The sequence below is a fragment of the Shewanella sp. 492 genome, from assembly GCF_059338445.1.
Genome location: NZ_CM181702.1, coordinates 2,652,891 through 2,710,561, shown reverse-complemented (window position 1 = coordinate 2,710,561; position 57,671 = coordinate 2,652,891). Strand labels below are relative to the sequence as shown.

The following is a 57,671-nucleotide window of genomic DNA, read 5'->3' as shown; positions in this document are numbered from 1 at the left end:
TAGCATGGTTGGCATACAAAAAAATGGCTAATGATTGAGTATCGTTAGCCATTTTTATTGCTATTACAGCCGATTATATTGTCTAGCGACTGGCCTTTTCTAATGCCTGTGCCACATCGGCAATAATGTCGTCAATATGCTCAATGCCCACCGAGATACGTACTAAGTCCTCAGATACCCCCGCCTTCGCCAGTTCGGTAGCGTCAAGCTGCCTGTGCGTGGTGGTGGCGGGATGACAGGCTAAGGACTTTGCATCGCCGATATTGACCAAACGTAAGATCATCTGCAACGCGTCGATAAAGCGCCCGCCTGCGGCCTTGGCTTCCTGTGGTGACGAGGCTTTAATGCCAAAACTAATAATGCCCGAGGCTTTGCCGCCAGTGATTTTATGGCAGTTATCACGATAGGGGCTCTGCTCCAATGCGCCGTAATTGACCCAAGCTATCTGCGGATGCTGGCTGAGATATTGCGCTAAAGTGAGTGCGTTACTGCAATGGCGTTCCATTCGCAGCGCCAAGGTTTCTAGCCCTTGCAGTAGCAAGAAGGCGCTTTGCGGAGCGAGCGCCGCGCCGGTATTTCTCAGTGGCACTACTCGGCAACGACCAATAAAGGCGGCAGGACCAAAAGCCTCGGTATAGACAACGCCATGATAAGAGGGATCGGGTTCGTTGAGCACGGCAAAGCGTTTGGGCTGCGCAGCCCAGTCAAATTTACCCGAGTCAATAATGGCGCCGCCAACCGTGGTGCCGTGGCCGCCAATGTATTTGGTGAGCGAATGCACCACAATATCGGCACCAAATTCAAATGGGCGACACAGCACAGGTGTTGCTACGGTATTATCGACGATAAGCGGCACTCCATGGCGGTGGGCGATGTCGGCTAGGCGTTCGATGTCGACAATATTACCGGCCGGATTACCAATCGACTCGCAAAATAAAGCCTTGGTATTGTCATCGATGAGTGCGGCTAAGCCGTCAAAATCATTAAACGCCGCCATGCGAACTTCAACCCCTTGGCGCGGCAGTGTGTGGGCAAACAGATTATAGGTGCCGCCATAGAGCTGGCTGGTGCTAACAATGTTGTCGCCGACCTGAGTTAAGGCTTGGATCGCATAGGTGATGGCGGCCATTCCCGAGGCCACAGCAAGGGCGCCAATGCCCCCTTCGATTGCCGCCAAGCGTTGCTCTAACACATTAGTGGTGGGGTTCATGATGCGGGTGTAGATGTTGCCAGCCACTTTTAAGTCAAACAGGTCGGCACCATGCTGAGTGTCATCAAAGGTGTAGGAGGTGGTTTGGTAGATGGGAACCGCCGCCGCTTTGGTGGTCGCTTCTGACTCATATCCATGGTGTAGTGCTAATGATTCGAGTTTCATCTTATGGGTTCCTATTCCTTTGAGTGAATGAAGAACATAGCACTTGGCCATCTGGATGTCTAAATGTTTTTTTGGACATATTGTCTGGGGTCATCAGCAAGCTGACTTTCAACATGGCGATGTCGCGTAATGACTCGTTTGTGGGACATATTGGCGAGTTTACTTACCTGCCTTACGAGATTTTTAAGCACTAAAAGCGCTTTTTATTGTTATAAAACTACATTGTTAGGTCAGAGTGTCGAAGAGGCCACATTATTTACCGATCTAGATCACGTTATGCGCTAAAGCTGCGTTGCTTAGTTACCAAACGGTGCCGGAGTGTGACTTTACTATCGGTATTTTAGTTAACAATCATTTACTATTGAGTATCCCAAAATTTTAATGGTTGATGTTTGCGATGGCAGGTTTCTCAGACAAGATTAAGACAATCAAGAAGGGCTTAGATGTGCCCATCGCCGGTGAGCCAAGGCAAGAGATTGAAACAGCAGCGTTTCCTACTAAGGTGGCCCTGCTGGGTGAAGAATATGTGGGGTTAAAACCCACGTTACTGGTTGAGGTTGGCGATAGCGTCAAGCAAGGTCAGCCCCTGTTTGAAGATAAGACAACCCCTGGTGTGCTATTCACCGCGCCCGCCAGCGGCGTGGTGGTCGAAATTAATCGTGGTGAACGTCGTCGCCTGCAATCTGTGGTGATTGCGGTTGAAGGTGATGACAAGCTTAGGTTTGAATCTTTCAACGACTTGAGCCAAGTAAGCCGCGAAACGGTGCAGCAAAACCTCGTTAATAGTGGTTTGTGGACGGCGCTCAGAACGCGTCCTTTTTCTCGTATCCCTCAGCTTGATAGCCAACCAACGGCCATTTTTGTCAATGCCATGGATACCAATCCGTTGGCAGCCGATCCGCGCATTATTATTGCCGAGCAGCCACAAGCGTTTGCCGCAGGTTTAACTGTGCTCGGCTATCTAACTGATGGCCCAATACATCTGTGCCATGATGCAGGTGAAGCAATGCCTGGCGCTGACTTACCTAAAGTAACCAGTCATCGCTTTGCCGGAGTACATCCTGCAGGCTTAGTGGGTACTCACATTCATTTTATTCAACCCGCGAGTATCGAAAGGCCGGTATGGCACCTGGGTTACCAAGATGTGATTGCTTACGGCAAACTGTTTTTGACCGGCGAGTTATACACCAGCCGAGTGGTGGCCCTTGGTGGCCCAATGGTGGCAAATCCGCGTTTACTGCGCACTCAGTTGGGCGCTCAGCTAAGCCAGTTAGTGCAAGGTGAAATGAAGCCCGGTAATAACCGTATCGTTTCAGGCTCTATTCTTGCAGGTCATACTGCCGATGGTCCTCACGATTATCTCGGTCGCTTCCACCAACAAATTGCTATTTTGGCCGAAGCAGAAGGCCAACAGCTGCTGCCATGGGTACGCGGTGGCTCAAACAAGTTCTCTATTACTCGCGCCGTGACGTCACGCTTTAAAGGTGCTAAGCGGCTGTTTAATTTAACCACTCAGGCGGGTGGTTCACACCGTGCGATAATGGCATTTGGTCAACTTGATCGCGTTATGCCACTGGATATTTTGCCCACACTATTAATGCGCGACCTTGTGGTGCGTGACACAGACGAAGCGCAACTCTTAGGGGCGTTAGAACTCGATGAAGAAGATTTGGCATTGTGTACATTTGTCTGCCCGGGCAAATATGATTTTGGCCAAGAACTGCGCATCTGCCTAGATATTATTGAGAGGGAAGGGTAATGAGTAAGCCAAATAACACGCCTGACAAACAAACTGACTACTATGCCCATGGCGAGTCAATGCGCAGCTATTTTCGCTCCTTGCTCTATGCCAGTGGTCGCAGTACCAAAGGCAAAGTGCATGTGCGTGATGCCATTGATGTTAAGCGGACTATGACGATAGTTGGGCTCTGTTTGCTGCCGGCCATCTTAATCGGTGTCTATAACTTGGGTCTGCAGGCTCAGCTGGCACTGGCGTCAGGGTTGACTACGCCCGATGTATGGCAGCTATTGGCCTTTAATGGCGTTACCGGTGGGCTCACTGAGCAGTCTGGGCTGTTAAGCCGTTTTGCTTATGGCTTAAGCTTCTATGTGCCTATCTATTTGACCGCCTTGTCGGTTAGCCTCTTTTGGGAGGTGGTATTCGCTAAGGTGCGTCGTCAAGAACTGCACGAAGGTTTCTTCGTTACCGCATTGCTATTTACCTTAATTATTCCGGTGTCGACCCCGCTATGGATAGTGGCTTTGGGCATTACCTTTGGGGTGATCATAGCGAAAGAGATGTTTGGCGGCATGGGGTATAACTTCCTTAACCCTGCGCTGGCGGGTTATGCCTTTATCTACTTTGCCTACCCCACTGAGGTGGCGCAGTTGTCGCAGTTTGTGGCGGTTGATGGATTTGCCGGAGCGACGACCTTAACGCAAGTGGCTGCGGGCAAGCTGAGCTTTGCCGATCAGAGCTGGTATCAAGCCTTTAGTGATCCATTATGGTGGGATGCCCTGTTTGGCTTTACGGTGGGCACCATTGCCGAAACCAGCACCTTGGCAATTTTATTTGGCGGTTTAATGCTGATCTTAACCCGCTTGGCCGATTGGCGCATTGTGGTGGGTGTCATGCTCGGTATGGTGTTGACGGCGGTGATGTTTAATCTGATTGGCTCGGATAAAAACGAGATGTTTGCTATGCCGTGGACCTGGCACCTAGTGACTGGCGGTTTTGCGCTGGGGATGATGTTTATGGCGACCGATCCAGTGACCACAGCTTACACCCGTCAGGGCAAGTTTTTTTATGGTTTGATGATTGGCTTTATGACAGTGCTGATTCGAGTGCTTAACCTCAAAATGCCAGAAGGCATTATGCTGGCTATCCTGTTTGCCAATCTGTGGGCCCCCTTATTCGACTATGTCGTTGCCCGTAGCAATATGAAGCGGAGGCTAAAACGTAATGCCGCATAAATCACAGCAGATGTTACAAGTGCAGACGGCCAATTTATGGTCATCGATCATCGCATCGTTTTTATTTCGACTGTCCAGCCGCGACTCGCGCGTCGATATGGGAGATAAATCCTAATGGCATTTAAGAAAGACACCGTCGTGGGGACCATGATCTTCACTATCATTCTCTGCCTCTCTTGTTCATTTATGATCACCGGTACCGCCGAGATCCTTAAAGAGCGTAAATTGGCCAAAAAACGTGACGAGTTAAAGCGTTATGTGCTGATGGCGGCCGATGTAGATATCGCTGGTGAGCAAGATTTTCGACAAATTTTTGCTAAGTCTGTCACCCCATTATTGGTTGAACTCGATACAGGTGAGATTGATACCAGCAGCGATGTGCTCGACTTTGATGAGCGGATGGCGGCGATTAACCCCGAGACCTCGAGTAAGCCTAAAAAAGACACCGCTAAGATCAAAAGCCGCGCCGACAAAGCGCGGGTATTTAAAGTGTTGAATGATAATGGTGAGCTGCGCGCCGTGGTACTGCCTATTTACGGTAAAGGGCTGTGGTCGATGATTTATGGCTATGTGGCGGTTAAACCCGATTTCAATACCATCGAAAATGTGGTGTTTTACGAACATGGTGAAACCCCAGGTATTGGTGATTTCCTCAATGATACTGCCTGGACCGATACCTTTAAGGGTAAGCAACTGTTTAATGAACAAGGCAAGGTCTCGTTCAAAGTGGTGAAAGGTGGTGCTAAGCCGGGTGACCTACATGGCGTCGATGCCATTAGTGGCGCCACTATGACCGGGCGCGGCGTGCAGCGTGCTATTGAGTTCTGGTTTGGCAATGAAGGTTTTGAGACCTTCCTAAACAAGCTAAAAGCATCGGAGGTTTAACATGAGTAAGAGCATGACAGCGACTCGGGATCTATTAACCAGTCCTATTTTTGCTAACAACCCCGTTGCGATGCAGGTGCTTGGGGTCTGTTCGGCGCTGGCGGTGAGTAATTCAATGCAAACTGCATTGGTGATGACACTGGCGGTGACCTTCGTTTTGGTGTTTTCTAACCTGATTATCTCCACCATTCGCAACTTTATACCTAACAGTGTGCGGATCATTGCGCAGATGACGGTTATCGCCTCCTTGGTGATTATCGTCGACATGATTTTGCAAGATATCGCCTATGAGCTGTCGCGTCAGTTGTCGGTATTTGTGGGGCTTATCATCACCAACTGCATCATTATGGGCCGTGCTGAAGCCTTTGCGATGAAGATGCCGCCGCATTTAGCCGTGGTCGATGCCCTAGGTAACGCCATAGGTTATGGCGTTATCTTGTTAGGTGTTGCCTTTGTACGAGAGCTACTGGGCAGTGGCACCCTGTTTGGTCATGAAATATTTACCACTATTGAAAACGGTGGCTGGTATCTGGCCAACGAGATGTTCAAGTTACCACCAAGCGCCTTCTTCTTGATTGGCTTGATGATTTGGGCAATCAATGTTGTTCAGCGTAAGCGAGGGTAAGGAACGGATATGGAACACTATATTAATCTTTTTGTTCAAGCGGCCTTTATCGACAATATGGCGCTGTCATTTTTCATGGGCATGTGTACCTTCCTTGCGGTGTCGAAAAAGGTATCGACCTCATTTGGTCTAGGTATCGCGGTGATCGTGGTGATGATGTTAGCCGTGCCGTTAAATCAGCTGATTTATGTCAATGTGTTAGCCCCAGGAGCGCTGGCGTGGGCCGGTTACCCTGAGCTGGATCTGAGCTACTTACAGCTGATCACCTTCATTGGCGTGATCGCTGCTTTAGTGCAGATTTTAGAGATGTTTTTAGACAAGTACATTCCGAGCCTTTATCAAAGTTTAGGGATTTTCTTGCCATTGCTAACGGTCAACTGCGCCATTTTTGCTGGGGTCATTTTTATGGCCAACCGCGACTATACCTTTACTGAATCGGTGGTGTTTGCTGCTGGCTCAGGTTTTGGTTGGGCGGTGGCGATTGTGATGCTGGCGGGTCTGCGTGAGCGGATGAAGTTTCATGCCATACCCGCGGGGCTTCAGGGCGTGGGTATCACCTTTATTACCACTGGGCTGATGGCGTTAGGCTTTATGTCGTTCTCGGGGATTTCGTTTTAAGTGGTGGCTTGTCCCATTTAAATCAGATGCATTATACAAAAGGGTTTTGAGATGGAAATGGCAATAGGCATAGGCATGTTCACCATAGTGGTGTGTGTGCTGGTTATGGTGATACTGCTCGCCAAAAGCAAATTGGTCATCAATGGCGATGTAAAAATCAATATTAACGATGACGAGGAAAAAAGCATTGTGACCGCCGCTGGCGATAAACTGCTGGGGGCGCTTGCGAGTAAAAATATCTTTATCCCATCGGCCTGTGGCGGTGGTGGCACTTGTGGTCAATGCCGAGTTACCGTTAAATCGGGTGGCGGGGATATCTTACCGACCGAGCGCGATCATATTAATAAGAAAGAGGCCAAAGCCGGGTGTCGTCTTGCTTGCCAAGTGGCGGTTAAAACCGACATGGAGCTAGAGATCGAAGAGGAGATCTTCGGGGTGAAGAAGTGGCAATGTGAGGTGATCTCCAATAACAATCAGGCCACCTTTATTAAAGAGTTACTGCTTAAACTACCTGAAGGCGAGGACGTTAAGTTTAAGGCGGGTGGTTATATTCAGATTGAAGCACCCGCGCATCAAGTTAAATACAGTGATTTTGATATTCCAGCGCAGTACCGTGATGACTGGGAGAAATATGGTTTATTTGACCTAGTCTCGACCGTAGATGAAGAGGTATTGCGCGCCTATTCGATGGCCAACTATCCTGATGAGAAAGGCCTTATCATGCTTAACGTGCGTATCGCGACGCCGCCAGCCCCCGGTTTACCACCAGGCAAAATGTCATCGTACATTTTTAACCTCAAAGCGGGTGATAAGGTGACTATTTCGGGCCCCTTTGGTGAGTTCTTCGTCAAAGATACCGACGCTGAGATGGTGTTTATTGGCGGTGGTGCAGGGATGGCGCCGATGCGGTCACACATTTTTAACCAGCTTAAAGGTGAAAAGACCAAACGTAAGATGACCTTCTGGTACGGCGCGCGTTCGCGGCGTGAAATCTTCTACAAAGAAGATTTTGATACCCTAGCAGCGGAAAATGACAATTTTGAATGGCATGTGGCACTGTCCGATCCGCTCCCTGAAGATAATTGGGACGGCTACACCGGCTTTATTCACAACGTACTTTACGAGAATTACCTTAAACACCATAAGGCGCCTGAAGATTGTGAGTTCTACATGTGTGGCCCGCCAATCATGAACTCGTCAGTGATCAACATGCTTGAAAACTTAGGGGTTGAGCAAGAAAACATCTTACTCGATGACTTTGGTGATTAGAGGTGATTAGACTCGTTTGACCCATTGATATAAAAAACGCCCAATAGGGCGTTTTTTAGTTTTAGCCTTAAATCCACTTGTGCGACGATGCTGTGCATCGGTTAGGTTTGATGTCGGCGTTGATTAAATTGCTGATTTTTTTCATGTAAGTTTAATTTGATGACTGGTTTCAGATATGGAGTAATCCGTCGTTCCTGTTGGTATCGCTCAGCGCATTATTGACCTAAGATCTCATTTCGCAGCGAATATGCAGCCATTAACAGTTCCTGCTGCTCTTGCTGGCCGACATTGTGTTTGGCCAGTACTACCAAGATATCATCGATCACCGCCATATATTCTCGCTCATTGATATTCATGCCTCTGTGAGTATCAACCATGCTTTTACCCGTGTATTCCTGCGGTCCGCCCGTAGCCATACACAGAAATTCGGTGACTTTCTTGATAACGTTATCACGATCAGAGTCTTGGTAACGACTCGCTATAATTGGATTTACAGCGTGAGTATCAAAGATGTCGGCTGCCACTTTGGCTATATTTGACTCGCCACCTAGGCGGGTATAAAGACTGGTTTCACTCATCATATTGCCTCTTATTTGACTCAAAGAAACGGTAGAGATTAAGGATCTTCAATCGTAAATCGTAGTCTTTAAGTGTAGTGCCTGAGGCGAATGTCATGGCGCTAATGAGCTGTCATTGTGATTAGTTTGGGCTGGTAGTTGTAAGGAGATACTTCATTACTCTCGATTATCGTTTTTAGCCTATGATTTGGGCTAAAAAGATCATTTTAGCCCAAATCAAAAACGCAGCCACTGGCTGCATTTTAGTGTGTAATTGGATTGCTATTACACAAATACTGGCGCATCGTAATCGTAACCTTCGTCGCTGTATGCGGTCACGATGGCATCGTCAACTAAACCGTCTGCGGCGGCCACTTGGGTATCAAAAAAGTGCTGTATCTGTTTGCGGCGTCCGTGGGCGGCCCAACTAGCGGCATCCATCCAAATTTCATTAAACATAATTGGATAATCGGTGCGAGTGGCACTAGGGTGGTCGATTTGACGGGTCAAGATGTACTGAATACAGCCTTGTTCACGCAGCGCATCGGGCTCTAACGCTTTCAGCACGTCAAACAGTTGTGCCTCTTTACCTATCTTTGGGCGAAATTGAGCAATAACAAAAATACGTGATGACATAAGAGTGGCCTTTTCCTTGGTAAAAGCTAGAGTGTAAATCAAGAGTGTAAACCAAGATTGGTCAGTGCTCTAGGATTGATATATTGGCCATAAACATAAGCAGTGATAGAGTTTACGCTTTAACACTGCGACTCCCTCGAGGACTAAGGAATAATGTCAGAGTGTCAATTAGCGGATTTTACGCTCTATTTAAAACAGCTAGGGCTAGACGACAGTTTAATGACGACTGCTACTGGGCAGGCGACATTGCTACAACTGGGTGCTGACGAGGTACTGTTACATCAAGGAAGTCGGCAAAAATTTGCCTATTTTATTAGCGCGGGGCTACTCAAAGCCTGCCATTACAATGACAATGGCGCGCCCTTGGTCAAAGAGTTTTATTTTGAGCAGGAGTTGTGTTTCTTATATAGCAGTTGGTTAACAGGTGAGGTTGCGCAGTATCAGATTGAGGTGATGCAAGAAGCCCATGTTGTCAGGCTGCCATTAGTGCTGCTTGATGATCGCAGTTGGCATAAGGTCAAAATCAACTTATTGAGTCAACAACTGATCTATAAAGAGCAGAAAGAAGCCTTTTTATTACTGCATACACCTGAGCAGCGCTATCTCCACCTGCTTAAACATAGGCCTATGTGGGTTGATAGACTCAATAATCAGCAACTGGCTTATTATATCGGTATTAGCCCTGTGAGTTTGTCTCGACTAAAAGCTCGGCTTGCTAATGACCTCTATGTCGCCGCTCGCTAACTCGCATGTCTGGCGCCGTTATGGTGTTTGTCCTGTAACAGGAAGTGGCTGGCGATTGGCCATCAGGGGCGGCGATGCTCCGTAAAATCACATTCCATTCAATCAATTCCATCTCAATCAGCTATTTACCGTTAAAAATGGCAATAACCTAGCGCAATTAACTTAAGTTAATGCTGAGGATGGGTGTGAGCATCATACTGTTGCCACTTCTCTTATCATTGTCTCAACTGAAATCAGAACAATGTTTTCAACAGGTGGTTTATGTCAGTATTTATGGTGTCGCAATGGCTTATTGGTATTGCAATTATCTTTGATCTTGCCTCATTTCAATTTAAACCAAAGCACCATATTGTTGCGTGTCTAGCGGTGTCGGGTGTACTCATTAGCAGCCACTTTGCTCTACTGCAACAGTGGACTGCAGCAGGCTTAATGCTAGTGGCAGCGATACGCTATGTTGTCACTATCTTTAGCCACTCAAAGTTATTGATGTCGCTATTTTTGGCCATTAGCAGCCTTATTACCTTAGTCACCTTTGCTGGCCCACTTAGCCTGATTAGTTTTGCTGGCAGTGCCACGCAAACTGTCGCGGCATTTAGCCAAAGCGATCAACGTTTACGGCAACTAATGATAATCGGTACTAGCCTCTGGTTGCTTAACAATATTCTAGTCGGTTCACCCACGGCAGTATTGATGGAGGTACTGTTTATTGGTAGCAACTTGGTTGGCTATTATCGCTTTTATGGCACGCGGATAGCACTAGATTAATGCTTGGATATCTGATCAACAATACTCATAATGCAAAGCTTAATGACCCAAGGCAGAGTGGCAGGATTAATGCGATTAGACAAATTTGTGTGCAAGAGTACAAGGCTTGATCGCCAACAAGCAGTATTGGCTATCGTTGCAGGTGATGTCACGGTCAATGGCAATACGATTGTTGATGCCAACATACAGGTGCATGAGAGTAATTGTATTGAGCTGGAGGGCATGCGACTCGTATTGAGACCTTTTCGCTATCTGCTGCTCAATAAGCCGATGGACACACTTTGTTCTAATGTTGATGGCGATTATCCCTCCATTTTTAATTTAATCGATGTCCCCAATCCTCATGAGCTGCATATTGCTGGCAGGCTCGATGCCGACACCACAGGATTGGTGCTGATCACCGATGATGGCCGCTGGTCGTTTAATGTTTTTAATCCTAAGTATCAGTGCCAAAAAGTGTATCGGGTCACCTTAAGGGATAGTATTGAAGGTGAACGTAGTGGCGAACTTGATAGACAGTTAATGATTCGGTTTAAGCAGGGGTTAGCGTTACCCGGTGAGACTAAGCCCACCTTGCCCGCCAAACTCCAGTATGTCAGTGCGCGTGAGGTGCTGCTGACGATTAGCGAAGGGCGTTATCATCAGGTCAAACGTATGTTTGCCGCTGTGGGCAATCGCGTCAACGGCCTTCACCGAGAGCGTGTGGGTGAGATCCAATGTGATGTTGCTTGCGGTGAGTGGCGATATTTAAGTGATACCGAGGTTGAGGGATTTGGTTTTTCGCCATTAAGCGAGTTAGATAAACAGTAGGCTCAAGTGGCTGACTTGAGCCTATCTAGCCTCATAAAATCACGGCTTGTTCATTGGCTAATGCTCTCGCTGCTTAGTTCTGTCTTGGGAACTGTGCTGCGAGCGTTCGCGACTAGCTCGATGATTGACTTGAGCGCGATGCTGAGTGTTTGGTTGAACGCTTCTCTCACGTTGAGTACTGTAATCTCGTTGAGGACTTCTATTCCGTTGCAGGCTCTTCTCTCTTTGATGTGTCCTATCTTTGCCTAAAGCGGGCTGAGTTTTTGATGACTCGACTTTATGGGCCGAGTTTGTCGTCTGCTTAATGCGTTTCTCTTGATGGATTGCTGTGTCGTTTATCTTTCGTTGGCCACGATTATCCCGTTTATAGCTACTATTAAACTCAGATTTTTGGCTTGCTTTAATATTCCGATCTGCTCTCGTATTACTGATTGCCAGTTTATGACCAAAATCCTGTTCACGGCGCTGCTTTACTTGAGCTGTGCTGTAGTGTTTTGGTTTTGCACTGTTACCATGGCGCTCGACACTTCTTCGTTGCTTTGTGTGCAGTGTGCTGGGTCTATGGCTGTTATAGCGCTGTTTCACACTGGTCGAACGATAAGCTACACCTCGGCGATGGGCAGGTTTATGGTTCCAGCGCTGCGCGCCACTGCTGGTCACAATGCGACTGTGTGAGCGATAACGATTAGCGTGATGATGGTGAGTAACCACAATATGGCGCTTATGCCAGTGGAACGCGCTAAAGTAATAATTAAAGCTAATGTGAATACCACTATGCCAATAAAAGCGGCTCGAGTAGTGGCTAGGATAGTGCACTGGGTATCGTGATGGGTAGACCCAATACACTGGCGGGTAGTTATACCAGCGCCAATGGCCGTACACCACGCGAGTGTCATACACTGGCACGTAAACAATCTCTTGCTGCACAGGCTCAATGATGATCTGCTGATTAATTTTAGTCACCTTCATATTGTCCATATCATCGAAGGTGTTGGCGTTATCGGCTTGCTGACGCAACGTTTGAATACTGGCGAGTACGCGCGCTTCATCTTGCAAGAAGGCATCGCCCAGTGTTTGTGTCCAATCTAAGTCGTCACTGAGCTTTTCAAGTACGCTAGGGAAGGCGAGTAGCGCTAAGATGCTAGGATCCCAACCCTTATCTTCGGCGCGTTTGACCGCTGCTTTAGCGTCGAGTGCTTGATGTTTATTGCGCCATCGGTTGGCTTGTACCACCTCTAAAGGGTAGGTCGAGGCGATTAATATGTGCGTTAGTAAACTATCGGGGTAGAGCGCGATTGGGGCTAATATTTGCGCTAGCTGGGCCTCACTAAATTGTATCTCTTCGATACGTTCTGCTGGTTCATCTAGTGCTAATACGCTAGGTGCCAGTAGTAGTTGTGATAGGGCGATAAGCAAGACTAAAGCGCCATGTTTTATGCTGTTCATATCGTCTCCAACTCTTCACTGTCTTTTGATTGACTTCGATAGTAGACGAGTGAAGATGAACATAAGCTGAAAGTCTTTTGCGGTGGATATGACAGTGTAGTGATGAGTAGTAAAGGGGATACGTTTTTTTAAGTCATCATGTTAGCCGTATTAATAGCCAATAATTTGCTTATGGGCATTTTTTATCTTTAATAAAGCCATTGCTACTGACAGCAGTATTTAAGTCCACATACGCCAATTATTGGCCTATTAAAGGTTATCACTTCATTTATGCAGGTTTTGTGTCGTTTTATTGCTGTATCCATGAAAAATGCTCTGTACATCTTGCGTATCACCTGTTGTTTAGTTGTTACTTGAGTGGTGCTGTTGCTTGAAAAGTAGAGTGTGATGTTATTGCGATATAGATAACAACTCGCACGAACAGTGTGATCTGAATGTCATGGCAAAATTAATTAATTTATTTATCCGTTAGCTGACGTTACAGATGGATTTGTTTGTTGCTAAAAAGTGTTTTTTTGATGGCTTATTGAGCTCGCCCTGGTTGTTAAAAGCACTGCCTGCTCTTAAATTGAGCAGTTCGTTTGTTTTTATTCTTTGTTGTGCTTAGCTATCATCTTTTATTGCTTTTGGTTATATAGTGAAGCTGGTTGTTATCATATATCATGCCGCGCTATAACAATCAGGTCTAATATATCTTATTGCGTTATATACATTCTCAAATAAATGGAATAGTTGAGCTAGCCAATGAAAAATAATCGATGCACCACCAATAATGAACGTAAATTTAGCGCTAATAATAAATTAATCAGCGTTACTGATTTACAAGGAAATATTCAGGATTGCAATGACGATTTTGTTGAAATTAGTGGTTATGCTAGGGACGAGCTCATTGGGCAGCCACACAGTATAGTGCGTCATCCAGACATGCCCGCAGAGGCATTTAGGGTGATGTGGGCGCATTTAAAGCAAGGTAAGCCTTGGATGGGCTTAGTGAAAAATCGCTGTAAAAACGGCGATTTTTATTGGGTAGATGCTTATGTGACGCCAATAACCGATAAAGGCCAGGTGGTAGGGTATGAATCGGTAAGGTCTTGTCCCAAAAGAGACGATATTACCAGAGCCGAAAAGTTATATGCTCAAGTTAATCAAGGTAAAACCCCGTCGAAACTCACCTCTCTCTCGCCAGAAAATATCTTCTTAATCCTCACTGTTATTGCTACTTTTATTCTATTTTTATCTGCTGGTTGGTCATCCATTCAAATCCCTTTACTGGCTATCGCATTTATTTATGCCGCTTGGGTAACATACAGCAAAAATGCCACGATTAATCACTTGAACGCTATGCTAAAAAATAGTTTTTCGCATCCGTTAGCAGCACAAACCTACTCAGATTCAAGTGGTGATGTGGGATTATTGCAGGTTGCTATTTTGAGCCAAATTGCTCATTTAGGCACTGTCATTGCTCGCATTGAAACGGCAGCCTTAAGAGTGGCTAGAGAATCCGACAGGGGATATCAACAAACGGTTAAAACCGCGCAAGAGATAGAGAAACAACAGGCTGAAACGTTCCAAGTGGCTACCGCGATGAATCAAATGGCCACCACCATCACCGAGGTCTCTCGCCACGTTTCCGATACGGCAAGCCATGCAGGGATCGCCAATGACTTGGCCGTGAATGGGAATAAGGTTGCTGAAATAACCCATCAATCTATTCAAAAGCTTAATGAAACGGTATCAGATATCAGCATCTCTGTGAGTCAGTTGTCCGATCAAACCGCGTTAATTGCCAAAGCGGCACAACATATCGAACAGATAGCCGATCAGACCAATTTGTTGGCCCTTAATGCCGCTATTGAGGCGGCGCGGGCCGGCGAGCAAGGGCGAGGCTTTGCGGTTGTGGCTGATGAAGTTAGAAACTTAGCCAAGCGCACGCAAGAGTCGACGCGTGATATTTACGGTATTGTGTATGAGTTAACGGCCAGCGCAGAAGTCGCAGTGAATACCGCTAAGCTTGGTACTGATGCGGCAGAAGAAGGGTTAGAGCGAGTACAAGAAAGCACTAGCATGCTTAACGGTATTTTCGATGCCGTGGGTGAGATAACCAATATGTCGACGCAAATGGCGGCAGCGGTAGAAGAGCAGGCCCATGTTGCTGAAGATATTAATCGTCAAGTGGTGAGCATCTCAGAATTAGCTTCGGCATGTGCGGATAGTTCTAGTGAAACCACTGAATCGATGACTTTGGTTAAATCGATATCTGATGAATTACATGAATTAGTGGTGCGGTTTAAGCCTCATTAATGGCCCTGTTAAAGCTGAAGTGAAGTCGAGCTCCACGCCGCTATGACTGGAGTTGAGTCATAGCGGCGTGGTGATGCTATCCATATTATCCAGGTTGATTGAAACTCACCTCGAAGCAGGCGCCACCAAGGTGTGATGAGGTGGTAATGGTTAAATGTCCCTGATAGCTATCGATTAAGTCGCGCACAATCGCTAGGCCAATGCCATGGCCTTGCTCGTAGGTATCGACCCGCTTGCCTCGCTCAAATATGGCATGATGTTGCTGCTCACTAATCCCCTTGCCGTCATCTTCAATAATAAAGCGCAGTGTCGCCTCTTGTTGTACAACCGATAGCCTCACCCGCGAGGCGGCAGCTTTGCAGGCGTTATCGAGCAAATTCCCCAGTAACTCAGTTAAGTCACTCTGATCGCCATAAAAGACGCATTGTTCAGTGGGGGGCTGAGCATAATCGAGCTCAATGCCAGGGTGGATTTTGGTTAAGGTGCGCATCAGTTTATCTGATACTAGGCTGACCTTGATGCCCAAGTGCCACGCGGTGCCTGCAGCACTTTGAGCACGTTTTAGCTGGTGGCCTATGGTGCGGTTGATCTGATCCACTTGCTCGATAGAGGTTGGGCTGAGATCTTTTTGGCTCTGGATGACTGCCAAGGGCGTTTTGAGGCTGTGGGCTAAATCCGATAGCGCATTACGATAGCGACTGCGCTGACGTTGTTCGGTACTCAGCAGCGTATTGAGTTGTTTGGCTACGGCTTGTAACTCTGTTGGATATTGCCCAGTTAATTGGTGTGACTCTCCTCGCTGCACCGATTTTAACTCTAATTTAAAGCGGGCAAGGGGTTTTAATGTCCAACGTAACCAGGCGATTTGAATGGTGAGCAGCACTAACATCAGTAGCAGTAACCAACTCCAAAGGTGCTGGCTGAACGCCTGTTGTTGCTCCGAAACGGTGGCGAAATCTTTAATGATATGCACGGTAATTGGCGCATCGGATGGATTGTGAGCTGTGGCAGCAAAACGTACGCTGAAACTGTAGATAAGGTGGGCTTTGCCATCGATGTCGATGTCACTAAAGTCACCACGGCCGACGTCTGGATTAGGTAACTGCTGTGGCTCACTGAGACCTAAAAACGAGTTAGATGCCCATATAACTTTGCTGTTAGGGGGCTTATTTACTTGCTCCGAAATTAATGCATATAGTCCCGAGTTGATGACATTAAATTGATTTTCCAATAAGCGCTCAGGCATCAGCAGTTCGCCATCTTCCATGTCAGTCACCGCAAGCACTGAATATAAATAGGCACTGAGTTGGTCCTGAGTATTAATCATTACCTGTTGTTTAAAGGCATTGTTAAGCGCAAGACCTATGATGGGCAATAGCACCACGATAAGCAGCAGGGCACTTAGCATTAAGCGGGTGCTAAGTGAGTTGAATAGCTTAGTAGGTTGGTTAACTATCTTCATGGTTTTTAGTCGTTAGCCAGTTGTCGCATACGATACCCTTGGCCTCTCAAGGTTTCGATTAAGCCATGTTCATTATCAGGATCGAGTTTTTTACGTAAACGGCGAATAAACACCTCGATGACATTGGAATCTAAATCGAAATCTTGATCGTAAATATGCTCGATAAGTACGCTTTTGGATTTCACTTCACCAATATGCAGCATGAAATACTCAAATAGCTTGTATTCTGAACCGCTTAACTTGATCTGCTGCTCACCGACTTTGATTTCATGGCTGCTGGTATTGAGGCTAAATATGCCGTTTTGAATGAGTGGGCTCGATTTTCCCGCCGAGCGACGAATAAGTGCTTTGAGGCGGGCGATTAACTCTTCAGGGTGAAAAGGTTTAGTGAGATAGTCATCGGCGCCAGCATCTAACCCTTCGACTTTATCTTGCCAACTGTCTCGTGCGGTGAGGATTAAAATGGGGAACTCAATAGCTTGAGCACGCAGCTGGTTAATGAGTGCGATACCATCTAACTTAGGCAGGCCCACATCAATAATGGCTGCGTCATAGCTATATTCTACCCCTTGAAATAATCCCTCTTCACCATCACTGGCCACATCTAAGGTGTAATTGGCATCAAGCAGATGCTGCTTTAAGTTATCTTGTAGCGCTAAATCATCTTCAACCAGTAATAATCGCATCTGTTTTTCCTTAACTATCAGGTTACCGTCTACTCATTTGTCCGCTTACGGCGTCAATTGATACATAAAAAACGACACCATCGGCGCTGAGCAGTTTAGCGCGATATCCTGGGTTGCCATTGATCTTGGCTGATTGAACACTGAGCACTTTACCTCCGTATTGGCTTTTAACCATTTGGGTGGCCTGTTGGCGGTTTTTGACTCTGAGATTGGGTTGGTTTTTTTGTGCAGCGATTAACATGCTACTACTTGCCATCGTCGATAACCCATAGCTTGCTGCATTCCCATGAGAGGGAAGTAAAAAGCAAAGTGATGCTATCAATATCAGCGCAATTCTCATCAAAAGTACCTGTATTCCTATTGTCTGCTCAGTGTAAAAGATCCTATAAAAATAAGAAACATATCAACCTACTTAGGCCCTATTTTAGTCCTGTTATTTCGCTTGTTGTGCCACACCTTGTTGCACTCATAAACTGATGGCTAACTCCTATTATCCCCAAGTGAAAATGAATATTAGCTGAATGGTTTTTTTACATCATCACACTGAATTAACGATATTTTATCGTTCAGCTCATGTTCATTTTGGGCGGGCTTTAATAGATGCAACGACAAGATAACAGTTCTAAATGGAGATTGATTATGCCAACAATCACTCAGCTTACTCAAAACGTTGCAACGGCGTTAACATCGACAATCTCGCTGCTTAATTCAAGAGTCTTACCGAGTGTGTTACTGCTTGGTTTGAGTTCGAGCATAGCGGTTGCGGCCGGCAATACTGCTGGTGAAAATAGCGCTGCTGACAATACAGATACGTTGAGCTCAGTATCGAAAAGTATTGCGCAAGGCTCCAGTGGCGAACCGCAGCCGTTTAGCCGCGCTTTGCAGCCAATGAACGCGGCTCAGTTGTTAGCCGCTGAGCAACTTAAGCAAATTGAGAGCACGAGTAAGCAACGCAAGACTCGTGAACAAGTGATCGCGGAGCGTCAGTCTAGCGGGAATAAAACCGAGAAGTTACGCTCAGCATCTCAGCGTTTGAATGCGGGCATTTACCATGAGTTCTCTATCTATGAGGCGAGTAGTCGTTTGTTTGAAGATATTGACTACGATGGATTTTTCCGCACTTTTAGCGTGACCTTTGATGCCGATGTTCATAGTTTCTATATGGGCGAGCGTGCCGATGTTTTTGCTGATCTTTATTTAAGTCGAAACGGCGGCCCCTGGGAGCTTTATCATACCACTGATGTTTTCACTATTGTTGACGATGTGAGTGATGACGATTTTGAGGTATTAACGACCTTGCATGCAGGTTATCCAACCGACCATTACGATGTGTTGATCGATCTTTATGAGGTTGGTTTCAGTGATATTGTTGCCACTATTAGCAGCGATGATCTCGACGAACTTTATGCTTTACCCTTAGAAAGTGCCGATCGTGATAATGATGAATACATAGTGTCAGAGGTGATTATAGAAGGCGGCGCAATATCTGTGTTCGGGCTGTTAGGCTTAGTTGGGTTGGCAGTTATCAGGCGTAGACACCGACTTAAAGGGTCTATTTCTGTGTAATGGCACTAATATATCAATGTTAGTCTTACTTATCAGATGATTTATACCCATCTATGAGGTGGCAATTGATAGCGACTTAGGCAAGACTTACTTTTGCTGCCACTGAGCTTATAGTGGGAAATTTAAATAATAAAGCGATAGTAGGTCATCCCTACTATCGCTTAGTTGGCTAATTATCTTTATATTAGCTGATTAGAAACGGTAGCTAACTTCCGCACGATATGTTGCACCAATAGCTGCGCCTGGGTAGGCAAAGCTATTGTAATACGGCCATGAATCATGAGAAGTATCAGTTTGTGGGCGCTCATTAAAGATGTTCTCACCGCTAACTAACACACTTAAGTCATCCGTGAAGTTGTAACCCACAGTCATGTTCACTGTGAAGTAAGGGTCTAAACGGTCGACTTTAAGTACTTCTCCAGTGTCAGGATCGTAGTTTTCAGCAGGTTGTTCCCACACAGGGATTTGACCAATTCTGTCAACACGAGTAGCAACAATCCAATCTTGATATTGCCAGCTAACCACTACGTTTGTCTTAGAACGTGGCTCTGAATTATCTTTGTCATCACGAATATCTTCTACTGGAGAATCATCGTTGACTTGATATTCTGTTTTAAGAATATGAGTCCAGCCAAATTGGAAGCCAAAATCACCGTATGAGGTATCAATGGTGTAATTTACTTTAGCATCTAAACCGCTCTGACCGTAGAGTGATTTATTTTCTGGCGTTACACTGATTGATTCCAGTTGACCTTCACCCGGTGTACCTGCCGCGCCGCGATTAATTTTAGCGCTATTGCTTGTACATTCGCTGCTGCTTGGATCTTTACCGTTTAAGCCATATTGACAGTCATATTCTAGGTTTAGAATATCTTGGGCACTCTCATCGGCAATAATATCTTCTAAAGAGATATCATAGTAATCAAGAGTAAAGCTGAAGTTATCAAAAGGTTCAACAATAACTCCTACACCCCAGTTAGTACCTTTCTCTTCTTCAAGAGTCTGGCTACCTGAACGACTTCCCTGGTAGTTAGTGGCTTCACACGAGCTTGGATTTGGGATGAAGTTTGGATCATCACCAAAATCATTCACGCGGCAATCAACATAGTCATATGCACTAGAGTAGAAGCCTGATGGGCCTGCAAATACATAATGCATATCTGGTGCTCTAAAGCTTTGTCCCCAGTTAGCCCTAAACTTCAACTCATCCATCACTTGATAAGTTAAGTTAACGCTTGGAGATACTCGTCCGCCAACATCGGTAGTACTGTCATCATATTCATCGTAACGCGCTGCAACACCAAGATCTAGGTTGTCAATCACTGGGATCAGAAGTTCGAGACCTGCTGCATAACGACTACGATCGCCACCGCCTTCAGTGCCCGTTAGACCTTGCCAACCATTACCATCTTGATTCAGAGTACGTTCATCTTGATTAAGCTCGTAACCTTGCTTGTTGTACTCGATAACCGCAGCAAAACCAACTGGACCTGCAGGTAGCTCAAAGAGATCACCGTTGATGTCGGCTGACATGGTACGAGAGTACGAATCGGCGACAATCACTTGGGTGCCAAGTACTTGATCTCTAATCTCAGGAGTAATGACATCATATAATCCCACAGAGCCTTGACCATTATAAAGACCATACGGGTTATCGACTTGGCCTAAAAAGAGCTCAGTAACTTTCTCTTCTTTCATCCAATCTCTATTACTTTCATAGTCATAACGACTTTCAGAGTAATAAACTTGCCAGTTATATTCATTGCCGATATCCCCTTTTAAACCAAGGGTGACATTGTAGCTTTGCTCATCGAATGTAGTGGTGCGCTGGCCCATTTCGTTAAAGTTAAATAGACGTTGAGCAAGCACATAGTCTTTTGAACCACCGGCAAAGTTACCAGAGCCATCAGGTGTGTCCATCAATAAGTATTCGCTGTAGAAATGGCGTGAACCATAAACAGCTGAGTCGACTGTTGAATACATAGTGTCTGCAAATAATTGCAGGTGGTCATTGATATCGTAAGTACCGAATAGGTAACCGGTTAAAGTTTCGCGCTCGTTACGGATGGTATTATCACCTGTAGTATCGACACCACAGTAATTACCAAATCCTTCACGTTCAGCATAGGTATATCCAGAGCCCGAGTCTTCACATTTTTGGGCACCCGGATCTCTATACTGTGCCGTAAAGGCATCCATAAATAAAATACCACGCGATAATGGGCCTGCGCCTGCTGGATTATCATCAACAGAGTCCATAAAGTCTCTATCACGAGAGTAGATAGGCTCTTGCTCATAATACTCTAATGTTCCGCCTATTGAATAATTAGAGCCTGTGGTTCCTGAGGTAATACTTAAGCGCTTTTGATCACCACCACCGTCTTGGGTTAAGCCATACATGGCATTAACAGTTGTGGAATCAATGTCTTTCTTTAGAATGATGTTAACAACACCAGCAACAGCATCTGAACCGTAAATAGCGGAAGCGCCTTGAGTCAAAATTTCAATTCGGTCAACCGCTGAAAATGGCACGCCGCTTAAGTTAACGAAGTTACTTTGTCCGTTATAAGGTGTTGGGTTTTCGGCAATACGTCTGCCGTTGAGTAGTACAAGAGTATAACCGGGTCCAAAACCACGTAGGTTAATGACATCAGCGTTTGGTGTGAAACCGCCTTGAGCACCAAATTCATTACCTTGTACTGTACCTGTATTTTGCGAGATACTTTGAATCGCATCAAAGGCAGTAGTAAAACCTTCGTTTTTCATATCTTCAGCGGTTAATACTACAACAGGCTGCGCAGTTTCTAAGTCGGTTCGATTAATACGACTACCAGTAACTTCTAGTCGTTCTATTTTTTGTTCAACTACAGCTTCATCAGCCTCTGCCGCGAACACACTGGTCCCAGCAGTCAATGATGTAGCCAGCAATCCTAATTGAATTGCCCGGTATAACTTTGTTGTACTGTGCATGTCTACTTCTCCGAACCACTTCGCGATCCCCGTATTGCTGTTGCTTTACGTTTGGATATGCGAGTTTGGTTGTTTGTTTTTATGTTAATTTTGTTGGTTCTTTGCAACATAACCTACGGTATATCAAAGAGAATCGGATGTAAACAAGGTGGTTAAAAAGTTGCGTAATAGTTGTTAATGTTGTAAGTATTGCTTTGCTTTATATGTCTCTGAGGATATTTATTCTGATAAATAATGCTCAGGTAGGTTTATATTTCACTAAAGCTCGACATTTATTGTTAATGGCATGGAGTGTCATAGTGACAACGCGAGATTTATTGAGTGATATTTGATAATGGAAGGTTGTATATGGTGAAGGGGTCTAAAGTCTTGCTTACGGCAGGAATGTTATTTTTAAGTAGTAGTGCGGTAGTTTCTGCAGCCACTGATGTTGAGCAATTTTCTAAACACAGTATGTTTAATAATGTCAAAATTTCTCCAGATGGTCGTTATTTAGCTGCGACTTACCCCTTTAAGGAGCATAGGCGACTGGCAATCATTAATAATGCTGATCAAAAGATAGTTTGTAATTTTTTCTTTAAGGATGATGAGTCAGTTCAGGGTTTTTGGTGGGCAAATGACGAACGTGTATTGATGACAATTTCTACACAGTCAGGTCAATACGCGGCCCCTTTTCTGACCGGTGAGTTATTTGCGGGTAATTATGATTGCTCTAAAAAAGAGCAATTATTCGGAGTGCGTAATAACGATATTGCAGCGGCAAATATAGAAAGCCTGTTGATGGATGATCCCGAAAACATATTAATTTCATCAAATTTAGAAAAAAAGCAATTTAGTAATTTATATAAATTAGATATTTATAATGGAAAACGTCAGTTAGTCGAGAAAGCGAATTTTGAAAACGCTTCAATTGTGTTAGACAACGACGATAAGTGGCGAGTAAGTCAGTCAATGGTGACGGAGCGTAAGGGCATCTTAAAAGCTGAAGGCTCTGGAGACATGATCACTTATCTTCGCGATAGTAAAGATAATTGGCAAAAACTGTCTTTAATTGATTTGGTGCGTACCAGTGCTCAAGGTTCGGCAAATGTAGTTGGATTTAGTGCTGATAATAACTACATGTATACATTAGATAATACAGAAGCCAGTACACAAGGTATCTATAAAATAGAATTAGCGACAGGTAAGCGTGAACTCATGTATCGCAATGAGATAGTTGATTCACGCCCCTTGATGGATGTTTATACATCAAAAGAAGGTAAGCGTATAAAAGAAGTTGTAGGCGCAGTTTTCCATGATGGAAAACCCGACCTGGTCTTTTTTGATGAAGAGTCTGCATTTGCTAAAGAGTTTAGGGGGTTACAACAAGCGTTTAAAGGTAACGTCTTGAGTATCACTTCAAAAACAGCTGATAACAATAAATGGGTATTGATGACGTACTCGGATGTTAATCCTGGTAAGTTTTTTATTTATGATAGAGTGACGAAAAAGGCATCGTTTCTAGCAGCCTCTCGACCATGGATTGATGAGACTAAAATGTCTCATAAAACGCCTGTCAGCTTTGTTGCACGTGATGGATTGACTATCCATGGCTACTTAACCATCCCCAAAGGTAGTGAAGGGAAAAATTTACCACTGATTGTTCACCCCCACGGTGGTCCTCATGGGCCTAGGGATTACTGGGGATTTGAAGATGAAGTACAAGTATATGCCAGTGAAGGTTATGGCGTTCTTCAGATCAACTTTCGTGGCTCTGGCGGCTATGGTCGTGAATTTGAAGATGGTGGCTACGGTCAGTGGGGCGGAGAGATGCAGGATGACTTAACCGATGGTACCCTATGGGCGATAAAACAAGGGTATGCAGATAAAGATAAGATTTGTATTTCTGGTGCGAGTTATGGTGGTTATGCAGCACTAATGGGGGTAGTTAAAGAACCGGATCTTTATAAATGTGCTATTGGCTATGTTGGGGTATATGACTTACCTTTGATGTTCAGCAAAGGCAATGTTGCTGAAAGACTTGGTTGGGGTAAGCAATATATGGAAGAAGCTTTTGGCGGTACTGAAGCTGAAATGAAGAAAAACTCTCCTGCATACCATGCCGATAAAATCAAAGCCGGTGTATTTTTAGTTCATGGCGGGCGAGATGAGCAAGCTCATTATGAGAATGCCTATGTCATGCGCGATGCTTTGACTAAGGCGGGTAAAGAGCCTAAGTGGTTGTGGAAACAAACAGAAGGTCATGGTTTCTATGACGAGGATAACCGCAAAGAGCTTTATACGGAAATGGCTTCTTTCTTAAAAACCTATTTGAATTAAATCTCTGAGCTAGATGATAAGCTTAAAGCCACCTTTATAAGGTGGCTTTTTATTGGATTTCGTTTATTGGTTTTTAACTTAGTAATTACGGTGCATCGAAGCCGTATTCTGCCAGAATGGCTTGGCCTTGTGGCGCGATTATAAAATTGGCTAATTCATTGGCGTGAGGGTGGGCACCATTGAGCACCGTGAGGCCATAGTTAGCGCCGACGCTGAGATTGTCGGGTAGGGCGATTATCTGCAGTGTATTCACCTGCTTTTTGGCCAATACTGCGTTGGTGCAATAGGTCAAAAAAATATCAGCTTGGTGGTTTTCCATCACCCAGCCATAGGGATTGCGGCCATCAGGTGCTTTAGCACTGGTTGGGCCGCCGGTTAATTGCAAGGCTTTGCTGCTTAGTATTTTTTGGGCATTTGGTGACAGTTTTTCCGCTCGCTCGAATACCTTAAAAGCATAATCCCCAGCGGGATCGGCTTTGGGAGTCGAGGTGCCTAAGCGAGTCGTGTCATTTAACATCTGCTGGAGTAAGGTGGTAGGCGTTACGGTGACTTCTGGCTGGGCGAGGGCACACAGCTTATTACGGGCAAACATCACCACTTCACCACTCAGGCCCGCGTTATGCAATGCGGTGGGGTGTTTCATGTTCGCAGATGCATACAGGTCGACTTTTTCTCCCTGCTCAATACGTTGACGTAGCAGTCCTGAGGGCGCAAATTGCGCATCAATATCACTAACAGTACCGCTTGTTTGTTGATATGCCCCGATGATATCTGTCATGGCGGCTTTTAAACTCCCGGCTGCGCGAAATTGCAGTGGGTTGTCATGTGCTACGGCGCTGGTGGTTAATCCGAGAGTCAGTAAGGTTCCTAATATCCATTGATGCTTCATTATTGTATTCCTATACGTAAACGATAGTTGCTCAGGGTATCAAGCCTGAGTTGATAGCGGCTCGCAATAGGGTGTTGAGTTTAGGTGAAAGACTTGCAGTAGAGATCGCTAACTTACGTTGATTATACGACAAATTGTCGCAGCCCATCATGAGAGACTTGTTTGGTTGGCTATCACTCTCAGTGAGAGAGCATTAGTAGTGCCAACAGCTTGGCCACTGCATTGAGCTTAATACCTTACAAAGGGGGGATTAAGCTCACAACTAGCCTCAATTGATCACGGCGATTACTTCATCACGGCCATTATTTCATCAGAGCCTTAGTGCCGATAATTTTAAATGCCGGAACGCCTCTGACCAACGTTGGCCTTGCAAAGGCTTGCTTACACTGAGGGCAGATACCCGGTGCGAAGGTATAGTCTTCGCTTATCCGCTCTTTAAAACATTTAACCAGTGCGCCTTTGCCTCCCTTACGGTATTTATACAGTTTGCATTTGCACTGAGCACAGACAATATCGACAGTCCGACTAGGGCCTTTCTTATTGGGTTTTGCCATAATAATATTTTGCTCTCAACGGCTTAGAGCCTAATGCTTACGTCATAAAAAATGGGGCCATACTGTTAACATATGCGCAACTTGGTTATAGTGGTGGCCATTCAAGCGAAGTTGGTGTTACTTCATGATTAACATAATAAAAAAAAGTGTCATCTTGCTGTTATCGGTTGCCTTTTTGCTGCTCGTTGGCGCCTATATTAGTTTGCACTTGAGTCTACCTAAACTGACTGGCGAATTGAAGACAGCCAAGATCAGCAGTGTAACCTCCATTGAGCGAGATAAACTAGGCACAGCGGTGATTCACGGCAAAAATCGCCAAGATGTGGCTTTTGCATTGGGGTTTGCCCACGGTCAAGACCGCTTCTTTCAAATGGATCTGCTGCGGCGTAATTCGGCGGGTGAGCTGAGTGAAATTTTTGGCCCCATAGCGGTTAACCTCGACAAACAGCGCCGTTTCCATCAACTGAGAAAGCGTGCCAATAAGGCATTGACTCAGTTGCCCGTGGCGCAGCAACAGTTGCTCGATCGTTATACCGATGGCGTCAATCAAGCGTTAGCTCAGCAGCGATTACGCTCATTCGAATACCTACTGACCCGCAGTCGCCCTGAGCCTTGGCATCCAAGTGATAGCTTGCTGGTAATTTACAGTATGTATCTGGATTTACAGAGTAATACCATAGCAAGAGATATCACGCTGACCCTAATAGATCGGATGTTTGGCAAACCGATGCGGGCATTTATCACCCAAACCTCGAACTATCAGGCGGCATTAGATCACAGTTTATTCCCCTCCGATCCGCCGCTTATTCCTATGCTCGAAAGCAGCCTAATGGCAAATCGCCGCGATAGCGTTATTGGCGAGATGGCTGAAGTTGGCAGTAATAACTGGGCGGTCACAGGCACCTTAACCGAGTCAGGACATGCCATGCTCTCTGACGATATGCACCTGTCATTTGCCGTGCCTATTATCTGGTATCGGGCGCAGCTTAATTATACTGATGCAAACGGCCAAGCGGTACAAGTGACCGGGATTTCCCTACCCGGGGCTCCCGCGATTGTGGTCGGTTCTAATGGTAAAGTGGCTTGGGGCTTTACTAATGCTTACATCGATACCGCCGATTGGGTCGCCATTACCGCCGATGAACCGTTAACCCAAGAACAAGAGCCCATTGCCTTGGCTGGTGATGTTGTGGATCATCAGGTGATAACCTCTCGCTTTGGACCGGTTAAAACCTATGCAGGTCAACCTTATGCGCTCTCTTGGGTGGCGCACCAAGATTACGCCGTCAATATGGAGTTAATGGCACTTGAGACCGTAAGCGATGCCGAGCAGGGGATAGCCATTGCCCATGGTTTTGGCGTGCCGGTGCAAAATATGTTGATTGTCGATGCTAAAGGCAATGCGGCATGGCAAATAGCGGGAGCGGTGCCGGCAAGACCCAATCCAAGTGATGTGGCGCAAGAGCCTGAGCAGGTAAAACTGTCATTGTGGCAACAAGGTGAAAGCCATTTACCGCAGGCATTCAATCCCAGCGGTGCTAGATTATGGAGTGCGAATGCGCGGGTGATGAGCACAAACGATGCAAGGCGTTTTGGCGATGGAGGCTATGCATTGGGCGCGCGCAGCGCACAAGTGCGTGATAGGTTGCAAGAGCAAGAGCAATTTAACGAAGCCGATTTTTACCGTATTCAACTGGATAATCAGGCGCGCTTTTATCGACCTTGGCATGATCTCCTACTTAAGACGTTGATGTCTCAACCGCAGCGTTTTGCCGAAGATATTCATCATCTGCAACAATGGGGCGAATGTGCTTGCAGCGAGTCGATAGGCTTTACCTTAGTGAAACAGTTTAGAAGCCAGCTTGTCGATCGCAGTTTTGCGGCGATAGAGACACCATTGAGTCAGCATCAATTAAGTCTGTCAGTGTTAAAGCGCTATCTTGAACCCGCCATGTGGCAGCTGTTACGCGAGCAGCCAGCAAGCTGGTTACCCAGTGAGTACGCTTCATGGCAGGAGTTTGTGATTGGTACCTATGTGATGGCCACTCAGTCTCTGATGGCCCAGCACAGTGAGAGTCATCGTTATGAAGACCTGGCATGGGGTAAGGTGAACACCTTGCATATTCAGCACCCGTTTAGTAAGCAGATGCCGCTGTTGAGCCGTTGGTTAGATATGCCTAAGGTGGCAGGCTTTGGCGATACCTTTATGCCTGCAGTGCAGCGTCCTAATTTTGGTGCATCACAGCGCTTTATTGTGCAGCCTGGGCTTGAGTCACAAGCTATTTTAACCATACCCGGCGGGCAGTCGGGGCATCCGCTATCGCCTTATTACCGCGCTGGATTCGATGAATATGCAGAGCAGGCCGTCACGCCGTTATTACCTGGAGCGATTCAGGCGCGTTTAGTGCTGCAACCCGCAAACTAACCAAGATACAGAGTGTTAGATAATAAAAAACCAGCCTAAGCTGGTTTTTGACTATCTATCGAACTCGCGGCTTGAACTCTAGTAGCTAGAGTTTGAACTTAGCTCTTAGGCCATGCGCTCAACGGGTTTCCAGCGCAGTAGCTCACTAGGCAGTTTTACCCCTTGGGCGGTGATGCTGTTAATGCGATTGAGGTAAGCCGCGCCGTACATCAAGTGTTTCGCCAAATCCACCGCATTGCGATTTTGGTAGTCATCTAAATAACTGCCTTTGGCCCACTGGTTAAAGGCGCCAAGTGCAGGGCCAGCCCAAATTTGGTAATCCATCTCACGGCCCACTTCACCTGAGTTTGACCAGCGGCTCGACAGTCCTAAATACCAGCGGAAAATCAGTGCCATCTTACGTTTTGGGTTACCTTCTGCGCGTTCTATCTGCTTAGGATCGCGCTCATTAAAGTGGGCGACGGTGCCCGCCCAAATATCATCGAGACTTGAGCGAAACACCTGCTTCTCAAGTTTTTCACGCTCATCGGCGGGGATGGACTCAATGGCGTCATAACGGCTGTAGATCTCATACAGCTTATTAGCGCGCATCGGAAATAGCGTGCCACGTTTAACCACCTGAAGCTTAACGCCCATCTCAAACATGTCGGCGGCAGGTGCCATGGTGACATCGGCCATCTCTGTGGTGGCCAGAAGCTTGCGGGTATGCTCACTGGCCCCGGCTTCGACACAGGCTTGGTTGATTGAACCGGTAACGATATAAGCGGCGCCCATGTTAAAGGTCGCCAATGCCGCATCTGGGGTGCCCACACCACCGCCACAACCCACGCGAAGTGGTGTTGGGTATTGGTACTTGGCTTGGATCTCCTCTTTTAGCGCGAGAATGGTGGGGAGCAGCGTAACCAAAGGACGGTTATCGGTATGGCCGCCAGAATCGGCTTCGGCAGTAATATCGTCAGCCATGGGGATCTGTTGGGCCATCTCCATCTGATCGACACTGATCAAACCCTCATCCACGAGTTTTTGTAGCATCTTCACGGGCGCAGGCATCATGAACTTTTCTGCCACTTCGGTGCGGCTCACTTTAGCGATCACCTTGTTGCCGATAACGATGTTGCCATGGGCGTCACGACTCAGACCCGCTGCGCGGTAGTAAACAATCTGTGGTGTGAGGCCTAAGAAAGCCGATGCTTCAACAGTGCGTACCTTATGCTTAAGAAACAGCTCGACGCTGCCACGCTCTAGGGCGGGTTCGCTTGGGCTATGAATAAGGTTAAACATGTAAGGGCCATTGGGCAGCGCGGCTTGAATGCGGTTAATGGCGGCTTCTACCCGGCTAGGGATCAGACCCGCAGCGCCAAATGAGCACAGAATGCCCGCTTTACCTAAGGCGATAACCAGCTCTTCAGAGGAGATGCCGTTGGCCATGGCGCCAGCATAGTAAGCATATTTTACGCCGTGAACGCGGCGAAAATTACTGTCGCCAAGGCTTTCGGTGCCCAGTGCAGGGGTGAAAGCGCTCACTGGATGGCCTTGAGTGTTGTTAGTCGTCATTAGGCTGGCTTGTGTCGCGATGCCAACGCCTTTGTCGCTGTCATTGATGACATAACAGGCGCGGCTGAAATCTTTCAGCTGCGCGGCCATGGTTGTCGTATCAAAACTGATGTCGGCATCACTGACTTGCCAAGGCCATGGCGATAATTTGTCGTTGGTTGTGGTGGGATTCATTTAAATAAGACCCTTATCATTTTTTATGCTTTATTCGATTGTCTAACTTGAGGTATTGGCGGGTGGCCAAATACCTCAAGTGATCTATTTTTTACAAGGCTTCTTCGATACAGATAGCAATGTCGGTGACTTCGTAGATACGCAGCCCATCTTTACTTAGGCTTGCGTTACCTGTGATCACCTTCTTGTCACCTTCATCTTTTATCGAGGTAATACTGACATCCATCGACATCTGCTTATTGAGTGGGTTGATCTGACCGCGATATTTCCACTTAATGTTTGACAAAATCTGGCCAAACTTAGGGTTTTTAAATCCAGCGCCCAAATCTTTACTGATGGCGTAAGTTTGCATGGTTTCGATAATGGCTTCAACGCCTAACGAACCTGGCATCACAGGATCTTGGTGGAAATGGAACTGGAAGAACCAGTCGCTAGGATCGATAGTGCGCTCAGCATAGAGATAGCCTAAGCCTTCGGTGCCGCCGTTATCGACAATCTCGACGCTATCGATAAAGTTGAGTTGTCCGCCAGCAAGGCGATAGTGAGGCTGATTGGCCGGCGCATTAAAGTGGCGCCCAGCTTTATCTAACAAATTCACTTTGGTGTCGGCACTAATGCCTTTGGCCACATGCCAAGGCTGAGTCACTTTGCCATTGTCTAAGCCCAGCTGGTCTTTAAGCGCATCGCCTTTGAAGTAGCCAAATACTGCGGTGCCGCGATAGAAGGGCTCACCGTCGGTGCTCAACTCAAAGCTGAAACTTTGAATAATATTAGTGCCAGCCATCACCGTCGACAACAGACGCGAGTCGTTGACAATGGTTTTACCGCGTAGGTCGACATCGCGTAGTAGCTCGCCACTACCATCTAGGTTGCGGAAAAACAGCTCAAGCCCCGGAAAGCCTAATGTGGTGCCCATGTAACCAGAGATGAAGCCATTAGGCTGCAAAGAGATCTCCATCAGCACCGAATAAGGCATGACAGCATGGTGGCTATTCTTATCGAAATACCACGCATCCGTTGGCACTTCATATTCGGCAATACAGCTTGACGGCTTTTTAAATTCCCCACGTTTACCGTTAACTTCTACTACGCGGGTGGTTAACTGCAGATCGCCGCACGGGGTACGTGGCGGGATCATTCCGCGATAAATTGAAAACTCAGAGCCAAAGCAGTTTTCAATATTGCCTGTGGCAAATTCAAATAGGTGGTACGGCGTAAACGGGACTGTGTCAGGCACGCGATTGGGATAATCAGGTGTGAGTGGTGCCTCTACATGTGACAGAGGGATCACGCCTTTGTTAGGTGCAGCGCTCAAATCAGGCACTTGTGCCATTAACGGTGCATTGATTGACGCACCTTGATAGCCCTTTTTAGCACTTGCTGAGTCAGCAGGCACTGTGCTGCTAATCGCCAATGGAGCGTCATAGCGGGTGCACTCATCTTGCTCTTTGATCATCACGCCGAGGTTTTGGAAGTCCACCACCACTTTGCCATTAAGCAGAATGTCGATGTTGGCTTTGGCATAAGGACGTGGGCTGAATCCAATCTCGGTCACTTCCATACGATAGGTGAGCTGGGCCGATTGCGGAAGAACCTGACCACGACAACGTACCTTTTGTGACGCATTTTCAAGTGGTTGGAAACGACCATTTTTCGTTTGGGTGTGCATCCCTAGGTGTAACATGTAGAACTGCAGTAACTGGCCACAGCCCTCTGCCATCAAGGAGCCTGCCATCACCTGATCATCTTTAAAGTGACAAGGGAAGTACCAATGGTTAGGTTCCAGTTGCTTATGACCTTCGATTAACCCTAGTCCCCATGCACCGCCCGTTCTGTCGACCTTACTGACCTGTTCGATCATCAAGAACTTCTCAGAGGCAAAACACAGTGACGGTTGAGCTGAACCTGCGTGTGACGGACCAAAACAGCCTTCAATGTCGGCCGATAATAGCTTATGAATCGCAGTGTAATCGAACTGAGTCTGCGGGCAATCCAGTAGCGGATTAAAGCGTAGCTTAGTTGCGTTATTACGGGCCTTAATTTCATCTTCTGTGCGAATGACACCCTTACCGTCGGCCAGTTCAGCATCGGTAAAGAAGCCAGCACAGCCACCATCCATCTTGAGGATCATGGTATCGCCAACGAAACACTCATAAGAGAAGAAGAACAACAGGGTATCGCCGTTACGGGCATAGTGGTTGATCTTAATATCGTATCTTAATGTGTCACCGCCCCGTGGCAGGTCGCCTAAGAAGGTGAGGGTACAGTCCAGTAGACGGTAAACGCGCTCACCCTTGTTTTCAAAATCAATACCTAAGTAGCTGATTAGCATTAAGTCACACTGACCCGATTCAACGGCAACTGCCCAAGGAATTTGGCCATCGACTAAGTAAGGCGCATCCTCTGGGATGTCATACTCAGTGGTCATTGAACTTGGCTTGTATTCATTAATGTTGGCGTCGAGTTTCGTCACCCGCGACACCAACAGATAGTCGGTGGTCGGTAGGCGAACGCGGCGCGAATAGTTATCGATTGAGGCATATTCTGGGCCAAATACTTTGGCGATGTCGCCTTCAGCATACTCGACGAGATCATGGTAATCCCAGATGCAGGGCTTGTGTGCTGGCACTGGGGCGCGGTAAGGTTCTACTTTGTCATGCTGTGGTTTAAGGGTTGGTTGCGCTTTAGCCTGCACGTGTGACTGAGCCGGCGCCGCACCAGTGGCTTGTGCAAGCTGCTGCTTGAGCAGTTGGTCAGCCACTTTAAGGCCTGTTTCACGGCTTTTTAGGAAGGCGATATGCGCCTGCTGTGTGAGCTGCTGGTTATGTTGAAATGCCGCTAACTCGCCTTGTGGCAAATCTAATTGGCTCGCATCGAATGCGCTGGGTGTGTTGCTTGTCATGATGTTCTGGGTACCTATTGCTTTAGCAATGTGAGCCTGTGTTGGCGTTTGGGCATCTGCCGCCGACGTCGCAACTGGCTGTGGGTAGCTGATTAGTTGCGACGCACGTGAAGTGGTTGGCGCTAAATGACCCTGAGCAACTTTTGCTTTGATGGTGTCTAGGCCAGGTATCGGGGTGTTAATAATATGACCCACGATATCGCGCCCACCTAAACCGACCTCTTTCACTAAGCTGCGCTCAGCGTGGGTGCCTAAGGTGTGTGCCAGTCGCTGAGTCAGTGCTGTGCACTGCGCGGCATCTTGACTGATGTGGGTTAGCGAACACTGATTTTCACTGATGTTAGCGATCACCGCATGCTGACTTGTATCTTGCGCACCTTGTTGATTGCATTGTTGATTGAGGCGCAGCAGGCCATAGATAAGGCTGGTCATGCCTGCGGCGGCAAAGCTGTGTCCAAGCTGTTGTTGACCCTGCTCATAACGTGCATGGGTTAGCGGCAATGCTTGTTGCAATTGGTCGCATGTCAACGCGCTGCCTGGAGCAATACTCTGCTCAACTAGACTGATTTGTGCGCCATGGGTGCCTGTGAGTGTCAGTAACTCATCGGCGACGCGGCTAACCGTGCTGGTGGCGCCAAAGTTTACGCTCTCAATGGTGGCATAACTTTGCTTGGCTTGGGCAAGTGGTTCGAGCACTATCGCCCCCGCGCCCTCTGCCAGTTTCCAGCCTGTATCGCTTGGGGTTACCGCCATCGGACTTACGGCATTTTTAAGCATCACCTGCTCAATGCTGCCAGAGAGGTCGACCGCGGCAATCACCACGGCATCGAGCTGTTCTTGCACCATCATATTTTCGGCCACATCGAGTGCGCGACTCACAGACTGTTCACCCGCTGAAATGGTGAAAGCAGGGCCGTTAAAATCCCAAAGGGATGCGATACGCGATGCCATGATGTTGCCAATAAAGCTGGTGTACTGGTTGAGCTTGGCAGCATCGAGCACGCTGTCCATGGCGATGGTTTCGATGGATTGATACTCACTGTCTGTGAGTGTCACGCCCATGGCATTGAGGCTTTGTTTCAATTGCGTATGCAGATTGACGCGGCCACGGAACTGATGTAGTTCAAGCTCTGTCTCCATTGCGACCAGCACGGCCACTTTCTGGCCCGGCTTTAACTTGGCATCACGAATGGCCTCGTCGGTCACCTTCATCAACATCAGTTGCTGACAGATCAAGCGATCATCTTCATTAGGCGGCAGTTTAAAGCGTAAAAAATCCAGCTCAAAACTGTCAACATAAGCCCCTTGTGGAATGGCATGGATGCCAAATTTAGCTAATAGTTCAGGGTGCTTGTCGAGCCCTTTCCAACGTTTGTTGGGGAGGTCGATAAACGCATGTTGACCCTGTTGTAAGGTCGCATCGAGTTGATTAATGGTGCTAAGCGGCCCAATGTGGCTGGCGATACCGCTAATGGCAAATGCGGGAGTTGAGCCGTTACTGCAGGCCTGTGAAGGTGCGCTTGCAGCTCTTGGCTGTTTAGCGGTGTATGACTCTAATAGTAGGTGAGCATTACAGCCACCAAAGCCAAATACCGAGACCCCTGCAAGCCGTTCATGGTTGCCTGGCTTTACCGGCCATGGGGTGACTTTATTTGGCAAAGTATGAGCACCAAATAGGCCATTTGGCGAGCCAATGGCCTCACTAATATTAATGCTGGGCGGCAATACGCCTTGGCGCATGGCGAAGATCATCTTCATGATCCCCGGCATACCAGCGGCAGTAAGTAGGTGGCCTAAGTTGGATTTGGCTGAGCCAATAAGGGGTGCGGCTGAGCCATTGAGACGTGGTGCAAAAAACTGCTCCATCGAGGCCAGTTCAACCTTGTCTCCCAGTGGCGTGCCAGTGGCATGACATTCGATCACTTCGATATTTTCTGGCGCTATGTCGCTGCTGCGATAGGCGCGTTCGAAGGCCTTTACTTGGCCTTTGCTATTTGGACTCAGTACAAACTGGCCTTTACCGTCGTTAGACAGGCCGATCCCGCTGACCACGGCGTAGATCTTATCGCCGTCGCGCTCGGCATCGTCGAGGCGTTTAAGCGCCAGTACGCCAGCGCCTTCACCGGCAAACAAGCCTTTGCTGTTTTTATCAAAGGGGGCTGAGAATCCATGATCTGGGTAGGCGTGAAAAATCGAGAACCCCATATTGATAAAGAAAGGGTCCGCGCCAGAAACGGCGCCCGCCAACATTAAATCGGCTTTGCCCGTTGCAAGGTAATCACAGGCTAATTTAAGTGAATAAACTGAGCTGGCACAGGCGGCATCTAGGCTGAGCTGCACGCGACCAAGGCCTAGCGCGTCGGCAACAACCTTAGAGGCATTATGGGCAATAGCCCCGTTGGCACAATCGATTGATGGCGTGTGTTGGGTCTGCGCGTTAAAGGCTTGCAGGCGAAAATCTCGGCTATCTAACTTGGTTTGCAAGGCCTTCTCTACCGCATTGTGATAGAGCGGCAGAAACAGCTCATTCGATTTTGCGGTTGGGAATGACAGCGCGCCCATGATGATGCCTGTGCGCTCGAGTAGCGGTGAGTCCACTGCCACGCCTGCATCGAGTAGCGCGTTACGGCTGGTATCGAGTGCCCATTTGAAACTGTCATCGAGTCCCTTGAGCTGCTCAGCCCCGATACGATAGCCGTTTGCATCGAAGATAAAGTCTTCAATATAGCCGCCGTTGTCGCAGTAGAAACGATCCGATTGGCCCTGTACACCTTGATAGTCGCTGCTATTGGCACCGAGTTTTTTATCGCTCAATGTGGTACGTGAGTCGCGTTTATCGAGTAAGTTTTGCCAAAATTGATCCGGCGTTTTAGCGTCGGGATACAGGGTCGCTAACCCGACTATCGCTATTTTGCATGGTTGAGAAGGCGCTTCATTTGAAGGCATTATGCTTCCCCTTTTAATAAGGTATTTGCCGCATCAGTTGTCTTTAGCTGCTCTTGCAGTGCTAATTGACGCTTTAGTCCCAGCTGCAACACGGTCAGGCTGACGGGGACACGATGACTGATTAACTGTCCGATCGCCTTAAGCAGAGTCGCGATATCGCTGCTCCCTTTGGCGTTTAGCGGAATAGTGCAGCATTGAGATGTAAGGTGTGCCGACGGTGATAACAGATTATCGATGAGTTTTTCACTGTCACTGCTTTTTAGTATTTTGTCTATGAGAGTGCAGTTTTGGCGATCGGCACCGATTTCGACAAATAGCCGTGCGCCTTGGCGCGTTGCACTCTGGATCAGGGCTGTAAAATCTAAGCTATTGCAGAAGGTATCGGCAATCGAGGTTGCTATCAGCTTAGGATTCAACTGACCCTGTTCATCGCCAACGCCCCTATCGATACCTTTGCCTGTATCGGCGGCGCTGATAAATGTGACTGGGTGACTCACCGCTTCTGGAACAATATTTTGCTGATAAAAAGCGATCACATTTTCATGCTGGCTGAGTGCAGGTGTCGTGTGCATTGCCGTTACACGATTGGCTGCAATCCCGCGTTTCCCCAAGGCTTTTAGTAGCTGCTGACAGCCATGCTCACAACCTGCAATCACGCAGGTGTCTCCCTGAGTAATAGCTAAGTAAACACGTGGATATTGCTCAAGCATTGAGCGAATCGACTCAGGAGTGCAGCGTACTACAAAGCTGTTCCAATGAATCACATCGCTATCGGTCAGTCCCCAAGCGCTGCGCACAGCGCTTAAGTCGCCTGAGATGACGGACGTAAATAGCGGATCGCTTTTGGTTTTGTCGATCAAGAGATGAGGCTGCTGCCATACGTCAAGACTGGCCCACATTGAGGCTTCGCCCATGGAGTAACCTAGCGCGTATTCTGGCTTAACATCAAACTCATCCATTAATAGTTTGCTCAGCAGATAACTCGCACCTACGCCTGCAATCGCCATATCGCCCAGCGCCATCTGCTCTGTGATCTGTTTGTCGCTATGATAGATCTCATCAGCCTGTAACATGGCTTTGAGATCGCCTTGCTGCTCTAAGCGGGCATAGAGCGCAGGGAAATAGTGATGCAGTTCGCTGAGCATGTCGTGGTAGACAGTGCCAACACCAGGATAAACAAAGGCCAGGTGTTGTTGTCCAAGTGGCTCGGCCGTAAAAAAGCTTCCAGCTGGGGTTTTGTATTGTCCTTTTTCTTTAAACACTCCGCCTAACGCATCACTCATACAGGCAATCTCTTGCGTGAGAGACTCTATGCTAGTGGCTTGCAATGTGAGCGCAAAACGTGGACTGGTACTGATTTCAAATTCATGTAAATTTTCCTGCATTAACTCCAGCAAAGATGACGTGATCTTTGAATTGTCGACCATCAACCTAATACTATCTAGCTCAGCGGCTAACGCCCACAAACCTTGATTTAACTCGGCTTCACTGGTGCCAGAGATTAAGAAGAATAGGCGCTGTGCTTTGAGCAAGGATCTTGCTTTTAATCGACCCGTACCTTGGGTCAGCACAATGGCTACATGGATCATTGCACTATCTGCGGGGTCAAATTGCAGATTTAACCTTGCTACACGTGCCTGATAACGCTCTGTAAACCAATAGTGGCTCGAGTTATCGTCACGGGTAATGGTGCGCTGTGCGATATCGATAATCAGTTGGCAAAGCGCGTCAAATGCAAGTTGATTGCGTTCAACCTCTGGATGACTCACTTGTTCATTATTAATAACAAGAGTGCGCTGACAGTTTACCGCGCTCAGATCTCGCTTAGCTTGTTTTAGCGCGAGGTTCGATGCCACGTCAGCAGTTTTGGCATATTGCACCCCAGCGAGATACGCGTGCGGATGCAGCTTTCGCTGCGCGGCCACAAGTGCGGGCATTAATACCAAACTGCTTTGCGGTGCCTGAATGTTGACTACTTCGCCAGCGGCCACAAGGTCTAGCGCCATTTCAAGATTTGTTGTGAACCTGTCAAGCTCAATCACCAAGATAGGTTCATTGCTCAGCTCGCTAGGCATAACGTCTGCCATATTAATCACGAGCGCGGCGACACGCAGTGGCGCCGCCTCATCTTGGTCAAGCTTGCTATCGCTTTGCGTTGCACTCCCTTTATTGAGAGTCCCATTATTGAGTGTCACTATGCATGATCCTCTTTAATGTGTTGCTCGTTAACAAAAGCGCCGTTAAGCGATTTGCTAATGGTCACTTTTGCCGATCTCATTACGCAGCTTAATTGGCCATTTTGATGATACAGGGCGACATCAGCGATGAGCTGTCGGCTGCTGGTTTTAAGGACGGTGAGTTCAATATAACCATTGTCGCCAAAGTCCATAGGTAACACACTGACGAACTCGCCAATGGTCGAGGGTAGGCTGGCAGCACCATAGGTTAATCTTGCCCAAACTAGCATCGCTTGCAGTAGCAGATCTTCAGCAAAAGGCTGACACCCTTTAGCCGTTAAGCTTGGGGTAAAGTCGCCACAATCTTGCTTGGCCACATTAGGCAGCTGACAGCTAACCACTAAGCCGTGCTCATTAAAGCGCAGCACCTTATCTAAGCCTTGTAAACGCGGACCATGGAACAGGGTGCCGTCGCTGTAAAGCCTAGCTTTATCCGTTACAGGCACGACTTGGCTGAGCTCATCAAACTGCTTAGTGCTATGTTGCACGTCGCCTGCATTCACTAATAGTGCCTGATACTGAGGCCGTCCTTCACAGCTGATTAACGCCTTAATACCTTTGAGTGCACCCGCTTCATATTGCGGGGTTAAGCTCATCATTAAGGTTTGGCTCTCGCCTGAGTCGAACACTATGCCTTTGAGTAACTTGTAGTCTTGCACCATGAGCGTTAGCCCATACTGCTCAAGCGCCGCTTCGCGCATCCATTGGATAGCACAGACCGTTGGCAATACGGGATTGCCACCAATGCGGTGATCTCGAACAAAGGTCAATGCATCAGGCTTTAGCACTCGCTTAAGTGTCACTTCAGTCAGTGCGGTGACGTCGCGCTGCGGGCGCTGTGCAACTTGCACCTCACCCGCATTAGGCTTTTTTACAGTCGCTTCCTTAGTGGCAGTGTTACTTTTGCTGTTGCCTTGCATGTCTGTGCCCACGAGCAGCTGCACGCCACTCTCTGTGAGTAGTTGGGTTGCAAATAGCTCCGCACCTGCTTGCAGAGGGATCACATACACGCCTCGGTCAGTAAACATCTTTTTCAGCGCCGGGTTAACCATGCCGCCATCCCAAGGTCCCCAGTTAAAGCTCATCACTTTGGCACTTGGGTGCTTTGCCGACAGTTGCAGTGCCGCTTTGTTAAGGATGTCGTTCGACATGGCATAGTCGCTTTGGCCAGTATTGCCGTAGAAACCTGCCGCCGAGGAGAACATGGCAACCAGTTTTAGCTGGCTGGTATCAATGACAGAAAGCAGTGCCTTGAGGCCGTTGACTTTGGTGCCATAAACCCGTGCCAGTTCATCTAAGGTTTTGTCTTGGATATGTTTGTCAGCCAAGACACCAGCACCATGGATAAGGCCTGTGATTGGCGTTATCTGAGTGATAGCGCTCAGTGCGCTGTTTACCGAGTCAGCATTGCTCACATCCATGCTGATGTATTCGGCGCTCGCGCCTACTGCGTTAAACGCATCCAGCGCGGCATTGATCTCTAAACTGCTCTGTACCGGCCACACGAGTGCATCTACCTGCTTAGGCGTTGGTTTGTCACCCGAGGCAATAATGTGGGCAATCGCGGCTGATTTGAGCTCAGTGGCAGATTTACCTTGTGCCCAGCTGGGCAGATTGTTAAGGGTCACATGTTGGCTACGACCCGCCAAGATAAAGTGAGACTGACAACGCTTAGCGAGAGCTAGGGCACACTCAAAGGTTACGCCTTTTGCACCCCCGGTCACCAGTATTTTATCTGCGCTGTTTAGCTCACTTTTTGCTGTTTTTACGCTCGCATCGCCTGCAATCAGGGCTGTGCGCTGCAGTTGACCTTGCTCATTGAGGCTTAAACCTGCTTCGTTCAATGTTGCATTGCTATCAAACAGCTCGTTGGCGATGGCATCACTTAAGCGGCTGGCATCCAATGCAGGTGCGATGTCTAATGCACGGCAAAATACGCTTGGCCACTCGTGACTTAATGTCTTGGTGAGACCAGCCAGTGCGGCTTGGTTGAGCTCTGCAGTTTTTAACTGTTCAAGGTCTAAATAACCGAAGCCACCGTCAATACGACTGACGCTGATGAACGCGCGTCGCGCACCGGTATCTTGGGTTAATTTAGCTTGCAACAACTTGGCCCACAAGAAGGCTTGGCTCAAGTGATTGAAGCTGTCGTCGCTAAGCTGCACGCTGCTATTATCTGTTGCTTGCGTCTCTTGTGGGTGCAAGTGAACAAAGCCGCTGATAGTGCCTAACTGCTTTTCAATCTGATCAATTACGGCAGCGATGCCAGTTTCATCTGCACTGTCAGCTTGAAAGCTTTTGATATCACTGTTTAGCGGTGACTGTGGTTGACCTTTCGGTAAACGCACTACGGCCACGTTTAAGCCCTGTTTAACCAGTTTCTCGGCTAGCACACCTGCATTATGGCCATCATCATTGATCACAATGTGAGTGTTAGCGGCGAAACAGTTGTTAACTAACTCCGCCGCATCAAGCTTTTTTAGCGCTACCTCGCTGTGAGGTGGCAGTTCAACACTCGGCTCGCTTGAGATCGCAGCAGGCTTATCATTTAAGGGCTCAGCCTTTACAGGCGCAGCGATTGATGAAGCGCCGAGCTTACTGTTCATATAGCTAACAATTTCACCTAAGGTACGACACTCAGCTAAATCTTCTGGGTTTAACTCAGGTAGACCCGGTAGCTCGTCTTGCACTGTGCCCAAAATTTCAACGCGCTTGATAGAGTCGATACCTAAATCGGCTTCCATATCCATCTCTAGGGCGAGCATCTCTGTTGGGTAACCGGTTTTCTCGGCCACCACGTTCATCATGGTGCTCTGCACTTGCTCGTTAGTCAGGCCGCCTTGAACAGGCGCAGCAGTCATGGCAGGAGTGAGGGCAACAGGCGCAGCGGCTATCGCTGGTAACTTGCTGTTCATATAGGCCACGATTTCACCTAAGGTGCGACACTCGGCTAAGTCTTCTGGGCTGAGCTCAGGTAGCCCTGGCAGCTCATCTTGCACTGTGCCCAAAATTTCAACGCGCTTGATAGAGTCGATACCTAAATCGGCTTCCATATCCATCTCGAGGGCGAGCATCTCGGTGGGGTAACCGGTTTTCTCTGCCACCACGTTCATCATGGTGTTGTGCACTTGCTCGTTAGTCAGACCGCTTTGAACAGGCGCAGCAGTCGTGGCAGGAGTGAGGGCCGCTGGCGCATTTGCAGCAACGGGCGCAGCGGCTATCGCTGGTAACTTGCTGTTCATATAGGCCACGATTTCGCCTAAGGTGCGACACTCGGCTAAGTCTTCTGGGCTGAGCTCTGGTAGCCCTGGTAGCTCATCTTGCACTGTGCCTAAAATTTCAACGCGCTTGATAGAGTCGATGCCTAAATCGGCTTCCATATCCATCTCAAGGGCGAGCATCTCAGTTGGGTAACCGGTTTTCTCTGCCACCACGTTCATCATGGTGTTGTGCACTTGCTCGTTAGTCAGACCGCTTTGAACAGGCGCAGCAGTCGTGGCAGGAGTGAGGGCAGCTGGCGCATTTGCAGCAACGGGCGCAGCGGCTGTCGCTGGTAACTTGCTGTTCATGTAAGCAACGATTTCACCTAAGGTGCGACACTCGGCTAAGTCTTCTGGGCTGAGCTCTGGTAAACCTGGTAGCTCATCTTGCACTGTGCCTAAAATTTCGACGCGCTTGATAGAGTCGATGCCTAAGTCGGCTTCCATATCCATCTCAAGCTCAAGCATCTCAGTTGGGTAACCGGTTTTCTCGGCTACCACGTTCATCATGGTGCTATGCACTTGCTCGTTAGTTAGACCGCTTGGAGCCGACGCGCTTGTTGTAACGGGTGCACTGCCAACGGCTGGCAGTTTACTGTTCATGTAAGCAACGATTTCACCTAAGGTGCGACACTCAGCTAAGTCTTCTGGGCTGAGCTCTGGCAAACCTGGTAGCTCATCTTGCACTGTGCCTAAAATTTCAACGCGCTTGATAGAGTCGATGCCTAAGTCGGCTTCCATATCCATCTCAAGTTCAAGCATCTCGGTTGGGTAACCGGTTTTTTCAGCCACTACCGACATCATGGTCGCTTGCACTTTATCAGCAGAAAGCGCGTTGCTTGGCGCTGGTTCAACGACTGGGCTTGCAACAACTGGCGTTATAACGGCTGGTGCAGTAACTGCCACGACAGGCGCTACAGCTTTTGGTGCTACCGCAGGGGCAACGATAGGTGCAGCCTTTGTCATTGAGGTTGCCGCAGTGCTAGCCAATGGTGCAGCGGTAACGACTGGGGCTGACTGGGTTGGCGCTGCTTGTACTGGCGCTGGCGGAGTTGTAGCGATTGCACCATGATTTAACAGTTCAAGCGCAGCAGTACTGCTTTGTGCTTGCAGTTCAAGGAACTGTGTATGGCTTTGCAGCGTTTGCGCCTGATGCTGGTGGAACTGCTCCATTGAGCGTTGCAGACTTTCTGGAATAGTCATTCCAGAGGCTGCCATCTGTGCTTGCGCGGTCATCAAGCTAGTGAAGGTTTCACCATATTGCTGAGGAATTGACAGGAACTGCTGATGCAATGCCGCCGCTTGGCTTTGGGCTGCAAAGAACTGGCTTAGGGCATCGTTGCTCACTGGCGTGGCCATGGTGGTAGCCATTTTGGGCGCAGCCGCTTGTGCTGGGGTATTGTTTACAGGCGAACGGTTTACCGCGCCGTTGTTTTCTACGACTTTTTCCACAACTTTCTCAACTTCCACAATCTTCTCTACTTCTACAATTTTCTCGACTTCGACCACTTTCTCAACTTCAACTAATTTTTCAACTATTTGACTCGAGATCGCACCTGTCTGTAACGATTTGGCCATCTTAGCCTGAGTTGCTGGGCTAATATGATTGGTCGCTGTCAGCTTGATGTTCATTGCCGATGGCTGCTCTTCGGCCGCTATTGGCGCCGCATAAGGATCGAGGTTTTCTAATGCAATACCATTAACAGCTAGTTGAACTGCCGCTTGACGCAGTTGCACATCGCTATTGCCTTTAGGATTTGGGTTGATGCTGACAGTGCACAGTTCGCTCATCTTGTCGCTAAGGGTGTTTTCAACCAATTTTTGTAAGATGTTTTTAGGACCGAACTCAACAAATACACGGGCACCCGCATCATACATGGCTTGCAACTGCTCGCTAAAACGAACCGATTGCAGCATATGTTGCTTAAACTCGCTCTTAATGGTCTTCGCGGCCGAGTTATACTGTTGGCCTGTGGCATTTGAGTAGATCGGGCGTTGTGGCTTAGTGAATTTCGCCGCATCGATAGCCTTAGCAAACGGAGCTTGAGCATGGCCAACCAATGGCGTATGGAACGCACCCGAAACCGGCAGTGAGATCGCTTTAAAGCCGATGTCACTTAAGGCTTTTGCTGCCTCTGAAGTTGCGGCGGTAGGGCCTGCAATCACTAGCTGAGTTGGCGCGTTGTAGTTTGCCACTTTTACGCCATCAAATTTGGCGATAGTTGATTCAAGTAATTCAAGATCACTGGCAGCTTTGGTGATAATGGCATACATTGCGCCGCTATCCACACCGTCATCAAGCTTAGTCGCCATGGCATCGCCGCGGGCAAAGGTGAGCTTGTAGTAATCGTCACTGCTGATAACCCCTGCGGCACAAAGCGCACTGAGTTCACCAAAGCTGTGGCCAGCGACCATGTCAGCTTCAAAACCTGCGGCGGTCAGTAACGCGTATTGGCCCATTGAGATGGCACCAATCGCACTTTGTGCGTTAGCTGTGTTGGTTAATAGTGCTTCTTGTGCCTTTTTAGCCTCAGTGCTAAACACTGGAATAGGGTAAACAACCTGAGACAATGGTGTCTTGTTGTGGGCATCAAACACCTTGTCAGCGCGTACAAATTGCTGGCGTATCTCTGGGAAGTGGCAAGCGAGTTCACGGCCCATATTGAGGTACTGTGAGCCTTGCCCTGCAAAGAGGGCGGCCACTTTACCCTCTGTCATTGCTGCGGCGCGGTAATGAATACCACCTGGCAGTGACCAGTGAGCCTCGTCACTAGATTGCAGCTTGGTTAGCGCCTGATTTATCAGCTTAATGAGCTCGTCATTGCTGCTAGCGACCAAGCCTAGGCGCGGGGCATTAGCCTCAAGTTTTCGTAGACCATAACCGCTGGCGATGTCGGTTAGGCGAGTGCCATTGTTGGCGGCGCTGAGGGCGCTATTGAGGCTTGCGATTAACTCAGCGTTATTCGTGCCACTAAATAGCAGGCTTTGAGCAACGCTGCGCTGACGGTATTGGGTCAGCTGGCTATCGGTACGCGCATGTTCACTGTTGTACTCTTCCAATACAAAGTGGAAGTTAGTGCCGCCAAAACCAAATGAGCTGATCCCCGCGCGGCGCGGCGTGCCATCGGGACGAGGCAGCCAAGGGCGAGTTTCAGTGTTTAAGTAAAACGGTGAGTTTTCGATATCCAGTTTTGGATTTGGCTCGCTGACATTAATGGTAGCTGGCAACACCTTGTGGTGCAGCGCTAGTGCCGCCTTGATCAACCCTGCGGTTCCCGCGGTTGATTTGGTGTGACCGATTTGCGATTTTACCGAACCCAGCGCGATATGTTGTTTGCTGTCATTGTCCTCTGCAAATACTGAGCTTAAGCCCCTAAATTCGGCCGCATCACCGGCGGCTGTGCCCGTGCCGTGCGCTTCGATAAGCCCAAGAGTGTGGGGCGCAAAGCCTGCGTCATCATAGGCGCGTTTAAGTGCCTTAGCTTGACCTTCAGGGCGCGGTGCATAGATAGACTTAAATTTGCCGTCTGACGATGCACCTATGCCTTTGATCACTGAATAGATACGATCGCCGTCACGCTCCGCATCCTCAAGACGCTTAAGCGCTATCATGCCGATGCCTTCGCCAATCATCATCCCTTTAGAGTCGATATCAAAGGGCTGAATGGTTTCATTGGTGGTAAAGGCGGGGGTCTTTGAGAAGCTCATATACATCGAAGGAGAGTTGTCGGTACACACACCACCTGTGATCATCATCTCTGAGCGGCCTTCAACGAGCTCACTCAGCGCCATACGCATAGCGGCTAATGAACCAGCACACGCGGCGTCGACAACACAGTTCATACCACCTAGGTCGAAACGGTTGGCAATACGGCCTGCAATCACGTTACCTAAGGAACCAGGGAATGAGTTCTCTTCCCAGTGGATATACTGGTCTTGGAATTTCTTGATCAGCATTTCACTGTCTGCATCGCTGATACCGCTGTTTTTGAATACTTTTTTAAGTACAGGGTATTGCAAGCGTGCATTGAGACTTTGACTGATCTTTTGACCGCCGCCGACCCCAAGGGTGATCCCGATTTTGTCACGATCATAATCGGCTGGCAGATTGGCATCGGCTAAGACTTCTTTGGCGACGATGAGTGACAATAACTGCGAGGTATCGGTTAACTCGAGGATATTTGGCGGTAGGCCAAACTCCATTGGGTTGAAGTTGACTTCTGGCATAAAGCCGCCGCGCTTACAGTAACTTTTGTCGGGCGCACTCTTATTGGTGTCAAAGTAGTCTTCGCTGTTCCAATGGGTGTCTGGCACTTCCGTTATCGCATCAATTTTCTCACTGATTAAGTCCCAAAACTTGTTCAGGTAGCGAGAGTTGGCAAAGATGCTGGCCATGCCAACGATGGCAATTGGCATATCTTTCAGTCGCTTATTGAGGCGTGTGTCACGCTGCTCAGCGGCTTGTTCGGCTGTAGGTTTAGCGGTCTGGCTCATTATGAGTCTCCAGTAGATGCCTGAGTGTCAGGCGTCTTGTTGTGAATGTCAGCGTCTGTGTGTGTGCCATGAGTGAGCTTGGCACCAGGGAATCGCTGTAAAAATAGGTGATAGTTGCGTACTAATAACTTACGCAAATGAAACGGCCCATGTTGTAATACGTGGGCGATATAGCGTCTTGTGGCTTGGGTATTGCCATCTTGGTATATGTCTAAATAGATCCAGTCACTGTGAGGGTCGATACCCAGTAGCACAGAGCTAGGGGTGGAGTCGGTTAGTTGTGGCGGAATGGTCAGTGATGCTACTTGCACCACAGTGTCGCCATCGGCTTGGGGCAGTGCCAAGGTATTGGCTAATGTTTCAGGGTTTAGCGTATAGGTGGCAATATCGCTCCCTTGTGCGATAGGCAATTGATTAAAATAACGCTCGGGCACGTTGGGGCTTTCGATGTCGCTGACCCGTGATACCCCATAACGCTTGAGGCAGCGAGCGAGACCAGAGCGAGATACATTGGGGTTAATAAACTGCTGAGTTACCTCTAACAATCTGTCGAGCGGCATCTTTAATTGATAGCGCAAGCCCACCACCACATATTCTTGCATTGGGGTCAACGTGGTATTGAGATGATGTGGCGTATTCGGTGTGTTATTGACTGAATCGCGCTTACGCCACTTACGTACCGTGGCTTCACTGATATTGAGCACTCTCGCCAGCTGACTTACTGGCAGATCAGAGCCTTGAATGAAGCGGCGCATCTCGGGCGTCGTCGTAGCATTTTTATGGCTTAACTCACTTAATCTGCTGGCCTCAAGGCGTACAGGGCGCGCTGGTAACCTTTCATCTATCACAAGCGGGTTTTCATCCTGAGGTTCAACCATAGGCTCAGTTAAATTCCATTAATAATCAGTTGGGACAACCACCAAATCTTTGCGTACTGATGCCGAAACAACGACACCCTAGGTCACATATTTATCGATGATTCATCATTATTTGCCAGCAGACTACAGTAGGTTTACGGTCAACACAATCACCTGGGACTTAAAAGTCTCGTATGAGTACTGTTTTAGCGTACTCATGTGCGCTCAACATCAGTCTTGAGAGGCTCCCGTATGGATCACTCTTGAGTGTTTATCAATCCGTGATCTCGATCAAAAGTTACTGTGCCTGAGACGCCTATACTGGTTAACAAATCGTTAGCAATGATCACATTAGGGTGGCAGTAGCATCGATGCAGTCTCCACTTTTTGCGTGTACCCCATGATCACACCATCGCGCGGTTGTATCGGGATAACATTAACAAAAGGAGGCCTATATGGCTGAGTTCATGACGGAGCAGATCCGTAACCTAGCGGTGCTCGGACACACGGGGGCAGGTAAATCATCACTGCTCGAGGCATTACTGTTTAAGGGTAAAGCGTTCCCTCAAAAAGGCAGGGTGGATAAGGGCACAAATCATGCCGATTTCACTGCCCAAGAAAAAGATCATCGCCACAGCCTCGAACCCTCCTTTCTCTATCTCGACATTGACAATCAGCACATCAACTTTATCGACACCCCAGGTCTTCCTGACTTTTTTGGACGAGCACTATTACCTCTGCCAGGCGTCGAGACTGTGTTGTTGGTGATTAACGCCATCACAGGGATTGAAACCATCACCCAACGTGCCTTTGAAGCCGCAAGGGCTCAGGGCAAAGTGGTACTTATCGTCGTTAATCATATTGATGGTAATGGCGATAAACTTGCTGCCTTGTTAGACGATATTCAAACTAAGTGGGGCCAAGGGTGTTTACCGGTTAATTTACCTAATACAGATCTTGATAAGGTGATTGATTGTTATCTGCATCCCGAACCACAGCTGCAAGGTGAAGCGCTATTTCATGATATTGCCAGTGCCCGTGATGAGCTGATTGATACGGTATTGGAAGAAGATGATGAGTTAATGGCACTCTATTTAGAGCAGGGAGAGACGTTAACTCCCGAGCAGTTGCATGGGCCGTTAGAGATGGCATTGCGACGGGGGCATTTAGTGCCTATCTGTTTTACTAGCGCCGAAACTGAGATCGGTATTACCGAGCTACTCGAACTGATCATTAAGCTATGCCCTAATCCGCTGGAAGCCAATCCACCGCAGTTTTTAAAAGGATTTGCCGACAAAACTAAGCCTGTAGAGGTCACGCAAGCTGCCGATGATCATGTACTTGCTCATGTATTTCGGGTCGCGATCGATCCTTTCTTTGGTCGGATGGGCGTGTTTAGAGTGCACCAAGGTACGATTCAATTAGGCATGAAGCTCTTTATTGGTGATGGGCGCAAACCTTTCAAAGTCAGTAACTTATTTAAGTTACAAGGGGATAAACAGATCGCAGTGACCTCGGCTATCCCTGGTGATATCTGCGCTGTGTCTAAAGTCGATGAATTGATGGTGGGGGCGGTTTTACATGACAGCCATGATGAGGATGAATTTCGCATGCCGGAATTGCATCTGCCTGAGCCTATCTTTGGCCTAGCGGTGTCGGCCAAGCGTCGCGGTGATGAACAAAAAATTGCCGAGGTGTTGCATAAGTTGGTGGTGGAAGATCCCAGTTTACAGATCGCCAAGAATGAAGCCGAAGGCCAGACCATTTTGCAAGGGCAAGGCGATTTACATTTGCAAATCGCGCTCGAAAAAGCCCACGACCTGTTTAATGTCGATATGGATACCGATGTGCCCGCCGTTGCCTATCGTGAAACCGTGACATCGACAGCGCAGGCGCGTTATCGCCACAAAAAGCAGTCCGGTGGTTCTGGCCAATTTGGTGAAGTGATGCTGGCCATTGAGCCCTTGCCCCGTGGTACAGGATTTGAATTTGTCAGTAAAGTGGTGGGTGGCGCCGTGCCTAGCCAATACATTCCGGCGGTGGAAAAAGGGGTAAAAGAAGCGATGAGTAGCGGCGTCTTGGCGGGTTACCCTTTGCAAGATGTGCGCGTGTCGCTACTTGACGGTAAGCATCATAGTGTTGACTCGAAAGAGATCGCTTTCGTCATGGCCGGCAAAAAGGCTTTTATTGAAGCGGTCCAAGCAGCCAGTCCGGTTATTTTAGAGCCGATAGTGGAGATGAAAGTGCAAGTAGCGCAAGAGCACGTCGGCGATATCACCGGTGATATCAGTGCCAATCGCGGCATTATTTGTGGCACGCAAGCACTCGATAACAACAAGGTCGAGGTGGCAGTAGAAGCACCTCTGGCCACGGTGGATGATTATTCCACTCGGCTTAAATCGCTTACTGGTGGTGATGGGCAATTTTCAGTCAGCTTTAGTCGTTATGATGTGGTACCAGAGCATATACAGCGGGAATTGGTGGCTGGTGCCAAGCGTGATTAGTTAAGCCTATTGGTTGTGTTGGAGCATGGTTTTTACGGTGGGGTTAATGGAGATCCTGTGATGAGATAAGGCGTTATTACTAACGCCTTATTCTTTAACTTTGCCTCATCACAGCTCGTTAGCTTCTCTTATACGCTCGTGTTTTTCTTGTTCCTCTTCAAAGGCAGCTTGGATCTCTTCGAGCACTGAATGGACGTCAGCAGTATGGGTATCTTCTGCAAATTGACCGGTTAACTGGGTGTCAGGGGTCAATTTAGCTTTTTCATACAGGGCCCACATCTCTTTGGCGTATTTGGTTTGTTTTAGCTCGGGGGCAAATTGAGAGTAGTAGCCTGTCATGTTGTTAACATCACGAGCGAGCATGGCTTTGGCGTTATTATTGGCTGAGGCATCAACTGCTTGGGGCAGGTCGATGATCACAGGACCTGTGGCATCCAGTAATACATTAAACTCGGATAGATCACCATGGACTATGCCAGCACACAACATGCGGGTGATGTAACCCATCATGGTGTCGTGATCTTTTATTGCCTGCTCGGGGGTTAGCATCACATCATTGAGACGCGGCGCCACATCCCCATTGGCATCCGTGATGAGTTCCATTAATAACACACCATCGAAACAGCCAAAGGGAGTGGGAACTCTAATATCGGCGGCGGCACATTTATACAGGGCATCAACCTCGGCATTTTGCCAGGCTTGCTCTTGTTGCTCGCGTCCATAGCTTGAGCCTTTTTCCATTGCACGGCTGCGACGGCTATTTCGACTCTTTCTACCTTCTTGATATTGCGCCGCTTTTTTGAAACTACGTTGAGTTGCTTCTTTATAGACTTTGGCGCAGCGGATCTCTGTCCCACAGCGAACGATGTAGACAGTGGCTTCTTTACCGCTCATCAATTGACTGATGACTTCGTCGACGAGACCGTCATCAACGAGTGGTTGTATGCGTTTGGGAGTTTTCATTGCGTCGTTATACCTTACTTCAGCCTCGGATGGTACCTCTACACCAGTAAATAAGCCGATAGTGGCCAATAAGGGGGAATGTTTGTTACCTGTTTTGGTTATCAATAATGGGCGATTTTGTTAACGCTAGTAAGGGGCATCGATTTCATTCTGATTAATCATGTCTGTAAGCTTTACGCTATTGACGTAATTATTATCATGTTCACTTTTATGAACTTTCGAACACTCCTTATTCGTTTTGATGGTATTAGCATATGGTAGGTGACATATGTTAATAGCGACAATGTGATTTTAGTGGTTTGTAGGTTTTTAATGTTGTTTAAATGAGGCTTTTTATTTGGTATTGATTTTTATTTACAGTTTTATATGTTAGTTATTTTTTTGAGGGTAAAGTCATTATCGTCAGGTTTTTATTGCTAATTTCCTCATTGTTAATTTATCCGTCATAAAATTATTTATTGTTAAGTTATCAATTTTCAAGTTGTTTTTATTGTTCTTTACTATTTTTTGTCGCTCAATTTAATTCTTCTTGATGAGTTCTCTTTGTTATTAGTTGAGTTCAGGGGGGCTTGCTTGTTTTAATATAGCTATTCTTATGTTTTTAATTTAAAGCGCTGTATTTAATCGTTTTTATTTGGATTTTGTTTTGTGGTGTTGCTATTTTTATCCACGTATTGATATGTCATTTTTTATCTGTTCTATTTTTACATAGAGCTTGCTACCAAGGTCTTATAGATATTTATTATAAATTAAAATCAGGGCTTTTATTATTTTTTTTGTGAAAAATTTAAATGTGGTGGTTGTTATTGATAATTTTTAAGTTGATCACGGTATTGCATTTAACTTGGTATGATAAATGTTAATTCATTTTAAATTAAGGTTGGCTTAGTACGGTTGATTCACTTAATCTTTACATTTGTTTCAATTTAAGTCGTTAGTTGTATTTAACAGTATTTAAATAATTAGCAGGTAATGATTAAGTACCAACTTAAATAAAATAATAAATTTTCTATGTTTTAAACATAAATGGGAGAGACTATGAGTGAGTCATTTAATAAGTCGATTATTTGTGGCTTAGTAATTGCTGGCCTAGCGATGGGTTGCAGCGATGGCAATGATGGTAAAGATGGTCAAGACGGGACTAACGGCAGTGATGGTAGTGACGGTGAGAATGGCATTGTTATCGCGACTTCAGCCGAGTCATTAAGCTTAGAATATATCACTTATGGCTTCGATGCCGATGGGGTGCGTTCTGCCACATTTAAAGTGACTAATGAACAGGGCTTGCCTGTTGTTGGTGTGCCCTCGGTACGTTTCTTGAGTTCGCAATTGGTTCAGAGTGAGCAGGGCTACAGCGAACGACAGGGACTTGGCTATGAAACCTGTACAACCGAAGCAGATAGTTGCTTAACCGATCATAAAGACGGTACTTATACCGTGGTGAGTACCACCAAAATCGGCGAGTTAGATTTTACCGATAAGTCTTATGTATTTGATGAAACAGCGCCACAACGCTTTATGGTACGCGTACAAGCCTATAACGGTATTCCTGGAATTGGTAGCGTGCAAGATATTATGCAAGAAGTTGATTTTATGATCGACGGCTCTGCAGTCACCTTGACTCGCGCTATGGTGAGTACCGAAAGTTGTAATGCCTGTCATACCGATATCGCTTATGCACGTTACGATAGCTATTATCGTTCACCGCATTATGGCAACAACGTTGAAGCGTGTACCACCTGTCATACCACTGGCGAAAAAGACGGTAAGGGGACTATTGTTGAGCGGGCTCACCGTTGGCACAGTGGGTTACCTAATAATCTAGTCGCCAGTTCTTATGATTGTACTAGCTGTCACGTCACCGAAAATAACGACACATTGCTTAATGGTGATGAATGGCTCAGTAAAACCGCTAATGATAAGGCCTGTTTGAGTTGTCACAGTGCGGACACACTTAAGCATGGCAGTGATTTGCCATTAAGTTGTGCTAGTTGTCATGATGTGGCTGAAATGCATCTGGTTAAACAAGACGCTAAAAAAACTGCGCGTGATGCATATAGTGTCGATGTCACCCAAGTTTCGCTGGCACCAGTAACATCTATGCGTAATGGTAATACCTACGAAACGGCTGAAATTACTTTCACCATTAAAGTGTTAGACCATGCTGGTAAGCCTTTAGCTGTGTCACCTAAAGATGCAGGTTTCTTTGCGGACATGCGCGCTACAGTGGCATGGGACATGGAAGCGGGTTACCGCACTTTGACCACAGAAACTAAACCAGATGGTGGCTTGAGCCGTATGGCCAACCATGCGATTAACTACAAGTTTGTTGGCGTCGATCCCATCAGTGGCGATCCAGCGACAGGTGAATATACCTATGTAATATCTGGGGATTTAGTGGATGATTTGAGCAAAGGTAGTACAGGACTCATCATTCCTAATAGTACCGATAGCCAAACGGGTATTTTAGCCATCGAAACGACGTTGAAAGCCGATGAGAAAACAGGTCAGCCTGATGCTGATGGGGCCTTGACTGAGCGTTTGCGTTCAAGCTCAAGTTTCTTTACGTTAGCCGGACTGAGCGATACGCCGCGCCGTCAAGTGGTCGATAATGCCTTATGTGCTTCGTGTCATGGCGACCAAGCTTATGGGTATCATGGCCGTCGTAATGATCTAGAGCAGCAATGTGTAGCTTGTCATAACTTAGGTAACGCCGAGTGGGATAAGTACCATATGGCTGAGCAAGTTGCGCCGAAAGATACGGTATTAAACCATATCTCTTGGAATACCTTTGTGCATGCTTTACACGCACAAAACCGCGATGAGCAGAAACTGGAAGAGGGTGCCAAATGCCAATTTAAGTATCCAGCAAGGCTAAACGATTGTGCCCAGTGCCATGTGGATGGCAGTGCAAGCCTAACTGAGATTGAAAAAGCGAATGCGCTGATCACTCGCCACGATTATGTTGATAACGCTGATTTCTTTGCCACCAGCCCAGCTGCAGCAACCTGCTGGTCATGTCATGGCCCTTACGGTGGGGATTCATTGAAGGCCCATATGCAAAGTAACGGCGCCACTTTTGAAGTCAAAGTCGACAGTAGCAATGCTACATTTGACGGTGATGTCGTGGTCGATGTTAATTTGCCTAGAGAGTCGTGCTCTGTGTGTCACTCAACCAACAAGTTAGCTGAGTCGCATCAGTTTTAGTGGGTAGGGCAAGGTTATGCTTTGCCCTGATGCAGTAACATCATTTCCCTGCAAAGTTTGATGGTAATTAAAGTAAAAGACCCGATATTCTCGGGTCTTTTTATCTGTGCAGTATGTGGGCTTATCTGTTTAGCACTGTGTTATTCAGGGCGACTCAGGCGCTCAATAATGGTTTGGTGCTGCGGGTATTGGGCGAGTAGGGTTTGTTGACTAAACAACTCAAAATTATCGAAAGTAAACCCAGGTGAAACCATGCAACCGACCAGTGAAAACCCGGGCTGGTTCATCGCCGAGCCGAAAATGCAGCCTTTGGGTACTAAAAATTGTGGACGTTCACCCGCGGCGATGTCGAGACCTAACTGGGCCGTGGTTAATTCACCTTGTTCATCAATCATATAGATAGTTAATGACTGCCCCGCATGGAAATACCACATCTCATCAGAAGTTAAGCGATGAAAATGCGACACCTCACCAGTACGCAATAAAAAGTAGATGCTGCTCCACAGTGAGCGCGTGGCATCGAAATCACTTTGTGAGCGAAAAGAGGATCGATAGTAACCACCTTCAACATGTTGTTCGAGTTCGAGTTGTTGAATAAAGTCATCGGCTGTTTGCATGTAAAGTACCTATTAAATGTCTAAATTATGTAGAGGGCATAGCGTGTGTTAGTGGCATGAGTCATGCCATTTGCTTATGAGGTATGCTTGTACTGCGCCATTAAACGCGCTCTTAAAATACTTGTCAAAGCCAATCCCGCTTTGATGTTACTTAAGGCGCTATTTTTATACGGCCGCTAGCCCAAGTCAGTTAATGACATTACCATAGCGAGCTAATAATCGATTAAAGGAGTTATTAATGACACAGAGTATGAAAATTGAACGCCTCAATCCCACAACACGTTGGTCAGATGCCACTGTGTATAACGGTATTGGTCATTTTGTGGAAATTGCAGCCGATACCGACGCGGATATTGCAGGCCAGGTGTCACAGATCTTTGCTCAAGCAGAAGCGACATTGGCGCACATTAACAGCGATCATTCGCGTTTACTGTCGGCAACGATTTATATTACAGACTTTACTTACCTCCCCACCTTTAATGCACTGTGGGATGCCTGGTTACCCGCAGGGTGTGCGCCAAGTCGAGCCTGTATAAAGGCTGAGCTTGCCGACCCTAACTATTTGGTTGAAATTGCTTTTGTCGCTGCCGTTTAGCAAGGTTACTGTGTGCGACGGTGTCGATTAGCAGCGCTCTGTTTGTCGACATCCTTGGTGTTCTATCTTATTAAGTCGTGGCGCCTTGATGGCATTTTAGCGCGATAAGTTTAACTTACTTTGTCGAGGTTGTTTAAAAACATTGATCTAAATCAAATACATCTTTATTATCCGTAAAAATATATATTATTTACATGTTAAAGGTGTCGCACTATGTTAGATAAGCAAACTATTCAAATCGTCAAAAGCACGATTCCGCTATTAGAGTCTGCGGGCCCCGCGTTAACCAGCCATTTTTACCAGCGTATGTTTGAGCACAATCCTGAATTAAAAGATACATTTAACTTAGCCAATCAACATAATGGTGGTCAGCCAGTCGCGCTATTTAATGCGGTTGCGGCTTATGCGAAAAATATCGATAATTTAGCAGTGCTCAGCAGCGCAGTGGAGCGCATCGCGCAAAAACATACCGGCTTTTTAATCCAACCAGAGCAGTACCAAGTTGTTGGGCATCATCTGTTAGCCACGCTAAAAGAGTTGGGCGGCGAGGCAGTAACCGATGAAGTACTCGATGCATGGGGTCGTGCTTATGGGGTATTAGCCGATATTTTTATTGGCCGTGAGAGTCAGCTTTATCAAACTCGTGCCGAGCAAGCAGGTGGCTGGAAAGGGACGCGGGCTTTTACGATTACCGCCAAGCAGCAAGAGTCTGAGGTGATCACTTCATTTGTTCTCACTCCAAATGATGGCCAAGCGGTTATGGATTTTGTACCAGGGCAATATTTAAGTGTGCAGGTACAAGATAGCGATTTTGAGCAACAAGAAATTCGCCAGTATTCGTTGTCAGATGCCCCCAATGGCAGTAGCTATCGGATCAGTGTTAAGCGTGAAGTGGGTGGCTTAGTCTCATCTAAACTGCATGATGGCTTTAATGTGGGTGATGAACTGGCGGTGATCCCACCCGCGGGAGACTTTGTGCTGGCGGTCGATGATGACACGCCAGCGGTGTTGATTTCAGCGGGTGTGGGACTGACCCCAATGATGAGCATGCTTAATCAGTTGATGGGCTCTGAGCATCACAGCGACATCACTTGGTTACATGCCTGTGAATTTGGGGCGTTTCATGGTTTTAAGTCAGATATTAAGCAAAAAGCGGCTAGTTATGAGCCTTTAGCGGCCTATACCTGGTATCGCGAGCCAAGCAGTGATGACCGTATCGGTGAGGATTATCAGTTTACTGGTACTATCGAGTTGGACAAGGTTGCAGGCAGATTACTCCCTCATGCGCAGTACTATTTTTGTGGGCCTGTGCCCTTTATGGCTGAGGTAAAGCGACAATTGTTAGCACTTGGCATAGCGCCTAGTCAGTTGCATTACGAGGTCTTTGGCCCGCATCAAAGCTTGTAATTAATCGCTGCTCGATTGGCTAGATAAAAAATAGGCTAGAAAAATAAAGGGCCCAGCACGTTGAATACACGGCGCTGGTCCCGTCACGTATAGGGGAGCGTCGCTTTCGCTTAATCTTGCTTAAGAGCGCCATTTGTTTTATCTCATTACTTATTTTTATCCCATCACTCATGTTAACCCGCCACTGAGTTTATACAGCGTTTATACCGCCGCTTAATGTAGAGCATCGAGAACACGAGGGAGATGAAGGCAAGGGGAAGTTAAACGTATTAACCTTTCGGTGTGCTTAATCCTTAATTAGTGCTTTTTGCTGCAAACTCATCGCGATTAATGCCACCGGAGGAGGTTATACTAGGGCATATGTTCTCTCATGGTGTTTGCTATCGTGTCCGCATTTGCTTTATCTCAGCCTTTATCGGCAGTGACCCTCTATTTTTGTGATTTGGCGCCTCAAGGGGTAAGGCAAACACAGTTGCAGCAATTGCGCTTTTGGCTACCTGATGACGAGCAAGCCAAAGCCGACCGCTTTATACAGCCTGATGCGCGCGTGAAAGGCTTACTGGTACGCAGTTATTTACGCGCTATATTGTCGCTGTACGCCCGTGACATGGGAGTTGAAATTGCTCCTTCGCAATGGGAGTTTACTTACCTTGATAAAGGTAAGCCTGTGTTGTCCGCGGCTTGTTTCGCCCGTTGTCCGTTATTGTTCAATATCAGCCACAGTGGCGATTATCTGCTGGTGGCCATCGCTCATGCTAACCACTGGCTCTCGCTTGGGGTTGATATTGAGCGCCAACGTGAGAGCACCAATATCTACCCTATTTTAAATCATTATTTCACTCGTGATGAAACCGATAGCCTACTGGATTTACCGCTGGCGCAGCAACGAGCCCGCTTTTTCGATCTGTGGGCGCTTAAAGAGTCATATATCAAGGCTAAGGGCTTGGGGCTAGCATTATCACTTAAATCCTTTAGTTTTGCCTTTGACTCGCGACAGCATGATGATGTTATGAATGCTGAATCAACTTCACTACCAAGGGTTACTCAAACTGAAAATATACAGATAGTTGCTCACCAACAGGACTCAGCGCCAGATAGTCAGTTGCAAGTCGATAATCAAGCGTGTGCAAGCCGTGCTTTACGTGAGGGGATGCAAGCTCAGATTGAGCGCAATATTACCTTGTCGTTTCATGATGAGCAGGGGAAACGGTCGAGCGACAGTTGGCAGTTGGTGTTAGGCCACTTAGATGCGCAGTATCGCTTTGCACTAAGCCTTGAGCGCGCTAAGGCTACAGATGCTCAATCTGAGGCTAAAGACAGACCGATGCTGCTGGCAAGGCATCTGAACGTGCAGCAATTATTACGCTGTTCTTAAGCTCTTTATCATGGGTGTGTTTGTTAGTACGCGGCATTGGCTGTGCGTGAATTCTGTCGCCAAGGATCTAGCGAGTGTTGGATACTGGTGTGGAGTAGAGTAGTAAAAAAGCCCGTTAGTCATACGGGCTTTTTATAAATCAAATCGTTGAGTAGTCACGTCGTTGGGTAATAACCGTCACGGTTATTGGCTTCTCGCTTTTGCTAGCAAGCGGCTAAGTGACTATTGGCGCGCGAGGCGATGGCTCTCCGGTGGATTTTCAAAGTCGCTACGATAAGGGTTAATGTCGAGCCCTCCTCGGCGAGTATAGCGAGCATACACGGTTAATTTAGCGCAGTGGCATAACTTTTTGAGATCCACAAAAATACGCTCAACGCACTGTTCATGAAACTCGTTGTGCTGACGAAACGAAATCAAATAACGCAGCAGTTTTTTACGATCAATCTTAGGGCCTTGATAGCGAATCATCACTGTGCCCCAGTCCGGTTGTGAGGTGATTAAACAGTTGGACTTGAGCAAGTTTGAGGTTAAGGTTTCTGCGACAATACTTTTGTCATCGGTGCTGTCGATAAGGTAGTCGCTGCTAAAATCATAATCATCGACTTCGATATCTAAATCATCGATGCAGGTACCGGGAAGCTCAACGATTCTTTGGCTACCAAAGTGCTTTGGCTCGATAATTTTAACCGAGATTTCTCCTTGAG

Annotated in this window: 36 protein-coding genes (1 of these 36 only partly in view); 18 read left to right on the top strand and 18 right to left on the bottom strand. The window is 47.3% G+C overall.

Features of this window, described 5'->3' with window-relative positions:
- Positions 1–82 precede the first annotated feature (82 nt).
- The gene (locus AC5YBX_RS11940; RefSeq protein ID WP_494523741.1) at positions 83–1,375 is read right to left on the bottom strand and encodes an O-acetylhomoserine aminocarboxypropyltransferase/cysteine synthase family protein; all 1,293 of its coding nucleotides are present in this window, start codon (positions 1,373–1,375) and stop codon (positions 83–85) included.
- 397 nt (positions 1,376–1,772) lie between these two features.
- On the opposite strand from AC5YBX_RS11940, the gene AC5YBX_RS11935 reads away from it, so the two are divergent.
- The 6 genes from AC5YBX_RS11935 to nqrF all read left to right on the top strand — a co-directional run bounded on the left by AC5YBX_RS11935 (position 1,773) and on the right by nqrF (position 7,745).
- Entirely contained in the window at positions 1,773–3,134 is a 1,362-nt protein-coding gene (locus AC5YBX_RS11935; protein ID WP_494523740.1) for a Na(+)-translocating NADH-quinone reductase subunit A, read from the top strand.
- Positions 3,134–4,348: an NADH:ubiquinone reductase (Na(+)-transporting) subunit B gene (locus AC5YBX_RS11930; RefSeq protein ID WP_494521305.1), complete on the top strand. Its 1,215-nt coding sequence runs from the start codon at positions 3,134–3,136 to the stop codon at positions 4,346–4,348. The genes AC5YBX_RS11935 and AC5YBX_RS11930 overlap by 1 nt, the downstream gene beginning before the upstream one ends.
- 114 nt (positions 4,349–4,462) lie before the next feature.
- Positions 4,463–5,233, top strand: coding sequence for a Na(+)-translocating NADH-quinone reductase subunit C (locus AC5YBX_RS11925; protein ID WP_494523739.1), 771 nt, complete (start codon positions 4,463–4,465; stop codon positions 5,231–5,233).
- Between the two features lies 1 nt (position 5,234).
- Positions 5,235–5,858, top strand: a complete 624-nt coding sequence (locus AC5YBX_RS11920) for an NADH:ubiquinone reductase (Na(+)-transporting) subunit D (RefSeq protein ID WP_494523738.1) — start codon at positions 5,235–5,237, stop codon at positions 5,856–5,858.
- Between the two features lie 9 nt (positions 5,859–5,867).
- Positions 5,868–6,476: an NADH:ubiquinone reductase (Na(+)-transporting) subunit E gene (gene nqrE / locus AC5YBX_RS11915; protein ID WP_494521308.1), complete on the top strand. Its 609-nt coding sequence runs from the start codon at positions 5,868–5,870 to the stop codon at positions 6,474–6,476.
- 51 nt (positions 6,477–6,527) lie between these two features.
- Entirely contained in the window at positions 6,528–7,745 is a 1,218-nt protein-coding gene (gene nqrF, locus AC5YBX_RS11910) for an NADH:ubiquinone reductase (Na(+)-transporting) subunit F (protein WP_494521309.1), read from the top strand.
- A gap of 215 nt (positions 7,746–7,960) precedes the next feature.
- Here nqrF and AC5YBX_RS11905 read toward each other — a convergent pair whose 3' ends face one another.
- Positions 7,961–8,326, bottom strand: coding sequence for a group I truncated hemoglobin (locus AC5YBX_RS11905; RefSeq protein WP_494521310.1), 366 nt, complete (start codon positions 8,324–8,326; stop codon positions 7,961–7,963).
- 261 nt (positions 8,327–8,587) lie between these two features.
- Complete coding sequence (locus tag AC5YBX_RS11900) at positions 8,588–8,938, bottom strand: putative quinol monooxygenase (protein WP_494521311.1); 351 nt, start codon at positions 8,936–8,938, stop codon at positions 8,588–8,590.
- Positions 8,939–9,091: 153 nt separating this feature from the next.
- Between AC5YBX_RS11900 and AC5YBX_RS11895 the strand changes: the two genes are divergently transcribed.
- The 3 genes from AC5YBX_RS11895 to AC5YBX_RS11885 all read left to right on the top strand — a co-directional run bounded on the left by AC5YBX_RS11895 (position 9,092) and on the right by AC5YBX_RS11885 (position 11,257).
- On the top strand, positions 9,092–9,682 hold the full coding sequence (locus tag AC5YBX_RS11895; protein ID WP_494521312.1) for a Crp/Fnr family transcriptional regulator: 591 nt from the start codon (positions 9,092–9,094) through the stop codon (positions 9,680–9,682).
- Between the two features lie 261 nt (positions 9,683–9,943).
- Positions 9,944–10,447, top strand: coding sequence for a YgjV family protein (locus tag AC5YBX_RS11890; RefSeq protein ID WP_494521313.1), 504 nt, complete (start codon positions 9,944–9,946; stop codon positions 10,445–10,447).
- 69 nt (positions 10,448–10,516) lie between these two features.
- On the top strand, positions 10,517–11,257 hold the full coding sequence (locus AC5YBX_RS11885; protein ID WP_494521604.1) for a pseudouridine synthase: 741 nt from the start codon (positions 10,517–10,519) through the stop codon (positions 11,255–11,257).
- A 57-nt stretch (positions 11,258–11,314) separates the two neighbouring features.
- Here AC5YBX_RS11885 and AC5YBX_RS11880 read toward each other — a convergent pair whose 3' ends face one another.
- Positions 11,315–12,703, bottom strand: coding sequence for a DUF3300 domain-containing protein (locus tag AC5YBX_RS11880; protein ID WP_494523737.1), 1,389 nt, complete (start codon positions 12,701–12,703; stop codon positions 11,315–11,317).
- Positions 12,704–13,447: 744 nt separating this feature from the next.
- Between AC5YBX_RS11880 and AC5YBX_RS11875 the strand changes: the two genes are divergently transcribed.
- Positions 13,448–15,004, top strand: a complete 1,557-nt coding sequence (locus tag AC5YBX_RS11875; RefSeq protein WP_494523736.1) for a methyl-accepting chemotaxis protein — start codon at positions 13,448–13,450, stop codon at positions 15,002–15,004.
- Between the two features lie 85 nt (positions 15,005–15,089).
- Here the strand turns inward: AC5YBX_RS11875 and AC5YBX_RS11870 are convergent, their stop codons facing one another.
- From AC5YBX_RS11870 to AC5YBX_RS11860, 3 genes are read right to left on the bottom strand one after another with little or no spacing between them, the layout of a single operon-like run.
- Positions 15,090–16,466 carry an ATP-binding protein gene (locus AC5YBX_RS11870; protein WP_494521316.1) on the bottom strand — a complete coding sequence of 459 codons (1,377 nt, stop codon included), beginning with the start codon at positions 16,464–16,466 and terminating at the stop codon, positions 15,090–15,092.
- 5 nt (positions 16,467–16,471) lie between these two features.
- Positions 16,472–17,152, bottom strand: a complete 681-nt coding sequence (locus tag AC5YBX_RS11865) for a response regulator transcription factor (protein ID WP_494523735.1) — start codon at positions 17,150–17,152, stop codon at positions 16,472–16,474.
- A 22-nt stretch (positions 17,153–17,174) separates the two neighbouring features.
- Positions 17,175–17,408: a PepSY domain-containing protein gene (locus AC5YBX_RS11860; RefSeq protein ID WP_494521318.1), complete on the bottom strand. Its 234-nt coding sequence runs from the start codon at positions 17,406–17,408 to the stop codon at positions 17,175–17,177.
- 383 nt (positions 17,409–17,791) lie between these two features.
- Here AC5YBX_RS11860 and AC5YBX_RS11855 point away from each other — a divergent pair, with 383 nt between their 5' ends.
- Positions 17,792–18,718: a choice-of-anchor H family protein gene (locus tag AC5YBX_RS11855; RefSeq protein WP_494523734.1), complete on the top strand. Its 927-nt coding sequence runs from the start codon at positions 17,792–17,794 to the stop codon at positions 18,716–18,718.
- 192 nt (positions 18,719–18,910) lie between these two features.
- On the opposite strand, the gene AC5YBX_RS11850 is transcribed toward AC5YBX_RS11855, so the two are convergent.
- A complete protein-coding gene (locus AC5YBX_RS11850) occupies positions 18,911–21,688 on the bottom strand; it encodes a TonB-dependent receptor domain-containing protein (protein WP_494523733.1) in 2,778 nt (925 codons plus the stop codon).
- Positions 21,689–22,036: 348 nt separating this feature from the next.
- Here AC5YBX_RS11850 and AC5YBX_RS11845 point away from each other — a divergent pair, with 348 nt between their 5' ends.
- Complete coding sequence (locus tag AC5YBX_RS11845) at positions 22,037–24,007, top strand: alpha/beta hydrolase family protein (RefSeq protein ID WP_494521321.1); 1,971 nt, start codon at positions 22,037–22,039, stop codon at positions 24,005–24,007.
- Between the two features lie 85 nt (positions 24,008–24,092).
- On the opposite strand, the gene AC5YBX_RS11840 is transcribed toward AC5YBX_RS11845, so the two are convergent.
- Together AC5YBX_RS11840 and AC5YBX_RS11835 are read right to left on the bottom strand one after the other, a co-directional pair.
- Positions 24,093–24,896: a molybdate ABC transporter substrate-binding protein gene (locus AC5YBX_RS11840; RefSeq protein WP_494521322.1), complete on the bottom strand. Its 804-nt coding sequence runs from the start codon at positions 24,894–24,896 to the stop codon at positions 24,093–24,095.
- A gap of 302 nt (positions 24,897–25,198) precedes the next feature.
- Positions 25,199–25,450: a hypothetical protein gene (locus AC5YBX_RS11835; RefSeq protein ID WP_494523732.1), complete on the bottom strand. Its 252-nt coding sequence runs from the start codon at positions 25,448–25,450 to the stop codon at positions 25,199–25,201.
- Between the two features lie 124 nt (positions 25,451–25,574).
- Here AC5YBX_RS11835 and AC5YBX_RS11830 point away from each other — a divergent pair, with 124 nt between their 5' ends.
- Positions 25,575–27,875 carry a penicillin acylase family protein gene (locus AC5YBX_RS11830; protein WP_494523731.1) on the top strand — a complete coding sequence of 767 codons (2,301 nt, stop codon included), beginning with the start codon at positions 25,575–25,577 and terminating at the stop codon, positions 27,873–27,875.
- Positions 27,876–27,980: 105 nt separating this feature from the next.
- Here AC5YBX_RS11830 and pfaD read toward each other — a convergent pair whose 3' ends face one another.
- The 5 genes from pfaD to AC5YBX_RS11805 all read right to left on the bottom strand — a co-directional run bounded on the left by pfaD (position 27,981) and on the right by AC5YBX_RS11805 (position 46,320).
- Positions 27,981–29,603 (bottom strand): eicosapentaenoate synthase subunit PfaD, encoded by a 1,623-nt coding sequence (gene pfaD, locus AC5YBX_RS11825; protein ID WP_494521324.1) that lies wholly within the window; start codon positions 29,601–29,603, stop codon positions 27,981–27,983.
- Between the two features lie 91 nt (positions 29,604–29,694).
- Positions 29,695–35,451 (bottom strand): hotdog fold thioesterase, encoded by a 5,757-nt coding sequence (locus tag AC5YBX_RS11820; RefSeq protein WP_494521325.1) that lies wholly within the window; start codon positions 35,449–35,451, stop codon positions 29,695–29,697.
- Complete coding sequence (locus AC5YBX_RS11815; protein WP_494521326.1) at positions 35,451–37,646, bottom strand: PfaB family protein; 2,196 nt, start codon at positions 37,644–37,646, stop codon at positions 35,451–35,453. Before AC5YBX_RS11815 ends, AC5YBX_RS11820 begins: the two co-directional genes overlap by 1 nt.
- Complete coding sequence (locus tag AC5YBX_RS11810; protein ID WP_494523730.1) at positions 37,646–45,442, bottom strand: SDR family NAD(P)-dependent oxidoreductase; 7,797 nt, start codon at positions 45,440–45,442, stop codon at positions 37,646–37,648. The genes AC5YBX_RS11815 and AC5YBX_RS11810 overlap by 1 nt, the downstream gene beginning before the upstream one ends.
- Positions 45,442–46,320 carry a transposase family protein gene (locus AC5YBX_RS11805; protein ID WP_494521328.1) on the bottom strand — a complete coding sequence of 293 codons (879 nt, stop codon included), beginning with the start codon at positions 46,318–46,320 and terminating at the stop codon, positions 45,442–45,444. Before AC5YBX_RS11805 ends, AC5YBX_RS11810 begins: the two co-directional genes overlap by 1 nt.
- A gap of 434 nt (positions 46,321–46,754) precedes the next feature.
- On the opposite strand from AC5YBX_RS11805, the gene fusA reads away from it, so the two are divergent.
- Positions 46,755–48,803, top strand: coding sequence for an elongation factor G (fusA, locus tag AC5YBX_RS11800; RefSeq protein WP_494521329.1), 2,049 nt, complete (start codon positions 46,755–46,757; stop codon positions 48,801–48,803).
- Positions 48,804–48,911: 108 nt separating this feature from the next.
- Here fusA and AC5YBX_RS11795 read toward each other — a convergent pair whose 3' ends face one another.
- The gene (locus tag AC5YBX_RS11795; RefSeq protein ID WP_475514406.1) at positions 48,912–49,766 is read right to left on the bottom strand and encodes a PA4780 family RIO1-like protein kinase; all 855 of its coding nucleotides are present in this window, start codon (positions 49,764–49,766) and stop codon (positions 48,912–48,914) included.
- A gap of 1,038 nt (positions 49,767–50,804) precedes the next feature.
- Here AC5YBX_RS11795 and AC5YBX_RS11790 point away from each other — a divergent pair.
- A complete protein-coding gene (locus AC5YBX_RS11790; RefSeq protein WP_494523729.1) occupies positions 50,805–52,973 on the top strand; it encodes an OmcA/MtrC family decaheme c-type cytochrome in 2,169 nt (722 codons plus the stop codon).
- A gap of 140 nt (positions 52,974–53,113) precedes the next feature.
- Here the strand turns inward: AC5YBX_RS11790 and AC5YBX_RS11785 are convergent, their stop codons facing one another.
- Positions 53,114–53,590, bottom strand: a complete 477-nt coding sequence (locus AC5YBX_RS11785; RefSeq protein ID WP_494521331.1) for a cupin domain-containing protein — start codon at positions 53,588–53,590, stop codon at positions 53,114–53,116.
- A 238-nt stretch (positions 53,591–53,828) separates the two neighbouring features.
- Here AC5YBX_RS11785 and AC5YBX_RS11780 point away from each other — a divergent pair, with 238 nt between their 5' ends.
- From AC5YBX_RS11780 to AC5YBX_RS11770, 3 genes are all read left to right on the top strand, one after another.
- A complete protein-coding gene (locus AC5YBX_RS11780) occupies positions 53,829–54,185 on the top strand; it encodes a RidA family protein (RefSeq protein WP_494521332.1) in 357 nt (118 codons plus the stop codon).
- A 213-nt stretch (positions 54,186–54,398) separates the two neighbouring features.
- A complete protein-coding gene (gene hmpA / locus AC5YBX_RS11775; RefSeq protein WP_494521333.1) occupies positions 54,399–55,592 on the top strand; it encodes an NO-inducible flavohemoprotein in 1,194 nt (397 codons plus the stop codon).
- 385 nt (positions 55,593–55,977) lie between these two features.
- A complete protein-coding gene (locus AC5YBX_RS11770; protein WP_494523728.1) occupies positions 55,978–56,967 on the top strand; it encodes a 4'-phosphopantetheinyl transferase family protein in 990 nt (329 codons plus the stop codon).
- Positions 56,968–57,189: 222 nt separating this feature from the next.
- Here the strand turns inward: AC5YBX_RS11770 and queF are convergent, their stop codons facing one another.
- Positions 57,190–57,671: the 3' portion of an NADPH-dependent 7-cyano-7-deazaguanine reductase QueF gene (gene queF, locus AC5YBX_RS11765; RefSeq protein WP_494523727.1), read on the bottom strand. The gene runs 376 nt beyond the window's last position; 482 of the gene's 858 nt are visible here — the last part of the coding sequence; the start codon falls outside the window, past its right edge — the gene reads right to left on this strand; its stop codon occupies positions 57,190–57,192.

What these genes read in the sequence shown, in the direction of transcription:
- AC5YBX_RS11940 (WP_494523741.1), bottom strand. Translation starts at nt 1,375, where the DNA reads ATGAAACTCGAATCATTAGCACTACACCATGGATATGAGTCAGAAGCG.
- AC5YBX_RS11935 (WP_494523740.1), top strand. Translation starts at nt 1,773, where the DNA reads ATGGCAGGTTTCTCAGACAAGATTAAGACAATCAAGAAGGGCTTAGAT.
- AC5YBX_RS11930 (WP_494521305.1), top strand. Translation starts at nt 3,134, where the DNA reads ATGAGTAAGCCAAATAACACGCCTGACAAACAAACTGACTACTATGCC.
- AC5YBX_RS11925 (WP_494523739.1), top strand. Translation starts at nt 4,463, where the DNA reads ATGGCATTTAAGAAAGACACCGTCGTGGGGACCATGATCTTCACTATC.
- AC5YBX_RS11920 (WP_494523738.1), top strand. Translation starts at nt 5,235, where the DNA reads ATGAGTAAGAGCATGACAGCGACTCGGGATCTATTAACCAGTCCTATT.
- nqrE (WP_494521308.1), top strand. Translation starts at nt 5,868, where the DNA reads ATGGAACACTATATTAATCTTTTTGTTCAAGCGGCCTTTATCGACAAT.
- nqrF (WP_494521309.1), top strand. Translation starts at nt 6,528, where the DNA reads ATGGAAATGGCAATAGGCATAGGCATGTTCACCATAGTGGTGTGTGTG.
- AC5YBX_RS11905 (WP_494521310.1), bottom strand. Translation starts at nt 8,326, where the DNA reads ATGATGAGTGAAACCAGTCTTTATACCCGCCTAGGTGGCGAGTCAAAT.
- AC5YBX_RS11900 (WP_494521311.1), bottom strand. Translation starts at nt 8,938, where the DNA reads ATGTCATCACGTATTTTTGTTATTGCTCAATTTCGCCCAAAGATAGGT.
- AC5YBX_RS11895 (WP_494521312.1), top strand. Translation starts at nt 9,092, where the DNA reads ATGTCAGAGTGTCAATTAGCGGATTTTACGCTCTATTTAAAACAGCTA.
- AC5YBX_RS11890 (WP_494521313.1), top strand. Translation starts at nt 9,944, where the DNA reads ATGTCAGTATTTATGGTGTCGCAATGGCTTATTGGTATTGCAATTATC.
- AC5YBX_RS11885 (WP_494521604.1), top strand. Translation starts at nt 10,517, where the DNA reads ATGCGATTAGACAAATTTGTGTGCAAGAGTACAAGGCTTGATCGCCAA.
- AC5YBX_RS11880 (WP_494523737.1), bottom strand. Translation starts at nt 12,703, where the DNA reads ATGAACAGCATAAAACATGGCGCTTTAGTCTTGCTTATCGCCCTATCA.
- AC5YBX_RS11875 (WP_494523736.1), top strand. Translation starts at nt 13,448, where the DNA reads ATGAAAAATAATCGATGCACCACCAATAATGAACGTAAATTTAGCGCT.
- AC5YBX_RS11870 (WP_494521316.1), bottom strand. Translation starts at nt 16,466, where the DNA reads ATGAAGATAGTTAACCAACCTACTAAGCTATTCAACTCACTTAGCACC.
- AC5YBX_RS11865 (WP_494523735.1), bottom strand. Translation starts at nt 17,152, where the DNA reads ATGCGATTATTACTGGTTGAAGATGATTTAGCGCTACAAGATAACTTA.
- AC5YBX_RS11860 (WP_494521318.1), bottom strand. Translation starts at nt 17,408, where the DNA reads ATGGCAAGTAGTAGCATGTTAATCGCTGCACAAAAAAACCAACCCAAT.
- AC5YBX_RS11855 (WP_494523734.1), top strand. Translation starts at nt 17,792, where the DNA reads ATGCCAACAATCACTCAGCTTACTCAAAACGTTGCAACGGCGTTAACA.
- AC5YBX_RS11850 (WP_494523733.1), bottom strand. Translation starts at nt 21,688, where the DNA reads ATGCACAGTACAACAAAGTTATACCGGGCAATTCAATTAGGATTGCTG.
- AC5YBX_RS11845 (WP_494521321.1), top strand. Translation starts at nt 22,037, where the DNA reads ATGGTGAAGGGGTCTAAAGTCTTGCTTACGGCAGGAATGTTATTTTTA.
- AC5YBX_RS11840 (WP_494521322.1), bottom strand. Translation starts at nt 24,896, where the DNA reads ATGAAGCATCAATGGATATTAGGAACCTTACTGACTCTCGGATTAACC.
- AC5YBX_RS11835 (WP_494523732.1), bottom strand. Translation starts at nt 25,450, where the DNA reads ATGGCAAAACCCAATAAGAAAGGCCCTAGTCGGACTGTCGATATTGTC.
- AC5YBX_RS11830 (WP_494523731.1), top strand. Translation starts at nt 25,575, where the DNA reads ATGATTAACATAATAAAAAAAAGTGTCATCTTGCTGTTATCGGTTGCC.
- pfaD (WP_494521324.1), bottom strand. Translation starts at nt 29,603, where the DNA reads ATGAATCCCACCACAACCAACGACAAATTATCGCCATGGCCTTGGCAA.
- AC5YBX_RS11820 (WP_494521325.1), bottom strand. Translation starts at nt 35,451, where the DNA reads ATGCCTTCAAATGAAGCGCCTTCTCAACCATGCAAAATAGCGATAGTC.
- AC5YBX_RS11810 (WP_494523730.1), bottom strand. Translation starts at nt 45,442, where the DNA reads ATGAGCCAGACCGCTAAACCTACAGCCGAACAAGCCGCTGAGCAGCGT.
- AC5YBX_RS11805 (WP_494521328.1), bottom strand. Translation starts at nt 46,320, where the DNA reads ATGGTTGAACCTCAGGATGAAAACCCGCTTGTGATAGATGAAAGGTTA.
- fusA (WP_494521329.1), top strand. Translation starts at nt 46,755, where the DNA reads ATGGCTGAGTTCATGACGGAGCAGATCCGTAACCTAGCGGTGCTCGGA.
- AC5YBX_RS11795 (WP_475514406.1), bottom strand. Translation starts at nt 49,766, where the DNA reads ATGAAAACTCCCAAACGCATACAACCACTCGTTGATGACGGTCTCGTC.
- AC5YBX_RS11790 (WP_494523729.1), top strand. Translation starts at nt 50,805, where the DNA reads ATGAGTGAGTCATTTAATAAGTCGATTATTTGTGGCTTAGTAATTGCT.
- AC5YBX_RS11785 (WP_494521331.1), bottom strand. Translation starts at nt 53,590, where the DNA reads ATGCAAACAGCCGATGACTTTATTCAACAACTCGAACTCGAACAACAT.
- AC5YBX_RS11780 (WP_494521332.1), top strand. Translation starts at nt 53,829, where the DNA reads ATGACACAGAGTATGAAAATTGAACGCCTCAATCCCACAACACGTTGG.
- hmpA (WP_494521333.1), top strand. Translation starts at nt 54,399, where the DNA reads ATGTTAGATAAGCAAACTATTCAAATCGTCAAAAGCACGATTCCGCTA.